The sequence below is a fragment of the Flavobacterium segetis genome (assembly GCF_900129575.1).
GTDB classification, from domain to species: domain Bacteria; phylum Bacteroidota; class Bacteroidia; order Flavobacteriales; family Flavobacteriaceae; genus Flavobacterium; species Flavobacterium segetis.
Genome location: NZ_FQWE01000010.1, coordinates 57,672 through 115,342, shown reverse-complemented (window position 1 = coordinate 115,342; position 57,671 = coordinate 57,672). Strand labels below are relative to the sequence as shown.

The window sequence follows — 57,671 nt, the reverse complement described above, 5'->3', positions numbered from 1 at the left end:
AGTTTCAAAATAGGATCGGCATCATCTAAGATAAACATTTTTAAACGATTTACATTAAATCCAGCTGTTGTAAACATCTCGCTTAACTTATTTGGCGTTCCTATTAGTACGTCAACACCGGTAGAGATATAATTTTTATCGTATTCCATATCACCTTTATCATGCACGCCATACACCTGTAAATCACTGTGTTTTCCATACTTCTCAAAAAGTTCTTCCATTTCTAGAACCTTCGCTTTGTCTTCAACAATTATCAGAGCACGCGGAGACTCCTCTGTTTCTTTGGCTAATTGCTGAATTACATTTAGAACAATTGTAGTCGTTTTTCCGCTTCCTTTTCTAGAAATGATAATACAATCGGCACCACTTTTCAAAGTTGAAAATGTTTCTTGCTGCAACACATTAGCCTCAGTTAAACCATTTTCGATAAGTGCTTCTTGTAACTTTTCGTTTATTTTTTTTAATTTCATCTTTATACAGCTTAAAGCTTAATTCAATATTTATTCTATTGCTACTATTTTAATTAGTAATGCAATTGTTATTTTCATAATCCCATTTCCCTCCTCTATCTAAATAACTATCGATCTCAAAGAATTTAAAAATTTTAAATCCTAAAACTAATAGGAGCAGCATTACTATACAGAGTCCATGTAGTTTAAATTTTTTCATAGATATGGTAAAGGAAATAAAATCTATTTACTAGCAAATAGTTTTACATCGTTTTCAGAGATTTCAATTCCACCAAGGATAATCAATCGTTCTACAACATTTCGCAATTCGCGGATATTTCCGGTCCAATCGTATTCTTTTAAAAGGTTGATGGCTGCTGCCGAAAACTTCTTTACTATGTTTCCTTGTTCAGAGGCAATTTTTTCTGCAAAATGACTAATCAACATTGGAATATCATCTCGTCTTTCATTCAGAGCAGGAACTTTTATCAATATAACGGCCAGTCTATGATACAAATCCTCGCGGAAACGACCTTCAGCAATTTCTACTTTCAAATCTTTGTTAGTGGCCGCCACAACGCGCACATCTACTTTTATATCTTTATCAGCGCCTACTCTCGTGATCATACTTTCTTGTAACGCACGCAATACCTTGGCTTGTGCCGAAAGACTCATGTCGCCTATTTCATCAAGAAAAATAGTTCCTTTATCTGCCGCTTCAAACTTTCCAGCGCGGTCTTTTATTGCAGACGTAAAAGCACCTTTTACATGACCAAACAATTCGCTTTCTATTAGTTCTGACGGTATTGCAGCACAATTTACTTCAATTAACGGAAAATTAGCTCTCGCACTTTTTTCATGTAATTGATGCGCTACTAATTCTTTTCCGGTTCCATTAGGACCTGTGATTAAAACCCTAGCATCGGTTGCTGCCACTTTATCAATCATAATTTTAATATGATTGATTGCCTCGCTTTCTCCGACCATTTCGTAGTTTTTACTAACTTTTTTCTTCAGGATTTTATTTTCAACTACCAGCTGTTTTTTGTCTAAAGCATTACGAACGGTATTCAATAAACGGTTTAAATCAGGTGGTTTTGAGATATAATCAAATGCACCTAATCGCATTGTATTGATAGCTGTTTCCATATCGCCATGTCCAGAAATCATCACCATCGGAATTTCTGGTTTAATTTTTTTGACAGCTTCCAGAACCTCAACGCCATCCATTTTAGGCATTTTTATGTCGCACAAAACAAGATCATAATCGTTATTTTTTATTTTCTCTAAACCTTGCACGCCATCTTCTGCATCTTCTACTTGATAGCTATCGTTTTCTTCAGAAAGTATTTTAGTGAGCACTCTGCGGATTGCAGCTTCATCTTCGATGATTAATATTTTTGGCATTTTTATAATTTTTTTATGAAAACGAAGTCGCAAAGAATCGCCGTTTTTTAAATTTATGCAAACTTATTTTGTCTCGCTAGAACTATGCCCTAGCCCCGATTGAAGTGGAAATCCTTTTTTTTCGCCACAGCGAATAAAAAGATTGCAACGAAAAGCGGGAAATAGCTCCTAATTATATAAAATTGCAGAGCTACTGTGTCTTTGCTGTTTTTAATATTTTAACCATTTGTACAATTCACCCCATGTTGGTTTCTTACCATACATTAATATTCCTATTCGGTATATTTTTGCAGCGAACCAAACTACTGAAAAGAAAGTTCCAAATAAAAGTGTAACTGATATTGCAATTTGCCACAAAGGTACGCCAAACGGAATTCGCATAAGCATTACGATAGGAGATGTTAGCGGTATCATTGAAAAAACAACCGCGACCGTACCATGAGGATCATTGATTACAGTAAAAAATCCAACATACACACTTAAAATTAAAGGCATAATAATGGGCAACAGGAATTGTTGCGAATCGGTTTGATTATCGACAGCTGCACCGATAGCAGCATAAAACGAACTATAGAGAAAATAACCACCAATGAAATAAATCACAAATCCGATTAATATACTTGTTATGGGTAAATTCCATAACTCTTTAATGTACATCTGCACGGTTCCAGCCATTTCTTGCTGAGCGGCTTGCATCAATTCAGGCGAAATTTTAGCAGTTGGTCCTACATTGACACCAAAAAATACGGACGCTGCAAACATTAGCGATAATCCAATTACTGCCCATATAAAAAATTGTAACAATCCTGCTAAAGCTGTTCCAACAATTTTTCCAATCATAAGCTGAAAAGGTTTAACCGAAGAAATAATTATTTCAACTATTCTACTCGTTTTTTCCTCAATCACACTGCGCATTACCATGTTACCATAAATTATAATAAACATCATAATTAAATAGCCAAATGCGCCGCCAATTCCAATCTTGATTTCGTTCAAACCCTTCACAGTTTCCTCACCTGAAGCTTTTGCAAGGCTTATATTAATTTTAGCTTTCGCTTTATTTATAGCAAGAGTATCTAAATTTGCATTAACTAAATTAGTTTTAGTCAATTTATTTGCAATTACAGCTTGGGCTCTTTCTATAAAAGGGAGACTTGGACTGTCATTTGAAATAAATTGAATGCTATTTTCAAAATCTTTGGGATTATCTAGTTTCGGAATAATTAAAAGTCCTTCATAATTTTCATTAGTGATACTATCTTTAAGAATTTTTAAGTCGATTGCTGATAAATCAAGATATTTATACGCTGCTTTTTTATTGTTTTTATTCGTGAACTCCTTTGCAAATAAACCTGATTCATCATGAATTGCAATTCGTTTTGTATCTGCTTTCATTGAGCTCAAATAACCAACGAATGCTGCAAGAGCAACGAATAACAACGGACTCAAAAAAGTCATAACAATGAAAGATTTATTACGAACCTTGGTTATAAACTCTCTCTTTATAATTAATGAAATTATACTCATTTAGATTTTTGATTTCGGATTAACGATTTTTGATATTAAATAAAAAAAACAATGTTTAGATTATCGACTTTTAAATTCGATAGGATTTATGCCTTAGAATTTTACAAATTGAGATTTATTTATCACTTACTGTTCGAATAAAAATATCGTTCACAGTTGGTATTTTTTCTACAAAATGATTTACTTGTCCGCGTTGTGTTAGGAGGTTCAAAAGCTCGTTAGAAGTTGCAGTTCCTAATTGAATTTCTAATTTTAAAGAATCATTTAACGACTTAAAATTAGCTGGGCCTACTGTAAATTTTTGAGTAATATCATACATCAAACCTTCTACGTTGTTTGATAAAATACCCACTTCATACGTATTTGTTTTAAATTGTCTCTTTACATCATTCAGCTTTCCTTCAATCAATTTATTAGATTTATGAATTAGAGCAATGTGATCACATAATTCTTCAACACTTTCCATTCGGTGTGTTGAAAAAATTATTGTGGCTCCATCTTCCCTAAGCTTTAAAATTTCATCTTTAATAATATTCGCGTTTACGGGGTCAAAACCAGAAAAGGGTTCGTCAAAAATTAGTAATTTCGGTTTATGTAAAACGCAAACTACAAATTGAATTTTTTGAGCCATTCCTTTAGATAGTTCTTGAATTTTTTTGTTCCACCAACCCTTGATTTCTAATCTTTCAAACCAGTATTCGAGTTGTTTTTTAGCTTCCGCTTTAGAAAGCCCTTTCATTTGCGCTAAGTATAAACATTGCTCACCCACTTTCATAGTGTTGTATAAACCTCTTTCTTCTGGTAAATATCCTATATATTGTACATGCTTAGGTTGTAATTTTTCACCATCTAAGATAATGTGGCCACTGTCCGGTAAGGTAATTTGGTTTATGATTCTGATAAGAGATGTTTTTCCGGCTCCATTTGGGCCTAAAAGACCGTAAATACTTCCTTTGGGAACTGATAATGTAACTTCGTTTAGCGCCACGTACTCTCCGTATCGTTTTACTACTTTATTGACCTCCAGTATAGTACTCATACTTTATTTTTAATTGTTGTAAAAGTAAATAATTAGTATAGAAATACTACCTATTATTACACAAAAAACCCATCCTAATAAAATTTTGGATGGGTTTTAATTTATATATCTGTTGTAAAAATTACAATGGAATTTATGAAAACATGTCTTTTACCTTTTCGAAAAAAGATTTATCTGATTTCTCTGGATTTGGAATAAAATTATCATCTGTTAATGCATTCTCAAAGAACTGTTTTTGTTCTTTATTTAGTGTTTTTGGAGTCCAAACATTCACATGAACTAATAAATCTCCGTTCCCATAACCATTGATGTTAGGTATTCCTTTACCTTTTAATCGTAATATTTTACCAGACTGAATTCCTTCTTCTAATTTAATTCTAACCTTTCCATTAACCGCTTCAATATCTTTAGAAATTCCAAGAACAGCTTCAGCAAAACTAATGTATAAATCATAGTGTAAATTTTCACCTTCACGTTTCAACGACTCATGCTCCAATTCCTCAATTGCTACAATTAAATCACCTGGAATACTATTTCCTGGTGCATCATTACCTTTGTTAGATACTTTCAATTGCATTCCATCAACAACTCCAGCAGGAATTTTAATAGAAACCGTCTCATCTTCCAGAATCATTCCTTGGGAGTCGGCGTTAGTTGGTTTTTTATCTAAAATTTGACCTGATCCACTACAAGTAGGACATGTCGAAGCAGATTGCATACGTCCTAATATAGTATTAGTTACACGCATTACCTGCCCTTGTCCATTACAGGTGGAACAAGTTTTATAAGTTACTCCAGGCGCTTGCACCTTACGTTTTACTTTCACTTTTTTCTCGACACCATTAGCAATTTCCTCTAATGTCAATTTTACTTTAATACGAAGATTACTTCCTTTAGCGCGACGAACTCCGCCTCCGCCTCCGCCGCCAAACCCTCCAAAACCGCCTCCAAAAATATCACCGAATTGGCTAAAAATGTCATCCATGTTCATTCCGCCTTGACCACCGCCACCAAAACCGCCTGAACCATCAAAAGCTTGATGACCGTATTGATCGTACTTCGCTTTTTTCTGTGGGTCGCTTAAAACCTCATAAGCCTCAGCGGCTAATTTGAATTTATCCTCTGCCGATTTGTCTCCAGGATTTTTGTCAGGATGGTGCTGTAAAGCACTTTTTCTGTATGCTTTTTTAATTTCAGCAGCATCAGCACCTTTTGAAATGCCTAATATTTCGTAAAAATCTTTTTTCATTTTTATATTTTATAGCAATAATAAACAGGACATTAAAACCTGTTTAATAATACGTTTTACTGTCCGATAACCACTTTTGGAAACCGGATGATCTTATCTCCTAATTTATATCCTTTTTCAAGAACATCAACAATTTTACCTTTCAACTTATCCGTTGGTGCAGGAATTTGAGTTATTGCTTCGGCAAAATCAGCATTAAAAGCATCTCCAGCATTCACGTCAACTACTTCTAGTCCTTTTGCAAACAAGGTGCTTTTTAATTTTTCGTTAATCAATTCAACCCCTTTTAATAAAGGCCCGTCATCCGTTTTAGTAATTTCAGTAATGGCTCTATCAAAATCATCAAGTACTGGTAACATCGCTAAAACTACTTCTTGATTTGCTGTTTTAAAAAGTTCAATACGTTCTTTTACAGTCCTTCTTTTATAATTTTCAAACTCAGCAAATAATCGTAAATATTTATCCTTTTCTTTTGCTAAGTCTTGTACCAATTGCTCTTCTACACTTAATTCCTCAACAATAATTTGCTCTTCATTGGCATTATTTTCTAATGTCGTGTCATCTAATTCTTGATCGATTTCTGTATTTTCAGTAGTCATATTACTCGTATTTTTAAATATATTTTTAAACTTCATTTCAATTCTTTTCTCTAGATTGCAAAATTACTGCCAATTAATATAAAATGTCATATTGTCATCTTTTGAAGAACTAATCGAAAGCAATAATTTATCTTAATAAATTTTAAAACTTTAGGATTATTTTAAGATTGACATTGCGTTAAAGTTTTAAATTTGTGAATGAAGGTTAACAACATTTACATTTACTTCCTTCCAAGTGTTTATTTTACACAATTATTAATTCACCATTGTATTATATTAAAAAAGCTTCGTTAAATCAAACGAAGCTTTTTTTGTGCCATTTAATTTCTGTGTTATTATAAAGAACTTTTCAGTTTCTCAAAATCTACAGAAATTTGTTCACCCGTTTTTAAATTTTTTAATGAATATACATTCGATTCCATTTCCTGCTCTCCAATAATCACTGCAAATGGAATTCCTCTTTTATCAGCATGTTGAAATTGCTTTACAACCTTAGCATTCTCTGGATATAATTCTACTTTTATTCCTGCGGCTCGTAATTTTTGAATTGCTTGCAAAGCATAAAAAGCTTCCTTATCGCCATAATTTATAAACAATGCTTTTGTTGTTGCTGTTACCGTTTCTGGAAATAAATTTAGCTCTTCAACCACCAAATAGATTCGGTCTAAACCAAAAGAGATTCCTACACCACTCATATTTTTCAATCCAAAAATACCAGTCAAATCATCATAACGACCACCACCACCAATGGATCCCATTGCTACTGATTTTGGCGGAGCCACTTCAAAAATAGCTCCTGTATAATAATTTAGCCCTCTAGCTAAGGTTACATCAAGATCTAAAACCGCACTCTCTAAACCAAGCTTTAGTACATTGTCACAAATGAAACGCAATTCCTCTACTCCCTTCATACCATCAGCTGAAGTAGATAATAGATCAGAAAGCTTATCGATTTTTTCAGAAATAGTTCCTGTAAAATTGAATAATGGCTGTACTTTGACAATCGCTTCTAAGGAGATTCCTTTTTCAATCATTTCCTTTTTAACTCCGTCTTCACCTATTTTATCAAGCTTATCTAAAGCAACTGTAAAATCAATTAGTTTATCAGAAGCGCCAATTACCTCAGCAATACCGGATAAAATTTTTCTGTTATTGATTTTAATTATCACTCCACTTAAACCCAAATCAGTAAAAACGGTATCATACAATTGAACTAATTCTACTTCTTGCCAAAGAGATTTTGATCCAACAACATCGGCATCACATTGAAAAAACTCTCTAAAACGCCCTTTCTGCGGACGATCTGCTCGCCATACCGGTTGAATTTGATATCTCTTAAAAGGAAACTCAATCTCGTTTTGATGTTGCACCACATATCTTGCAAACGGTACAGTTAAATCATAACGCAATGCTTTCTCTGAAATACTCGAAGTTAATTTAGTACTGTCTTTACTTTCCAAGTGAGTCGCATCGGCTTTCGCCAAATAGTCTCCTGAATTCAATATTTTAAAAATAAGGCGATCCCCTTCTTCTCCGTACTTTCCCATTAAAGTGTCAGAATTTTCAAATGAAGGAGTTTCTATGGGTTGGAAACCAAATTTTTCAAAATTACTTTTAATAATCTGGATTATATATTGACGTTTAGCCACCTCAGAAGGTGAAAAATCTCTAGTTCCTTTAGGAATACTTGGTTTAGATGCCATTTTGTTATGTTTTGAAATAAGCGATAGTCAATCTAGATTGTTGTGATTTATAAAAATCTAAATATTTTGCAAATATCATATTTTAAAATTTATTCTCTTTACAAAGTGCGCAAACTTTATCACAAAACCTAGCCTTGATTGCAGTGAAAATGCAGCAGTAAGAAAATAATATTGTTTTCTTTCTTGAAAGAGCAACCAGCGGAAGCTCCTTTCAAGGAATTGAAAACAAATTATTTTCCTGCTGAATTGAAACGAAAAGCAAGAAAAAGCTCCAAATAAAAGCGATTGCAATTAATTCCTTTTTAGATAAAGAAACTTGTAACAAAAATTGTATTTTCGTGTCAAACTTACATGATGTTAAAACTATTTAAAGAAAATATACGCATTGCATTTGGTTCTATTAGGACTCAATTGCTACGCACGGTTCTTACGGTGATGATTATTGCTATAGGAATTACCGCTCTAGTAAGTATTCTTACTGTTGTATCAGCATTAGAAAACACAATTTCAACTGATTTTGCCTCGATGGGAGCCAATACATTCAATATCAAACAGTACGAGAATACCACTAGAAATCGTGGGGGTTCAGAGCGGGAGATTATAAATCCTATCATATCTTACCCGGAGGCGGTTTCGTTTAAAAACAAATACAGTTATCCTTTCACCGAAACTTCTTTATCCTTTACTGCTACATCTGGCGCAGAAGTTAAATTTGAGGCGACTAAAACTGATCCTGAAAATACAGTTCTTGGCGTTGATGAATTTTTTATGACTAATTCAGGTTTAGAAACGAGTGCTGGTCGGAATTTTACGCAATTTGATATTGATAATAATGCTTATGTATGCGTTGTAGGCTCTGATTTTGAGAAAGGACTCTTAAAAGATGTGAACCCAATTGATAAAATAATTTCTATACGCGGAGCGCGATTTCGAGTGATTGGTGTTTTAAAAGAGAAAGGTTCAACATTTGGTAACAATCAAGATTTAAGAGTTTTAATTCCTATTCAAGTTGCAAGATCATTATTCACAGCACCAAATATAAATTATACTGTGAGTGTAATGGTGGGTAAAAAGGAATTACTTGAGCAAGCACTTGATAATGCTAATAGCACAATGAGAAGAGTGCGTAAATTGAGTCCGATAAAGGACAATAACTTTGGTGTGGTTCGAAGTGACGATTTGATAAATAGAATTTTAGGAATTACGCAATATCTTGGATTAGCGTCATGGCTTATAGGTGTGATTACGGTCCTGGGATCATCTATTGCTTTGATGAACATCATGATTGTTTCCGTAACGGAGCGCACTAGAGAAATTGGAGTGAGAAAAGCTTTAGGAGCTAAAAAAACTACAATTGCAATTCAATTTTTTATAGAAACCCTACTCATTGGTCAACTGGGTGGATTAGTAGGAATTATTTTTGGAATATTAATTGGTTTTGGAATCGCTACTGCATTAGATTTTGCATTTGTAATTCCGTGGGGCGCAATCATGGCCGCATTTATAACTAGTTTTATTGTTGCCATCGCTTCAGGATTATATCCTGCGATAAAAGCGGCAGTTTTAGACCCTATTGAGGCTTTACGATATGAGTAATTAGGAAGATATGAAGTATGAAGTATTGAGCAGTAAATTTGAAATATAAAGTAATAAATTGTTGTTCAAGGTTGGATTTATTAATTTTTGCTGTTTAAATTGAATTAAATCCGATGGCTTAAATTTCATCATTATTTTTTTTAAGCAATTTAATTTCTTGTTTCAGATGTTCAATTATAAAATTATCTGAAAAAAGTTATCCCCTTGTACTTCCTACTTTAGAAATTGTCCGTTTTTAATAAAATCGGTAGACGATTTTACTCTTTGTGAAGCGCAGAAACTTGAGCACCTAATCAACTAATTTAAATACGCATTGTATTTTCGAGAGTTTGATAATTTTAAACAAAAAACAACAACTTGTTATAAATTTTTTGTCCTAGGCATCCTGTCAATCCTAATAAATATTTAAAAAATTAATACTAATTAAATTTTCTAAAAGTGTTTAAAAAAATTTTAAATCTTATACTTAGCACTCTGTAATCTAATTTAACACCTTTTTTAGTTCCTCATAAATCTTACATAGAACCTACAATCATTCTATCATTGCCATAAATATCTTTGCGCAATTCGACATTACGAAAAGCCATTTTTTCAAGTAATTCAATCATTTCTGGACCTAAATACTGATTGATTTCAAAAAATAATTGTCCGCTTTCGGATAAGTTGGTTTTGGCTAATCGCGCTATTTTTTTATAAAAAATCAAAGCATCATTGTCATCTACAAAAAGTGCCAAATGTGGTTCATTATCTAAAACATTTTTCTTGATCTCCTGCTTTTCAAGGTTTCGAACATAAGGAGGATTTGAAACTATAATGTCAAACTTTTGGTTTAAATGTGTTGTTTCGAGGATATTTTCATGTAGGAAAGTAACTTCTACTTTATTAACTTTTGCATTTATTTTGGCTGTAGCCAAAGCTTTATCGGATATATCAATAGCAAATAGTTTTGCATTTTTAATATTTTTTGCCAAAGCAATTGCAATACACCCGCTTCCAGTTCCAATATCTAAAATTTTCAATGTTTTATCTTTTCCTATAGTCCGTGCACTTTGAACAATCCAGTCGACTAATTCCTCCGTCTCTGGTCTAGGAATTAAAACGTTAGAATTAACTTCAAAATCCAACCCATAAAAACTAGTTTTCCCAAGTAGATATTGTACCGGAATTTCTAATTTCAATTGCTCTAAAATTAAATTCCAATTTAAAATATCATTTTCTGCAAAAGTCAAATCAGGCTTTAGGGCCAAATCAATCCGCCTCAATTGGTATTTTTCTTCAAGAATTAAATAGAAAAAACTTTCCGCTTCTCCCGCGTCATATTTTGATGTGAGGGCATTAATAAACTGCACTCGATAGTCTTTAATTTTCATAATTAAAGAGCTAAATCCTTCAGCATCCAAACAGGGCAACTCACGTGTCCTGTGCTTCCCATTGGAGCGCTGATAGGTTCAAATCCAGATCTTGAATATAGTTTTTGCGCATCAATCATAAACGGCATGGTTTCTAAATAACACTTTTCAAATCCGAAATTCTTTGCGCTTTGTAAACAAAGCTCCATCATCTCTGCTCCAATTCCTTTTTTACGAGTTTCAGGAAGAAAATACATTTTTTGCAATTCACAAATCGTTTCCTCTTCATTTTCTAACTGAGCAATTCCCGCACAACCAACTATTTTATCATTATTTTCAACAACAAAATAAACCGATCTAGATTTATTGTATTCCTCAAACATGTAATCTAAATATGGATCTTCATAAGCTGTTCCAACTTTTGGAATCTCCAATTCTTCAAAAACAGCGCGTATCAATTGTGCAACTTGCTGGTTGTCTTCTTTTTTAATTTTTCTAATAGTATAGTTTTCCATGGTCTAAAAATTCTAATTCGAAGGCAAAAATAGAAATTGTTTTTTGTATTTATCAAAAGTTAGTAAAGATTCTCATAAACTCAAAATTTAGTACTTTTACGATGTGAAAATACAAGAGCAATATATAAAAAGATGCATTCAATTAGCTAAAAATGGTCTTGGCACAACTTACCCAAATCCTATGGTTGGTAGTGTGATAGTCTACGATGGAAAAATCATTGGGGAAGGTTGGCATAAAAAAGCAGGCGAACCGCACGCTGAAGTTAACGCTATAAACTCAGTGAAGGACAAATCCCTTTTAGCAAAAGCGACCATTTATGTTAGTTTAGAGCCCTGTAGTCATTTTGGAAAAACACCCCCTTGTTGCAATTTCATCATTGAAAATAAAATTCCAAATGTCATTATTGGAACCGTAGATCCAAATGTAAAAGTAGCAGGAGACGGAATTAAAAGATTAATCAAAGCCGGTATAAACGTCACTGTTGGCGTTTGTGAAAAAGAATGCTTAGAACTAAATAAACGATTTTTTACTTTTCAAACTAAACAACGACCATTCATTATTTTAAAATGGGCCGAAAGTCAAGATGGTTTTGTTGCGCCAAGTGAAAAAATAGAAAGAAAACCAATTTGGATAACTAATCAATATTCTAGACAACTTGTTCATAAATGGCGAAGCGAAGAACAATCAATTCTGGTAGGAACGCAAACTGTTGTTGATGATAACCCAAAACTAGATGTACGAGATTGGACAGGAAATAATCCAATTCGATTAGTTTTAGACCAAAATAATCGAATTCCTGAAAACAGTCATATTCTTGATAATCAATTTAAAACGATTGTCTTTTCAAAAAATAAAGATATTTTCGAAAAAGAAAATACTATCTTTGAAAGTATCGACTTTAAAAAAAATGTTGCCAATCAAATCGTTAGTACTTTGTATAGGCATCAAATTCAGTCTGTAATTATTGAAGGTGGTAAACAAACACTGCAAACTTTTATCGACAATAATCTCTGGGATGAAGCACGGCTTTTTATTGGAAAAGTTCAATTTGATTCTGGTACTAAAGCACCAAACTTCACGAAGAATCAAAATGTGAAGTTAAACATAGAAAACGACGAACTCCTAATTTCAAGAAACCATGATAAATACAATAATATTTGATTTTGGAGATATTTTTATCAATTTAGATAAAAACGCAACCGTTACTGCCTTTAAAAATTTAGGTTTAACAAATTGGAATAAGGACTTAAATGATTTAAATATGGATTTTGAAACTGGTAAAATTACCCCTGAAAATTTTATTTTAGGCATTCAAAAACATATTCCAAATTCTAATTTAGAGGAAATTTCAGCAGCTTGGAAAGCAATACTTTTAGATTTTCCTTTGTATCGACTGGAATTTCTTCAATTACTTTCAAAAAAATACCGCTTATTTTTATTGTCTAATACAGATGCAATTCATATTGAAAGTTTCGAAAAGAAAAGTGGAATCTCGTTTTACAGTGATTTTTATCAATGCTTCGAAAAAGTATATTTCTCCTTTGAAATTGGACTTAGAAAACCAGATTTAGACATATTTAGACATTTGATAAACAACCATGATCTCGATCCAAAACGTACTTTATTTGTAGATGATAAAAAGGAAAATACAGATGCAGCCGCCGAATTAGGATTTCAAATTTGGAATTTGCAAGTTGGCGGGGAAGATGTTATTGAGTTATTAAACAAGAAAATTAATTAGAAAAAAGTTTTTTGGAATTAAAAGACACTTACAATACAATAGCAAATTCATCAGATGTAGTACTGTTTAAAGAAAAAAATAGTAAATTCTTTGGATACGCGTTTCCTATCTTATCAGAAGACGAAGTCAAGCCTATAATAGACGTCTTGCGAAAACAACACCCTCATGCTGGACATTTTTGCTATGCTTACCAAATAGGGGCTGAATCTATATCCTACCGTGTAAATGACGATGGAGAACCAAGTAATAGCGCAGGAATGCCTATTTATGGTCAAATTCAGTCATTCACTTTAACAAATATCCTAATTGTTGTAGTAAGAATTTTTGGCGGAGTTAAACTTGGAGTGGGTGGCCTAATTACCGCTTACAAAAAAACGGCACAATTAGCTCTAGATAATTGTGAGATCATCGAAAAAACTGTTAATATTCATTTTATAATTTCTTTCGACTACCAAAACATGAACAAAGTAATGCGAGTCATTAAAGAAAAAAAACTCGAAATTATAAGTCAAGAGATGGAAATAAATGAAATTTCAGAAATTCCAATGGGCAAAATAGAGATAAAAATACGAAAAAAAAATGCCGAAAATGTGTACGACATTTTTAATTCAATTTTTGGAATAATAGTTCAACGGCTATAATTTTCGTTAAAAAGCATCATGGTGTTGCCCTTTATTCCATTGCCTTAAACAATTCTAAAATATAATCTGGCGGACTTACTGGTTTGCCAGATATTAACGACACAAAAACTAAAATAAATTGGGCAGTTGTTAATAACTCATTAGTTTCATTATAAATTGCACAATCAAATTCTATCTTGACAGACGACTGGCTTTTAAAGATGGTGTGAATCGTTAGTAACTCATCATAACGAGCTGGTTTTTTATAATTGATGCTCATGGAAACGATAGGAAGCGCAATACCACTTTGCTCCATGCTTTTATATGAAATCCCTTTGTTTCTAAGCCATTCGACCCTTCCTATCTCAAAATATGGGATGTAATTTCCATGATAAACTACACCCATTTGGTCCGTTTCTGAATACCGTACTCTCACTTCTACTTGATGATCTTTCATTATTTTTATATAAAATTTTAAAACTTTTTAAGCGTCCTTACAACAATAATTCGGGAAATTATTACCCTATATATTTTTTTTTACAGAAAATTGTTCACATATTTGTTACCCCGATAATTAATAATAAAACCTCTTTTTTTTAGTAAGATAAAAATTACCAATTAAAAACAATTTAATAGAATCTATGAACAAAACTGCTCAATCAGTATGGGAAAACTGTTTGTCTTTTATAAAAGACAACATCCAAGATCAAGCCTACAAAACTTGGTTTGAACCAATCAAGTCAGTTGAACTTACCGATAATGCATTGTACATTCAAGTTCCAAGTAAATTTTTTTATGAATGGTTAGAAGAACATTACGTGAAATTGTTAAAGGTAGCGCTTACTAAAGAACTTGGTAAAAATGCAAAGTTACTTTATAAAATCAGAATGGAAAACACTTACGGCAACAAACAACCTTTTACAGAGCAATTGCCAAGTGCTAATAGAGTTTCTATGAAGCCGCAAGAAGTTGATGCTCCTTTTAAAAACTTAAATCCAGAACTTAAAAATCCATTTGTAATACCTGGTATCCGTAATTTAAAAATAGAATCTCAATTAAATGCGAATTACAGTTTCGACAATTTCTTAGAAGGAGATTCAAATAGATTAGCAAGATCTGCTGGAATGGCTGTTGCCAATAAACCAGGAGGAACTTCTTTTAATCCTTTATTAATTTTTGGTGGAGTTGGTCTTGGAAAAACACATTTAGCTCATGCTATAGGTGTGGAGATAAAGGATAAATATCCTGAAAAAACGGTTTTGTATATTTCTGCTGAAATATTTACTCAACAATATATAGATTCTGTTAAAAAAAATAATAGAAATGATTTCATTCACTTCTATCAATTAATCGATGTTTTAATTATCGATGATGTTCAATTCCTATCTGGCAAATCAGGAACTCAAGATGTGTTCTTTCATATTTTTAATTATTTACATCAAAACGGGAAACAAGTCATTTTGACTTCTGATAAAGCTCCTGTTGACATGCAAGATATTGAACAACGTTTATTATCTCGTTTTAAATGGGGATTATCAGCTGAAATTCATCAGCCTGATTACGAAACACGTATTTCTATCTTGAAGAATATACTTTACAGAGATGGTGTACAAATTCCGGAAGAAATCGTGGAATATGTTGCACGTAATATTAAATCAAATGTCAGAGAACTTGAGGGTGCGATCATCTCTTTAATAGCTCAATCTTCATTTAATAAGAAAGAAGTTACTCTAGAACTTGCAAAAAGCGTTGTTGAAAAATTCGTTAAAAATGTAAAAAGAGAAATTTCTATTGACTACATTCAGAAAATTGTATCTGATTATTTTCAATTAGATCTAGAAACTTTGCAATCAAAAACAAGAAAAAGACACGTTGTACAAGCGAGGCAACTAGCTATGTTTTTTGCAAAGAAATTCACTAAAGCTTCATTAGCAAATATTGGTTCTCAAATAGGAGACCGAGATCATGCCACCGTCTTACATGCTTGTAAAACTGTTGATAATCTAGTTGCAACAGACAAACAATTTAAAAAATTTGTTGAAGACATCCATAAAAAACTAACGTTATAAGCGCATCATGTCCATAAAAATTTTAATGGTTTGTTTAGGAAATATTTGCCGTTCTCCATTGGCAGAGGGAATATTAGCCTCAAAACTTCCAGCAGAAAAATTTAAAGTTGATTCAGCAGGAACGGGAGATTGGCATATTGGCCATTCGCCTGACGACCGCTCGATAGCTGTTGCAAAAAACAATAATATAAATATTTCCAATCAAAAAGGTCGTCAATTCAATACAACTGATTTTGATGCTTACGATTATATTTATGTAATGGATAGCTCTAATTATAATAATGTTTTAGAGCTAGCACAAACACAAGACCACAAAGATAAGGTCAAATTAATTTTGGATGAATTATTTCCAAACGAAAAAGTGGATGTACCTGATCCTTATTTTGGTTTAACTAATGGATTTGAAATTGTTTATAATATGCTAGATGAAGTTTGCGATGTGATATCAACAAAACTTATAAAAAAGTATTCCTAGTCTTCGACTTTATAATTTAGTAAATTTTTTAAGTTAAATTATCTCGATTTATTTACCGTCAGTGAAATCTAACGATCAAAAATAACTACCACCATAAATAATCCATATGAAATCAAATACTGTTTTAGGAAAACTTTATTTAATCCCAACAACAATGGGAGATTGCAATCCTATGGATGTTTTACCACAAACCGTTAAACGTAGTATTGATTTTATTGATTATTATATTGTTGAAAATGATAAAACTGCTAGAAAATCGATAAAAGAAGTTAATCCTGAGAAAAAACAGTCAGAATTAAAACTTTTTGTATTAAACAAACATACTGAAATTAAAGAACATTTAGACTTCATAAAACCGTTGTTAGCGGGGATCAATATGGGTTTAATGAGTGAAGCAGGCTGTCCTGGAGTTGCTGATCCTGGTGCTGTTATTGTTAAACTAGCACACGATCGAGGAATTCAAGTTATTCCGTTAGTGGGACCTTCGTCAATACTTTTGGCAATGATGGCATCTGGAATGAATGGTCAAAGTTTCACTTTTCATGGTTACCTTCCCATAGAAAAAGACGAAAAAAAAGCCAGTTTTAAAACATTAGAAAGAGTATCATTCGAAAAAAATCAATCACAAATTTTTATCGAAACTCCGTATCGAAATAATAAATTATTAGAAGATTTACTTCAAACGCTCCATCCAGAAACTCATCTTTGTATTGCTACTGATATTACCTTACCTACAGAGTACATTAAAACAAAAAAAATTGCTTCTTGGAAAAAAGAAACTATTGATCTACACAAACGTCCCACCATTTTCATCATTCACAAAATGTAACTTTTGCAATGATGAGTTTTTTTATAGGAACTTGACTTTAATAATTAAGTAATTTATTTTTAAGCTATTAGTTTCTTGGTCAAAAGACAACTCACATCAGCTCAATAATCTATTTTTCATTAGAGTAATGGCATAAATAATCTCTAATTAATCTTCGTTCATAAACGAATTTGCAAAAATTATAAAATTTCACCTCATTGAAATTTAATTTTATTATGCGTGCATAGTATTTTTATTCCCTATATTTACGAATAAAAATAAATATTATGAGTTATACAGATAAGATGTTACGAGACGATGCGCTAAAAGGAAAAGTAATTGTAGTAACAGGCGGCGGAAGCGGTTTAGGAAAAGCAATGACTAAATATTTTTTAGAATTAGGTGCGCAAGTTGCCATAACTTCGAGAGATTTAGAAAAACTTAAAAATACTGCAATAGAATTAGAATCAGAAACTGGAGGAACTTGTCTTCCCATTCAATGTGATGTTCGTCATTATACAGAGGTAGAAAATATGCTTCAGGAAGTTTTGAAAACCTTTGGAAAAGTTGATGTTTTACTTAACAATGCCGCCGGAAATTTTATCTCTCCAACTGAGCGGTTATCTGCTAATGCATTTGATACCGTAATTGATATTGTTTTGAAAGGCACAAAAAACTGTACACTTGCTTTTGGAAAACATTGGATTGACACTAAACAAAAATCATCAACAGTTTTGAACATAGTAACTACCTACGCTTGGACTGGTTCAGCATACGTAGTTCCTAGCGCTACTGCAAAAGCTGGAGTTTTAGCCATGACACGAAGCCTTGCTGTAGAGTGGGCTAAATATGGCATTCGTACAAATGCAATTGCACCAGGACCATTTCCAACCAAAGGCGCTTGGGATAGATTATTACCGGGAGATCTAGCCGAGAAATTTGATATGGCTAAAAAAGTACCAGTGAAACGAGTGGGTGATCATCAAGAATTAGCCAACTTAGCAGCCTATTTAGTGTCTGACTTTTCAGCTTACATAAACGGAGAAGTTGTCGTTATCGATGGTGGAGAATGGCTAAAAGGTGCTGGACAATTCAATCTTTTAGAGGCCATTCCTGAAGAACTTTGGGATCAATTAGAAATGATGATTAAAGCAAAAAAGAACAAATAAGATTAATAAGGGAACGTCACATATAAAAACTCCCCAAATAATGAGTTATTATTTGGGGAGTTTTAAATTTTATAAAAAACTCTAATACGACTATTAGGTTATTGTTATGGCTTCAATTTTACTATTTTTGTATGGTTCATTATTGTTTGACAAATTGTAATTCAATTATCAAACGCACTTCTTCTCCAACCAAAACTCCTCCAGTTTCAAGTGCTGAATTCCAGTTTAATCCCCAATCTTTTCTATTAATTTTTCCTTCTAATGAAAAAGCTCACTTAGTATTTCCCCAAGGATCCGTCATTAATCCACTAAATTCTGTAGGCATTTTTATAGATTGAGTTACTCCATGCATGCTTAAATCACCTATTAAATCGTATTTACCATCATTTATTTTTGTAAATGATGTTGCAGTAAATTTAATTTCAGGAAACTGTGCTGAATCAAAAAAGTCAGGACTTATTAAGTGCTTATCTCTATCGGCATTACCAGTAGAAATAGAATCAATTGCTCCTGTAAATTCAATTTTAGCATTTTCAAAATCAATAGTATCTGATTCAATTGACGCATCAAATTTCGTGAACTTACCTGAAATATTAGTGAACATCATGTGTTTCACTTTAAAACCAATTTCTGAATGAGTTGGATCTATTATCCATTTTGTTGTTGACATAATTTTATGGTTTAAATTGATTATAATTATTTAGATTATAATTCCATCGGTACTTCCATTATCAAAATTTCTGCCTCATCTGAATTAGCAATTACTTTTATCGAATCTGTATTCCAAATTCCTAACCCATCACGTTCATTTAACTTAATTTCTCCTATTGTAAAATCACCTTTCAGAACAAAAGCATAAATTCCGTTTCCTGCTTTTTTTAATTGATAACTGCTTGAGAACGCTTTATCAAATCTTCCGATATGAAACCAAGCATCTTGATGAATCCAAACGCCTTGATCATTTGAATTAGGAGATAAAATTTGCTGCAGTTTATTCCGTCGATCTTTTAGATCAAGCGAAATTTGATCGTAACGCGGAGTTACATTTTTTTTATTTGGATAAACCCAAATCTGCAAGAACTTAACAAATTGATTGTGATTCTTATTTTTCTCACTATGGAAAATACCTGTTCCGGCACTCATAATTTGGATATCACCTTCTTTGATAACCGTGGTGTTTCCCATACTATCTTGATGCTCTAAATCCCCTTCGAGAGGAATAGAAATAATTTCCATGTTATCATGTGGATGTTTTCCAAAACCCATTCCTTGATTTACCCTGTCATCATTTAATACTCGCAACACACCAAAGTTCATGCGGTCGTTATTTTGATAATTGGCAAAACTAAAAGTATGATACGATTCTAACCAGCCATGATCAGCATGCCCGCGAGTATTCGCTTTGTGTAAAATATAATGACTTGATTTCTGATCTTGTAAACTGTTGATATTCTCCATTTTCTATTGCTATATTTCTATGGTACAAAATTGAGCCAAAAGAAAAGCAATTGCATTGAACTAGGACAAGAAATAAAATAAATGACAAATATTATTTTGCCATTTTTTTTCTAATTTTACTAAGAAATTCAGGTGAAATACCCAAATAAGAAGCGATATAATGCTGCACAACTCGTTGTGGAAGTGCTGGATATTGTTCAAGAAATTCAACGTATTTTTCTGTTGCAGTTTTAGAAATAGTGTTGAATAAACGATCTTGCGTTGCTGCTAAACTGCGTTGCATTAAAATTCGAAAGGCGCGTTCAAATTTTGGTGCTTTGCTGAACAATTCTTCTTTACTTTCTGGGTTAAATAGGAATAATTGGCAATCCTCTAAGGTTTCTATATAAACTCTACTTGGATTTTTTTCATAAATGCTAAACGAAATATCACTAATCCAAGCATTTTCGATAGCAAACTGAAGAATTACTTCTAACCCATTCGTATCAATATAATATTTCCGCACGCACCCTTTGATTACAAAAGCTTCAAATTTACATATTTCGCCTTCATGAAGTAGAATAGTTTTCTTAGGAACAACACTATATTCTAAAAGAGAATTAAAAATCTTTAATTCATCTAGATTGAAAGATACATAGCGCTCTATATTCTTGTTGATTTGGAAATACACTTTTCTAATTTTTAAAACCTAAAGGTAAATAATGTTTGTCAATAGTGATCAATAAATATATTACACTAGCAAATATTCTACTAAAATAAAATTCACTGCAGATTAAATCCCTACTTTTGTATTTATATTAACACAATAAGAATTTTATGCTCATTATTGGAATTGCAGGTGGTACGGGAAGCGGTAAAACAACCGTTGTACATCAAATTATGAATGAATTGCCTCAAACAGAGGTTGGAATTATTTCTCAAGACTCCTATTATAAAGAAAATCATGGTCTATCATTTGATGAGCGAGCTTTAATTAACTTTGATCATCCTAGAGCTATTGATTTTGAGCTTTTAGTTGGACATTTAAAGGAATTAAAAAAAGGAAATAATATTCATCAACCTGTATATTCCTTTGTTACTCATAATAGAACTGATGATACGGTTTTTACACATCCTAGAAAGGTGATGATAGTTGAGGGAATTTTGATTTTAGCAAATCCTGAATTAAGAGACTTATTTGATGTAAAAATTTACGTTCATGCTGATTCTGACGAAAGATTAATTCGAAGGATGAAGCGCGATATCGCTGAAAGAGGTCGTGACATGCACGAAGTAATAAATCGATATCAAACAACTTTAAAACCGATGCATGAACAATTTATTGAGCCTACAAAAGCGTTTGCTGATATTATAATTCCTAATGACAAGTACAATACGGTTGCCATAGATGTTGTAAGAGCTGTAATAAATCAAAAAATTTTATGATTTTTAATAGTTAATTCAAACCTACGAATCTAAGATTAATAATACTGTATGTCATTTAGTATGGTTGTCGCGTCAAATCTATCTTTAGTTAGATAGTGTAAATAATTATGGTTTCAATGCACCTTACTTAATTAGTGGCGCTATTAAAGAATAGGTATTATTGGCAAAAATGAAAAAAAATGAAAAATCCATATAAAAATAAATCTTGGTTCAAATTAGTTAGTAATAAGTATGTTTGGGTGCTTTTATTTTTTTTTACATGGATACTTTTCCTTGATAACTACTCCTATTTTGATCATCGTATATTAGATCAACAAATTGAAGATTTAGAAGATAATGCGACTTACTACCAGCAGGAAATAAAAAAAGATAAGAAGAATATTAAACAATTAAAAAACTCTGAACAGATAGAAAAATATGCTCGAGAAAAATATTATATGAAAAAGGATAGCGAAGATATTTATATAATAGAATTTGAAAGTGACACAACTAAACAAGGCAATAACTAATATTTATTATTATTTAAAACTGCATAATTACAACTAAAATGGCTACTACTCTATTCGATGATTTCGATCCAATATCCTCTAAACAATGGAAACAAAAAATTCAGTTTGAACTAAAGGGAGCTGATTATAATGAAAACCTAGTTTGGAATTCTCCTGAAGATATTCAAGTAAAACCCATTTACCATAAGGACGAATTCGATAAAAAGTATTCAGTCACCACAAATGCATCTAAATTTAAAATTTGCCAAAATATCTTTGTTTATGATGTAGATAAATCTATTGAACGAGCAAAAGATACCTTAAGCCGTGGAGCAGAAAGCCTGAGGTTTTCTATAGACAATGAATCAATAGATGTCATTAATCTTTTAGAAAATTTACCGTTAGATGATATTACAATCTATTTCAATCTTAATTTTATTTCAATCGATTTCGTTAAAAAAATTGAAACTTTTGCTAAGAAGAACAAAACTATTATTTTTTGTAATTTGGATCCAATTGGCCAACTAGCGAAAGACGGAAATTGGTTTTCAACTAAAGAAAAAAATAATTTTGAAACGCTGAATATACTTTCAAAACAAACAAAGTCAATCTCTCTAATAAGTATAAGTGCAACCTTGTATCAAAATGCTGGAGCAAATATGGTACAGCAACTTGCTTATAGCATAGGCCAAGCTAATGAATACTTTAATAGGATAAAATCAATTAATAAACCTATCGTTTTTGAAGTTGCAGTGGGTACAAATTACTTTTTTGAAATTGCAAAATTACGAGCATTGCGGATTTTATTTAACTTAGTTGCTAAAGAATACAATCATAATTTAGAATGTAATATCATTGTTTCGCCTACAAAAAGAAACAAAACACTTTACGACTACAACATTAATATGCTGCGCACTACAACAGAGTGTATGAGCGCAATTCTTGGCGGTGCTGATGCAATTGCAAACTCACCGTACGATGCTCTATACCATAAAGACAACGAATTTGGTGATCGAATTGCTCGTAATCAATTGCTTATATTAAAAAATGAAAGCTATTTTGACAAAGTCAATAATCCTGCTGACGGAAGTTACTATATTGAAAGCCTGACTAATCAGCTGGCGGAAAAAGCACTAGTTTTATTTAAAGAAATTGAGTCTAATGGTAGTTTCTTAAAACAACTTAATGACGGAATTATTAAAAGAAAAATCCAAGAAAGCGCCGAAGCAGAGCAAAATTTATTCGATTCAGGAAAAGAAATTTTACTAGGTACAAATAAGCATCCTAATAAACAAGATCGAATGAAGCATGATCTTGAATTGTTTCCGTTTGTAAAGAAAAATCCGAGAAAGACATTAATTACTCCTATTATTGAAAAGCGTTTAGCTGAAAAAATAGAGCAAGAACGATTAAACTTAGAATAAAATAAAATTCTTTTTATAAAAAATTTATCAATAAAAGGATAATTTGTAAATAAAATAATGAGAAAAGACATACAGCACTTAACGTTAAAGCAGGAGGACAATAGCAAATCAATTTCTGAAGAGAAAAGCTATCTAACCGCAGAAGGCATTGAACTTAAACCAACCTATTCTGAGCAAGATATTGAACAACTAACTCATCTTGATTTTGGAGCTGGCTTTGCGCCAAATTTACGTGGGCCTTATACAACAATGTACGTTCGCCGCCCTTGGACAGTGCGACAATACGCAGGTTTTTCTACAGCTGAAGAAAGCAACGCTTTTTATAGAAGAAACTTAGCTGCAGGGCAAAAAGGACTTTCAATCGCGTTTGATTTACCAACTCACCGCGGTTACGATTCTGATCACGAACGCGTTGTTGGTGATGTTGGGAAAGCTGGAGTTGCAATTGATTCAGTCGAAGATATGAAAGTATTATTTGACCAAATTCCGCTAGATGAAATGTCTGTTTCTATGACTATGAACGGTGCTGTTTTACCAATCATGGCTTTCTATATCGTTGCTGCCGAGGAACAAGGTGTGAAACCTGAATTACTTTCTGGAACAATACAAAATGATATATTGAAAGAGTTCATGGTGCGAAATACATACATTTATCCGCCAACGCCCTCGATGAAGATTATAGCTGATATTTTTGAGTATACCAGTAAAAATATGCCAAAATTTAATTCTATTTCAATTTCTGGCTATCACATGCAGGAAGCAGGAGCCACCGCCGATATTGAATTAGCATACACCTTAGCTGATGGTTTAGAATACATAAGAACAGGACTTGCGACAGGAATGAAAATTGACGAATTCGCACCGCGATTATCTTTTTTCTGGGCTATTGGAATGAACCACTTTATGGAAATTGCTAAAATGCGTGCTGGAAGAATGATATGGGCAAAATTAGTAAAACAGTTTGCGCCTAATGACGATAAATCCTTAGCACTGCGCACTCACTGCCAAACATCGGGTTGGAGTTTAACAGAACAAGATCCTTTTAACAATGTAGCTCGAACATGCATCGAGGCAACTGCTGCGGCTTTTGGAGGAACTCAATCGCTACATACCAATGCGCTAGATGAGGCAATAGCCTTACCAACAGATTTTTCTGCTAGAATTGCAAGAAATACGCAACTATATTTGCAAGAAGAAACTAAAATTACTAAAACTGTCGATCCTTGGGCTGGAAGTTATTATGTAGAAAGTTTAACTAATGAAATTGCTGAGAGCGCTTGGAAATTGATCGAAGAAGTAGAAGAGTTGGGTGGAATGACAAAAGCTATTGAATCGGGAATTCCAAAACTTAGAATCGAGGAAGCTGCAGCTAGAAAACAAGCTAGGATAGATAGTGGTCAAGATATTATTGTAGGTGTAAACAAATATCGTTTAGAAAAAGAAGATCCTTTACAAATATTGGATGTTGACAACCAGATGGTTCGGAAACAACAATTAGAGCAATTAGACCGAATAAAAGCAACCAGAGATTCTGAAAAAGTGAAAAATTCATTAGCGCAATTAATTCATTGTGCTAAAACTGGAGAGGGGAATTTGCTAGCCATAGCAGTTGAAGCTGCAAGAAATAGAACTACTCTAGGAGAAATTAGTGACGCACTAGAAACAGTATTTGGAAGATATAAAGCACAAATTAAATCCTTTAGCGGTGTGTACAGCAAAGAGATAAAAGACGATAAAAGTTTTGAGAAAGCAAAACTAATGGCTGATGAATTTGCAAAACAAGAAGGCCGTAGACCACGAATCATGATTGCAAAAATGGGCCAAGACGGGCACGACCGTGGTGCTAAAGTTGTTGCTACTGGTTATGCTGATGTTGGTTTTGATGTTGACATAGGTCCTCTTTTTCAAACACCTGCCGAAGCAGCCAAGCAAGCTGTTGAAAATGACGTTCACATTCTTGGAGTATCGTCACTCGCAGCAGGACACAAAACATTAGTTCCGCAAGTTATAGAAGAACTCAAAAAATACGGTAGAGAAGATATTATGGTAGTTGTAGGAGGTGTTATCCCTGCTCAAGATTATCAATTTTTATTTGATGCTGGAGCCGTAGCGGTTTTTGGACCGGGAACAAAAATAAGTGAAGCAGCGATAAAAATTATTGAAATATTAATGGGAAGTTTTGAAGAAATTTAAAGACTATTATCTTTATTTAACCTTCAATTGAAGTAACAGTAGAATATCTATTTATAAAAAACAAGGCTGTTACTTCTAACAGCCTTGTTTTTTATATTTATGTCTTGATGCGATTATATGTTTTTAGCTTTTGCATTAGCATTAGCTACAATAAAGGAAGTATCGTAACCTCCAAAAACTTTCATATATCCGCGTATCGAAGATCCATACGCATCAGTAAAATTACGTTTTCCGTTGTATCTGAAAAATTTCTTCACGGAGCCGGCACCTCCGAGATGTGCCGCTGCCAATATGCCCGATTCTGTGATATGAAGACCGTTTAAAACAGTATCGCTATACTTTTTAATTTCATCTTTTAGTTCCCATTTATTTTTTGCTAATAAAGCTAAAAAAGCTTTTTCTTGAAGTTCTGGACTATTAAGAAAAGCAGTTTTATCATGTATACCAACAGATTTTAGTGTTTCAATACCAAACTGGTATTTACCCATATAACCTAAGGAATTAATTTTCTTGTATTTACTTTGAGATTCTTTAAAGCCAACAGCCTCTCTAAAACCTACAAAGAAATTTCCAGTAAAAGGGATGTTTAAATTATTGTATTCTTCTTGTTCTTGAGATGGAAATAAGTAGTGGGAACCATCTTCTTCATTAATAAGAAACCAAGGGTTAGTTTCTAAATTTAAAGGTTTAAAGCCGGAGCTTAAAAAAACTGTAATTACAGTCAAACTTGTATAAAAATACCATTTCTTTATCATAAATTGTTTTTCTTCAAAACGCTGTCCCGTTAAGAAATTTCTAAGTGCAAAGATACAATAAAAATATTTAAGCTGATTATCAAGTAGTTAAATTTTTCTAAAAATAGATAAAGTGGTGTTTTATATCATTAAATCGCCTGAATTCCAATGTGGGAGCTGGTACTTTGACGGTATTCAAAACAGAAAAAACAGTCTTTAAAAATCGAGAATCAGTGTTAATTTTTGTTAAATCGATATCTACACTAAGATAAAACTGCCTAAATCGGGCTGGATTAGAACCTGAAAAATTTGTGTTTTGAGCGTTTCCGGTTATCATTCCATTAGCACTATAACCTAAAGCAATGTTCAACCATTTTGGGATTTTAGAACCTTTTGCAAATGAATGTAAATTAACAGATAGCCAATACGTTTGACCATTATAATCTTTCAAAATTTGTTCAGAAAAAGACTTTCCTAAAACTTCCGGTCGGAGTTCAGCAAATTTTGTAGTGTGAAAAGAAAATTTAGGTATAATTCGTTGCTCTTTCCAAAGTAATTCTTGTGAAACATACAGCGCAGTTCCAGTAGCATTTGCCATTATATCTCCAGATGAAGCGCCCCATTGACTAGAATATCCATCTAACACCTCTACTGCTGTCAAGAATGCAAATCCTAAACCTGCACCATAAATCAACTGATCTTTTCTGGAGGAGCCACTCCATTTAAGCATTTCTGATCCCAATCGCCCTAGATGATAAGATGAAAAAATATGTCCCACTTTGTCCATCTGAAGCCATTCAAAATTGTCATTTATAAAATGAAATTTAGATCGAGGATAATCAGCATACCAAAGTTGGTTTAAAGCCGCAAGCGTTCCTGCTGCAAGTATTGATTCAGAAATAATTATTGTATTTTGCCTTTTTAAATTTAAAGAATCAGCCGGTTTAAAAAAATTATTGAATTGGCTATTTTGGGAATAGCCTATTTGAAAACCAAATGTTAAAATAAATAAAGCTCTTACAAATTTCAAAACTATCTCTTTACACCTTTACTGTTGATCCAATCTGAATATTTCTTTGCGTTTTTATTGTGTTCCTCTAAAGTTACCGCAAATTCATGGTATCCAAATCGATCTACACTAGCACAGAAATAGATGAAATTATTTTTTTCAGGATTTAACACTGCCTCTAGCGCCGTTATATCTGGCATGGCTATAGGGCCAGGAGGAAGTCCTAAATTCATATACGTATTATAAGGATGACTCATTAATAAATCATTGTAAAAAACGCGCTTGATCACTTGTTCGAAATCATTTGACTTCTTTTTGATTGCAAAAATGACTGTTGGATCTGCTTGAAGTGGCATGCCGGCTCTTAAACGGTTTAGATACACTCCAGCAATTCTAGGTCTTTCGTCTTTTTTTACCGACTCTTTATGAACAATAGAAGCTAAAATAGTAGCTTCTATTGGCGTAAATCCTTGCTTTTCAGCTTTAGCAATTCTCTCTTTATTCCAAAAATTACGGTATTCCTTAATCATTTTATCCCGGAATTTTATAGCCGTAGTATTCCAATAAACCTCATAAGTATTTGGGATAAACATAGCCAAAATATTATCCTCGTTAAAACCATTTTCTTTCATAAAGATGGAATCCTTGAAAGAATTAAGCAACATTATACTGTCTGGTTCAATTTGCGAACCTACACGTCCGGCTAAATCTTCTATTCGTTCTTGATTATTAAAGGCTAATTTCACTGCAGAATTAAATCGCATGGCTTTTACTAATTCGTAACTATTCATTCCTTTCGTTATCAAAAATCTTCCTGGAATAACATTACCAGCGTAACCCCTTTTATCAGCAACCATATCAAAATGATTCATGTTTTGAATATATGGCGCTACTAATTCTTGCACATCCTTATATCTCGAATTCGTAGGAACATAAATGAACACTTCGCTATTGCTAAATTTTGTATTAGGAGAAAAAATTTGTCGTAGAACTACTGCTCCATATATCATTAAAATTGTGATTAAAACGACAGAAACTATTGTGATGATTTTTTTTGTACTCATTTTATGGTATCAATTATGGAAAATAGAAACGCTTTTTTTAAATTATTATTTGAGAGTTATAGAATTTGAATGCACAAGATTAAAAGTTATTATTTAATAATTGAAAAACAGCTTCGTCTTTATACTTTCCATTTATTAAAGTCCATTCTTTTTTTACACCTATCAATTCAAATCCAAATTTAGTAAAAAGTGCATTACTCGCTACATTTTCGGTACCTATATTTGCAAATAATTGATGTAAATTCAAATTGGTAAAAGCATATTCAATAAGCAACTCCAAGGCTTCTGATCCAATGTTTTGATTTCTATTTTCATTGCCTTGGATAACAATGCCAACTCCTGCCCTATTATTCTTTGGATCAAAATCAAATAAATCTACTAATCCCACGGCTGGAAAATCTTGATCTTGACAAATTGCTAAACGCAATTGCTTAGCCTCGTAAATATCCTGATGCGCATTTTCTAAATACTGTTTCACTAAAAACCTGCTATATGGCGTATTCGTATTACTAACTTCCCAAATACTTTGATCATTTTCAATGGCATAAATGAATTCAAGATCATTCGGTTCTAGTGCACGTATATAAATATTCTTTCCCTTTAGTGTTTTCATTTTTAGATGTAGCGTTTGTTAAATAGCAATTATTCCTTTAAAAACAAATTCAGCTGGTCCTTTTAATTTTACATTTGTAAAAAGAGATTTGTTTTTATCGAAGGATACTAGGAGTTTTCCGCCTTGCACATTTAAATTTACGGTCGAGGATTGAGTCTTATCTAGAATACTCATTGCAATTGCAACTGCCGTTGCACCAGTTCCGCAGGAAAGCGTTTCATCCTCTACTCCTCTTTCATAGGTGCGTAATGAAAATGTATTTTCATCTACCTGCTTCACAAAGTTGACATTGCTACCGACCTCTCCATATAAATCACCATATCGGATTCTAGCGCCATTTTCTTTTACGCCGTAATTTTCAAGATCTTCTACGAGCTGAACGTGATGTGGCGATCCCGTATTTAAAAAGACATAGTCTTGATTCACATTTACAGCATTAACATTGATCATTTGCAAAGAAACTAAACCATCATCACTAATGGTGGCATGATGTAAACCATCCATTGCAATAAATGTGGTAGTATTAATAATTACATTTAACTCTTTGGCGAAAGCAACTAAACACCTGCCGCCGTTGCCACACATGGAGCTTTGATTTCCATCAGAATTATAATAAACCATTCTAAAATCCGTCTCAACGTCATTTTCTAATAAAATTAAGCCATCGCCGCCAATGCCAAATTTTCTATCGCATAAATGTGCAATTAACTCAATGTTGTTTTTTGGAAAAAAATCAGTTCGATTATCTACCATTACAAAATCGTTTCCTGTTCCCTGATATTTATAGAATTCTAGTTGCATTGCAAGTATTGTTTAAAAATACAAAAGTACAAACTATTAACGTAATGTTAATCACTGTTAAAGAGCGTTAAACTATATTTCATAAAATGATTTAAGTGTTAATTTTGCAAATAAATAACTTTAATTATACAAAATTAATATGAAAAAATTTTCAACACTTTTCTTGGTTGCGCTGTTGAGTGGAGTTGTTACACTTGGAGCATATAAAGTATTATTTGACAGCAATGGATATTTTTCTAATAGTAATAATTCAGGTATTACAACCGCAGCAAATTCTTATGGTAAAAAAGTAGGTTTGTCCTCTGACATATTAGACTTTACGGAAGCTGCCGAAAAAACGGTTCATACAGTAGTTCACGTAAAAAATGTTTCTCGTCGCACGGTCAGTAACCCAATTTTAGAATACTTTTATGGATATAAGGGCGGTCAAACGCAAGAGCAAGTAGGAACTGGTTCGGGTGTAATCATATCCGAAGACGGTTATATTGTAACTAATAATCACGTGATAAAAGGAGCCTCAGAGATTGAAATTACTTTGAATAATAAAAAAACTTATCAAGCAAAACTCATTGGAACTGATTCCAAAATGGATATTGCTTTATTGAAAATTGATGCTGCTGAGAAATTACCCTATACTGCTTTCGCCAATTCTGATTCGGTTAGGGTTGGAGAATGGGTATTAGCGGTTGGAAATCCTTATAATTTAACATCAACAGTAACTGCGGGAATTGTTTCGGCAAAAGCCAGAGATTTAGATACAAGCGGTATTCAATCCTTTATTCAAACTGACGCTGCTGTGAATCCAGGAAATAGTGGTGGCGCCTTAGTTAACACAAGAGGAGAACTAATAGGAATTAATACCATGATTTCTTCTATGACTGGTTCTTACGTAGGCTATTCATTTGCTGTTCCCTCCAATATTGCTAGAAAAATCATTGAAGATTTAATGGAATTTGGAAATGTACAACGTGGAATTCTTGGAGTTGAAGGTGGTGAATTAAACGGAGTTGCTTCAAAAGAATTAGGAATTACACAAACACAAGGTTTTTATGTCAATAAAGTAGCTAAAAATTCTGGTGCAGAAAAATCAGGATTAATGAAAGGTGACATTATTGTAAAGCTAGACGAATTAAATATTGCCACATTTGCAGATCTTTCAGGCTATATCAATACAAAAAGACCAAATGACAAAATTCAAGTCACTTTTGTGCGCGATGGAAAAACTAAAGTTCTTCCCGTTACTTTAAGCAAAAATGAATTTTTTAGCACTGAATTTAAAGGTATTGAATTAGAAAACATTGAAGCAATAGATAAGAAAAAATTCAAAATTGATTACGGAGTGCGAATTAAAGCAATTAGTAGTCAAAGTTTAAAACAATATGAGAATGAGCTTGTAGGAAATATTATCTTAAGTATTGATAACGTTAAGGCTACAGATGTGGAAACGGTTGCCAAACTCTTAAATAAAAAAGAGGAAAGTCAAACAGTGCGTATTGAAATGATTAACAAAAATGGAGAAATTATGCGTGTGATTTTATAAAATCATTTTATTATTAAAATAAATACCATCTTGAAAATTTCAAGGTGGTATTTTTTTTCCAAACATTTTAAAAAATAGCTTACGAAATCGATTGAAATGGGTACTTTTGCACCAAATTTTAAAAAATACGCTAAATTATTTTCATTAAATTTTCATTATGGCAACTACAACTCAATACGAAAAAGAAGTTTCTTTTCAAGCTGACAGGCGACGTGCAGGCGTAAAACTGATCAAAATTATAAGCGATTTATGGTATGACAAATCAATTGAAATGGTTTTGTTTCGCAATCAGTTGATTGACAGAAACGTTAGTGACATCATCAATCTTCACGGTTACGCTGCTGAATTTGTAGGGAAACCTATTTCTATTTTTGATTCTGTCAATATTGCAACAGCCATATTAGAGCTAGACCTTCCGCCGGCTAAATTGGATATTGGTAAATTAGCGTATGAATATGCTTTGGAAGAAGACAAATACCAAGATGTCAAATATTTTGTAATTGATAAATTAAAAAACGCAAAAAATTGCCACGAAATTCATCCAAAAGATGTTGTTCTTTACGGTTTTGGAAGAATAGGAAGATTATTGGCCAGAGAGTTAATGTCTAAAACTGGAAAAGGAAGTCAGTTGCGCTTGCGAGCAATAATAACTCGTGATAAAAACGATGCAACCACTTTAGAAAAAAGAGCTTCATTGTTGCGATACGATTCCATTCATGGTGATTTTGAAGGATCAGTTACTGCTGATGTAAAAAATAATGCATTAATTATAAATGGAACAACGGTTCATATCATTACAGCTAGTGCTCCTGAGGACATTGATTATACACTTTACGGAATTGACAAGGCTCTAGTGATTGACAATACGGGCGCATTTACAACTCATGAAGCATTAAGTCGCCATTTAGCTTCAAAAGGAACGGATAAAGTACTGCTTACTGCGCCAGGAAAAGGGGTTCCTAACATTGTTCACGGCGTAAATCAAAACGAATACAATCCTGATGAGATAGATATTTTTTCGGCTGCATCGTGCACCACGAATGCTATTACTCCCGTTTTGAAGGCAGTTGAAGATACGTTAGGAGTTGTAAGAGGACATCTTGAAACCATTCATGCGTATACAAACGACCAGAATTTAGTTGATAATATGCACAAAAAATACCGTCGCGGGAGAGCGGCAGCACTAAATATGGTTATTACTGAAACCGGTGCAGGTAGTGCTGTGGCAAAGGCGTTGCCGTCGCTTGAAGGAAAATTAACTTCTAACGCAATTCGGGTGCCAGTTCCAAATGGATCGCTTGTGGTTTTAAATTTAGAAGTGTCAAAAACAACTTCAGTGGAAGAGATTAATGCAATAATGAAAAAATATGCCTTAGAAGGCGAACTGGTAGAGCAAATAAAATATTCTTTAAATAACGAATTAGTTTCGTCGGATATTGTAGGAACCCCACAACCTGCCATTTATGACAGTAATGCTACAATTGTTTCCAAAGACGGGAAAAATATTGTCCTTTATATTTGGTATGACAATGAGTACGGCTATAGCCATCAAGTAATACGATTAGCAAAATATATTGCTAAAGTAAGACGTTTTACGTATTACTAGCAACTAATTTATAGGTTGCGCATTGCTGATTGTACTTTTTAATTTTTAGTTTTTAGTGGTTACTTTTTAAATTCAAGCAACAGCAACGCAACCTAAATTCAATAATAAAAATCCGTTCATTTTACAATGAAACGGATTTTTTTGTACTTAACTTTTGTCAGCTCCATTATGAAATGAAACTTAGATTAAACGATGTTTTAATTTTATTTTACATGTGTGACTAATTAATCATTAAAGCCAATAAAACACGGATTAAAGCGATCAAATTGATTTTTATGGATGTTTTTATCAAAAATAATTAAGTAAAATTAGTCCTCCACTAAACTAAATACTGCTCACTAAAAACCAAAAAACCCAAAACAGATAACAGATAACAGATAACAGTTAACAGATAACAGATAACCCATAACAGAAAACCGATAACTACTCCTTCGCCTTTGTCAAATAATAAACTGGAATTCCCACCAACATAATAACAACACCCCAACCGCTTGTACTTGTTTTAGTATAGAGTAACGCAACGCATATTGCAGTGGCAATAATCACATATAATCCGGGTAAAAACGGATATCCAAAAGCTTTATATGGTCTTTCTACATTTGGTAATTTCCTGCGAAGGATAAAGATTCCTAAAATCGTCAATATGTAAAAAATTAAAACGACTATCACCACAAAATCGAGCAAATCTCCATATTTACCAGTCAAACATAAAGCCGAAGCCCAAAAACATTGTACCCATATTGACCACTCTGGAACACTCGCTTTATTCAACTGAGCAGCCTTTTTAAAGAAAACGCCGTCCTGTGCCATGGTATAATAGACTCTAGCGCCAGCCATAATAAGACCGTTATTACAAGCAAAAGTTGAAATCATAATCATAACTGCGATTATCAAAGTCCCAATTCCTCCAAAAATAGTTTGCGAAGCCACAACCGCAACTCGATCAGACTCCGCCGTTGCAATACCTTGTAATGGAACAACTGCTAAATACATAATATTTGCAATAATGTAAATAAAACATACTGTCAAAGTTCCTAAAAACAAACTCAAACCTACATTTCGTTTTGGATTTTTAATTTCGCCGGCAATAAAAGTTACACCTTCCCACGCCACACTAGAAAATAACGAACCAACTAAAGCAGCTGAAATTGCTGATATCAAAGCAATGCCACTAATAGGCATCCAGTTTCCAGAGTTGACATCCAGTGATCTGGAAACCCAAGCATTAGTCCAGTTAGCATCCCAAACCTCAGCATTAGCAGCCATAAAGCCAAAAATAATCAAACCAGCTAGCGATACAATTTTTATAACCGTGAGAACAGTTTGTAATATTTTAGAGTTTTTAACTCCGCGACTATTAATATAACTCAATAGAATAATTGTTACAATCGAAAGAATTTGCGCAGCATTCAATTTGAAACTTCCTAGTTCAAATAAAATATTTTGATCACTTAAAGGAGGATATAAATAGGCTGAAAATTTGGCAAAAGCCACACCTACCGCCGCGATAGTTCCTGTTTGTATAACTGCAAAAAAGCTCCAACCGTAGAGAAAACCAACTAACTTTCCGTAAGCTTCCTTAATATAAACATATTGTCCACCAGCTTTAGGAAACATAGCACTTAATTCGCCGTAACTTACAGCAGCAATGACAGTAATAACACCCGTAAGCACCCACATAGCAATAAGCCAACCAGCCGATCCCAATTGCCTTACCATATCTGAGCTCACAATAAATATTCCAGAACCTATCATCGATCCCACCACAAGCATAGTTCCGTCAAGCAATCCTAGTTCTCTTTTAAAATCGTCTGGTTTATTCTCTTCCATAAAATAAATTTACATTTTGGTTTGGCTAAAGATATACTTTTTTTAGAAATCAAAAATCGAATAATTATTTCTTGGGCATGTCCTCGCTTTCACTATCGTTACAGCAAGGTCGGGCAGTACGCTATATCTTTATTTTCTTTAGGAAAGAAAATAAAGGATGCCGCTTCCGTCCCTCATGCAAAACCGCATAGTATATCAAAAATCAATTATTCATGAATAGAAACAAAAACTAAGACCTATTTGAATTCACTTTTTCTCTTTTATCACGTGGAAGATCTACTCAAAGTCTCTCAGTTTGTCACCCTGAGTTTGTCCAACAGCTACCTTAAATAATTCAACTTAACACAATAATTATCGTAAAATAAGTTTAACAATTAAAAAAAACTATTTTAGTACTACTTTAGAAGAAAAAAAATAAAACCGATTCCAGTGTATATAGTCAACATAGAATCACATCTAAAACTATCAATAATGAATCAATTAAAATTAGGATGGGTCGGCCTTGGAAACATGGGAAATCCAATGGTATTAAACTTACTAAATGCTGGTTATGAGATAACCGTTTTCAATCGAACTAGAGAAAAAGAAAAATCCTTACTATCAGCTGGAACAAAATCAGCTAGTAACTTAGCTGAACTTATAAAAAATTGTGATGTTGTTTTTACGATGCTTTCTAATGACGCAGCAGTAAAAGAAGTTTTTGAAAGTTCAGTTGGCTTATTGAATGCAAATAATCAAGGCAAAACGATCATCAATATGAGCACTGTTTCTCCCGAAACTTCGAGGTACTTGCACACTATCTGCAAACAACATCAAGTAAACTTTATAGATGCTCCTGTTTCAGGAAGTGTAAAACCTGCTCAAGATGGAACTTTAGTTATTTTAGTAGGAGCTTCAAACGAAAATTTTGAACTAGCAAAACCTTTATTTGACGTCTTAGGTAAAATTGCGATTCATGTTGGTGAACCCGGAATAGCAAGTTCAGCTAAACTAGCAATTAATTATTTATTAGGTCTGAATTTACAAGGATTAGCTGAAACCGTTTTATTCGCTGAAAAAAATGGCGTTAGTAAAGAAGACATGCTCAACATTATCAATCAAGGCGCTTGCGGTAACGGAATAACCAACATTAAAACCCCCTCAATAATAAACAACTCGTTTCCTGCAGCTTTTGCGCTGAAACACTTGGTTAAAGATTTACGATTAGCTAAAGAGGCCGGACTTGATTCTCCTTTGATTCATCCATTATATGACAGTTATGTAAGAGCAGAAAAAGAGGGATTAGGCGATCAGGATGTAATGGCAATAATCAGCAGTTTGCATAATAAGGCCGATTAAAAGTAGTTTACTATTTTATAAAATTTATATTAAATATCAGTAAGACTAGGGGCTTTCATTTCTAATTAGAAGAAAAAAACTAAGATGTACATCTGTAATTAAAATGACTTCAAACTTGCGATTTTTATAAAATATTGGAGTGAAAGTTGACAGCCATATGCGTCTACATGAAGATTGTTGCCAATTTCAAAAAATTTATTATGGGAGATAAATTTTAAAACAGAATTTTTATTTTGTTTGCCTAAATCTACTGAAACAGTACTTAAAAGTATTGCTCCCATACTACATGTAACAGTGGCTCTTTTTGGATTGTTTAGTAGACTTCATAAATTTTGAATTACTGCTGCAATCAACTTTTAGACTTCTTTTTTCGTGGACCGTAAATAAATTATATTTACAAAATAGACTTGGCGTCATCATAATTTTAACGATTTTAAACTGAATAACTTTGTAGTTAATTTTCACGCTAAAAGATAAAAAATGAGTAGAATACACAAATAAAATTCTTTGAAACCCAGAAAAAAAATGAAATACTAAAAATATAAATAAATGTTTTGATCGGTCTAGTAATATTTTTTTTAGTCGTTAAGGCAGTTCATTAATTTCACGATTATTAATTTTTAATTTTTTTAATTGTCCTGCCAAGTGTTCTAATATCAAGTAATAATTTATATTTTTATAATAACAAAAACGTAAGGAATTTAAATTTGTACGAATTGCTCAAAGTGAGAACTTTTCTATATGGTACAATTTTATGCGCGAGCTTTTTTTTTGACAAATGATAATTTCAAAAATAATAAAGATTTTTTTAAATTCAACAAAGATCAAAAGACATAATGTCTACAGAAGTTCCGCAAAAAATATAATTGCAGTAATTGATGTGGTAAAACGAGATATTAATATTCACAATTATTCTTTTGACGAATTAAAATACTTTAAAAAGATTCAAATCAAAATCAAAGATGGTTTTTGGAGCTTTCAGATTATAAAAGATTAAAACTAAACATAGAATAAATAACAGCAAGAGCTTCATACATACAATGCTTAATTGGACTTAAAAAGTCAAAATCTGAGCGACGGTGAATGAACGAAGTAATGAACCAACTAAAACGAACGTGATTTCGAAACTTTGGCAACTTTTATCGAAATTGTGTTGGGTCAGTTCAGACAAAATTACCGTTAAACATTAAAATAATATTTATGGAACTAGCAGTATTAAAAAAAATTCAAAACATCTCTAGCGATGTTAAATTGATTAGAATTTATTCACAATTCGAACTGCTTTTAAATGAATTAAGGAAAAAGAAATTGTCTCAAAGTTTAATTATTTTAATTAACGAAAGTGTTGAAGAGATAAATAATTCAACATTTACAGCTGCGCGGATGACAAAACTTATAAAGCAAAAACAAACCTTAATAATTAAACAAGCTGAAAAAGTAAACAAGATTGTTCCACAAAGTTATTACAGGACAATTTGGATGCTTTTTGGAATGAGCGGAATAGGTATTCCAATTGGAGTAACTTACGGTTTAATCATAGGCAATCTAGCATTTTTAGGCTTAGGATTACCTATTGGGATGGGTATAGGAATTGCTATTGGTTCATTATTAGACAAAAAAGCATTCAATGAGGGACGCCAATTGGACTTAGAAATAAAATATTAAAACCATAGTCAAAAAAATATTTATTAAAATCATACTTAAGCTAATTTCAAAATTATTTACAAAAAAAAGTAATACACTGACTACATCAGAATTGATAAAAATAATAAAAAGCTAATAAGAGAAATGCTATCAAATCTTTCATCTTTTAAAGCATTACGCTCTAAAAGAAAATTCATAGTATTTAGTTTTCTTAAATTATCTTCGTCACAATTGTTTGAAATCAAAAGTCAATTACGCTTCTTACAATTGAGACATGCGGCAAAAAGAATCTTTACATTCATGTAAGAATTATTAAATTACAAATCAACAATATTTACTACATGATGACACGTATTAAAAATTAAAAGATTTAAAAATAAAATGATCGAGGTCCAAACTATATAATATTAGAACATTATGAAACACTTTTTAAAATTACTCTTTTTACTTTATTTTAGTATTTGTAGTAAAACCTATGCACAACAATATTCTTGGAAAAAACTAAATACTGAACCTTATAAAGGGAAACAAGACGACATTTTTTTTATCGATGAGAATACAGGCTGGTATGTAAATGGTTTTGGAAAGATTTATAACACAGAGAATGGCGGATCAACATGGAATATACAACTTGAAAAGAAAGGGACATTTTTTAGGTGTATCTCTTTTATGGATAATTTAACAGGTTTTGCTGGAACGGTGGGAACTGATTATTTTCCAAACGTGACCGATAGTATACCTTTATATAAAACTATTGATGGTGGGAAAAATTGGGCTCCAGTATATTATAAGGGAAAGTACGTGAAAGGATTATGTGCCATTGATATTGTGAAAGAAGAGTTTATAAACCATGGAGAAATAGGATACAAACATCACATTTATGCTGTAGGTAGAGTAGGAAGTCCAGCTAATTTTATGGTAAGTCATGATGATGGAAATTCTTTTAAAAGTATTGACATGAGTAAATACTGCAGTGCCTTGTATGACATAAAAATGTTCAATAAAAGGGAAGGTTTTGCATCTGCTTCAACGGGCGAAGATATTGATCAAAGTTATGCCTGCATTCTGCATACAACTGACGGAGGAGAAACTTGGGAAAAAGTATATGAATCTAAAAGACCTTTTGAAATATCGTGGAAATTATTTTTTCCCACCCGAAAGACAGGATATGCTACCATCCAGAGTTATAATCCAGATACTACAGTTGTTGAACAACACTATATAAAAACAGAAAATGGAGGTAAGAAATGGAAAGAATATGTATTGTGTAATGATTACAATGCTAGGTCGTTTGGAGTTGGATTTATAGACGAAAAAATTGGATTTATTGGAACTATGAATAGCGGTTATCAAACCACTAATGGCGGTAAATCATGGACAAAAACAGATTTAGGTAAAGCTTGCAATAAGATAAGAATTAGCAAGAAATCTAATGGGGAGGTTTTTGGATACGCTATCGGAGTGAACATTTTCAAACTCACTCAAAAATCTTAAAACAAATTTTAAATTTTAAAGTAGTAAATGATTCTAGTTCCTATATTTTGGACGATGAAGTGTATTTAAATATAATTGAGGTTATCTAAATTATTCTCACAAGTTTATGATCAAATTTTCAACTTTTTTATAAAAAAAATTTACGCTGGAATTTATATTTTTTTCTTTCAATCCAGCAGTATTTGTAAACATTCGTGACATTGCAGTTTTACCAAGTCAATAATATTTGTGTTGCAACTCTTGTTTATAATTGATAATTCCGTACACGCTATAACAACTATAGCGTTTCTTGAATAATTCTCAAGCAACTTATTGTACAAAATTATATCTTGACTTGTTTCGGCGTATATATAAATCTTTTTTCGCATTTCATCCAAGAATAATACATCTTCAATGTTTATTTTTTCTATTAAATTTTCAGTAATGAAAGAGCCTAAATAGGAACTGTTAATGGTGTATTTCGTTCCAAAAAAAACTACCTTTTTACCTTTTTTATTCGCTAATTCACTAATTAATAATTTATACGGATGAACAATTTGTAATTGAAAATCAAGAGTATCAATTATTTGATGAATCGTGATATTTGGCACTAATAAATGCACTTCTGGAGCATCAAATTCCTCTAATTCACGTTTTAAAATTGGAGAAATAACGGCGGCATTATCTGGTAAATATGGATTTATTAAATTAAAATCCAATTGTTTTACAATAAAAGGAAAGGTTGCATACTTCCCTTTTGTTTCAAAGTACAATTGATGTAATGCCTCTTGGTAAAATAATGTACTTCGAGCTCCTAATCCTAAAATGACTATTTTTTTCATAGCACAAGACGTTTTGAAATAGTATTGGTAAAATGTAACTTTCATTTTTATCTTAAATCTCCTTAATAAAATCCAATAGATTTTTAATATCTTAAAACCAGTCTAAAAAAAAGCCAAATCAATCAAGATTTAGCTTTTAAAATTTTTACAAAAATGAGATTTACTTCGTTTTCATAGGTGGTAAGCTGAAAGCAACTGGATCGTGCTCAAAACCATTGCGATGTGAACCATCGCAAAAAGGTTTGTTTACTGATAATCCACAACGGCAAATCCCTAGAGTTGTTCTCCCTTCTAACCCGTAAGTGTTGCCTTCGCAATCTATTATTTCAATATCGCCTTCAATTTTTATAGATCCGTTGCGATTGATTGTTAGTTTTGTTGTGCTCATAATACTATTTATTTTAAGTGTCAAAGATTGTGAATTAAATTATCTCCTTTTCAAAATTGAAACATTATTTTGATCTACAAGTTGTAATTTACATTAATTCTATTTTATAATCTATTTTGATTAACCAAAAATTAGCGAGATAAGTATATCAAGATTGGTCTTGAACTAATACTTAAAAAGATACAACTAGCCCCTTCTATCATCTTTCGACAATCTACTACCTTTACTATATTTAATCAGGCATTTTAGGTGTAATTATACGACTGTTTGGCGTGCTCAAGCTTTCTATAAAAGCAACTAATGCGTTTATTTCCGTTCTATTTAAATCTAATTTTTTTAATAATGGCGAAGTTTTGGGAATTAAGGAATCTCGACCAACGCCTAAATATTTTGTTTGAATTGGTGCAGGATTACCTAAATTATAGAATTCTACTACATCTACTAAACTTGGAAAATGACCATTGTGCATCCATGGTCTTGTATTTGCAACTTCACGTAACGTAGGTGTTCTAAATTTTCCAATATCTTTTATATCCATAGTGACATTGTAACGACCAAAATCTTCGTCCTTAGTGCCAAACAATGTTTGCCCATCATTATGAAATTGATTATCACTAAAGTAAGGTGTACTGTGACAATTAATACATTGAGCTTTAGTTCTAAATAAATGTAAACCCGCCACTTGTTGATCCGTCAAAGCATCTGCCTTTCCACTTATAAATTGATCAAATTTACTTTTCGGACTTTTTAATGTTCTTTCAAAAGTTGCTATAGCATATTGAATCCTTTCAAGCGTAACTTTTTGATCTCCAAAAGCCTCTGTAAACAATTTTCCATACCCTTTGACCTCAATTATTTTATCTACAGCAATGGTCAATTTCTCGTTCATTTCTATAGGATCTGAAATTGGAAATTGTGCTTGATCTTCTAAACTTGTTGCACGCCCGTCCCAAAATAGGCTTGTAGCATAACCAGTATTCATAATAGTCATTGCATTTCGTTTACCGCTTTGTCTATTGTGCCCAAAAGAACGCGTTAAGTTATCCGTCCAACCTAATTCTGGATTATGACAAGATGCACATGCTATTTGTCCACTAACTGATAGTCTTGGATCAAAAAATAAAGTTTTACCCAAGAATGCTTTCTCCTTAGAATATTTGTTATGCTCGGGATAATCCATATCAGGGAGTACTCCTATATCTTTAAAAGTTGCTTTATCAATTGTGCCGTCTAAATTCGGTTTTGGCCATAATGCCTGATTTCCGCTGGAATATAATTGTCTTAGTTCCTGAATGTCTATATACTCATCTTGATTCCACGTCTTATAAGCAGATAAGCAAATCAAAAGAGTAACGGGTAAAATGATGTGTTTAATTTTCATGTTTGCTATTATTACTAATTTATAAACTAATTTCTTTGGTACAACTTGCTACTATTGGATCGGGTTTTGGATAAATTCTACTATTATACAACCTGTATTGGGCTGTGACTGTTCCTCCAAAAAGAGCTGTATTTGTGGCATTTAATGCGTATGAAATTTCAAAAAGACCCGCACTAATCTCTGAATAGGTTCCTGATCCTGAAATACTAATACTATAACTTTTTCCATTTGTTCCTGCAATAGTTATGTTTTGAGGAATCACTAAAACTGTCCCTCTCTTTTTACTGTTTCCATTTTCAGGAAAAAATTCGAGTGCTGATATAATATTAAAACCTGGCGAATTAATCGCTGAAGCACTCTCATTACTAAACCACCGTTTAAGATTAAAGGAATTTGTCGTTAATGAGCCTGAACTAACATTAAACCCTATTTTGAAAGCATGATGATAAATATCATCTGCTGTATTAGGAGTTCCCTTATCACTGTACAAAATTGCATTTTCTGAATTTGCTGATACCACAACTGGAAACGTGAAAGCCGTGTAGGATTGCCAAGCACAAGCGCCGCTCCTTTCAAACCAATGCTCGCCATAAGTTAAATAAAAATTGTTTGATAAATCATAAAAATTAGCCGCTGTATTAGCCGCTGTATCTCGAATTGATTTGATTGGTTTTATAATTTGTAGAACACTATTGCCTGTATTAGTATAAGTTGCAGTATTAGCCAGCGTAATTGTAGACTGGTAAAAGACATCGTTATTTGTTATGTTTTCTAATAAAGTTAAACGGTACGTAATGTCATTTCTATTGGTACCATAATCCTCATGAGTTAATCGATAATTAAACCCATTTAGGAATTCAAACATTGTATTTTCATTTATCTCTGACGGAATAAATCCATTCGGAAAGTTGACTTTAAACATTATTTCTTCACCCTTTTCTCCTTTTATTTCAATTCTATTAATTGGAAACGTGTACGTCGTTTTTACATCATCAAGATTAACTTCAAAAATATTATTTATTGCTTGAGAATTCAAGTTTCCAATATTAATTAATGGATTTGAACTTTCTTCTAACTTGATTGTAATTTTTTGCTTACTAGTCCATCTTTTATCGAAAGATAAAACAATCGTGTCCGAAAGCTGATTCCCAACAAATGAAACTTGATTTAATGGTTTGACGCTATACGTATCGCTTTCTCCGGTAGTAGAAATACTATAACTGATAGCAACAGGCTTTTGTAAGGTTGAAGATGTCAAAGTAACCGGAATTTTTAATGACTTCACAGAATTGTTTTTAAAACTACTTACTGGAACCAGAGCCGCATTGACAGCAGGATAAATCAAAGGAGTATTATTGCTGCTCACTAACATATTAAATCGCACAAATGGAGAAACCGCCTCTGATCCTAAATTATAATCATCTTTAGAGCAAGAGGTAAAAAGAGTGAAAATTAAAACTGCTGTTGATATAATTTTAATAGGATTCATTTTGCTGTAAGTTTGAATTAATATTAATATTTTTTAACGGAATTGGCAATACAAATTTTGGAGATGGATAGGTCAAATTACAATTTTGTGATAAGCAACCATCTGTTCGTGATACGCTTTGATTTCTTCGGGCCAAATCAAAAAACAAATGTCCCTCAAAGCAAAGTTCTTTTCTTCTTTCTAACAATAGAGCTTGTTCTAAACCAATAATTGAAGTTAGCAAAGTAGCTTTGGCTCTTGATCTTATGGTATTAATATCAGTTTTTGTAGTCTCTAAATCTCCAAGTCCAAATGCTGCTTCCGCACGGATTAAGTAAATTTCACTTAATCTAAATGCAGAGTATCCAGGATTATCCTGTAGTTTTTTTGTAAATGAATAATTTACGTTTACAATTACACCATTTATCAAGGTGGGAAGCGGTTTTTGTAAAAACAATTGTTTTCTAATGTCTGTAGGTTCATACAAACTGAGTAAATCTTGAGAAGCTACGTATTTACTATAATTAGTAGCTGAAAAATAGCCGAAATAGCTAGACAAAGAACCACCTACGTCTCCACCACTGTCTCTAGGAATAGAGAACTCTAATAAATTTTCGGAAATTGGTAAGTTAGTTTGTTCCCACTGCGTAATGTAATTTTCACTCGCCACCAGTGAAATCCCCGATGTTGTAATAATATTATTAGCAGTAATAAACGCATTTTGCCAATCGTTCATCGATAAATAAACACGTGCAAGTAATGCCTTTGTATTTGTAGGATTAAAAAATGTGTAAGATGGACCAGCTAAAATTGGAGCACCCGAAAAATTATCTAATGCCGCTTTTACATCTTCAACAATTAAAGAATAGGTTTTACGCAATGTTTCCCTCTTTGGGTAAGTAAGACCATCTTTTAGACTTTTTTTGTTGTAAATTATCCCTAACTGTGTATCCTGATTTGTATTTCCCGCTAAAGCTTGCGTATAAATCAACGTCAAAAAATAATGTGTATATGCTCTAATAGCTAATGCCTCGGCTCTTATTTGTTTTTTTTCTACATCTGTAGCATCTGGTAAGATATCAATGTTCTCTAAAATTAAGTTTGTTTGATTAATAATATCATAACTGCTGTCATAAAAAATATTAAAGTCGCTGCTTATCGCTAAATCTTGAAATGCGTAAATATTTTCTATATTAACAGGAACTGTAATTTGACCTTTAGTGCTTCCTGCAATTGTAGGTGTAAATTTCAAATTACCTCCCATTAAATCAGCATAAACTGCAAACCGTTCTCCGCGAACATTGGCCTCAAGTGATCCATAAGTGCCATTTAATGCCTTTAACATTCCATTTTTAGTACTCAATTGCTCTGAAATCGAAGTTTGCGAGCCAGGTTCCTGCTCTAAAAAATTACTACAACTTTGTAATAAAAAGAATAAAACTATTATGAATGTATATTTAAAATAACTTACATTTTTTCTGTTTTTCATTGTATTAAAATTTAGTGTTAAAACCAAGTGAAATAGTTCTAGCTTGCGGATAAGTGAAATTAAATTCTCTGATTCCATTTCTACCAGCTGGGCTTTTTTCCTTATACCAATACACAACATTTGAAACATCTACAAAAACGGATAAAGCATCAAGAAAAGTTTCGCTGATAGGAACGTTGTAACTTAAATTGACATTACTGATTCTCAAGTTAGTTGAGTCGTATAAAAATTTAGTCAAATTAGGTACAATAGTTGAATTGTTAATTACTAGCGGCTGTGTAGCAATATCTCCCTGATTTCTCCAATAATCGTAAGCATTTACTGAAAGATTTCTATTCGAAGTAATATTATATTTTGAAATGAGACTATTGTCTATTTTTGTGTTCCCACCTATTTCAAAAGCACCTCTGATGGACAATATGATGTTATTATAAATAATGAAATTATTATTAAATCCACCAAAAGCTTTTGGTTGGTTATCACCAATAGGAACCCAATCAGCAGGACCAAATAAACCAGTATAGGTGGCTGCATCATATATTTGTCCATCTTTTTCTAAAAGATCTCGTCCTGTAGCAGGATCTACGCCTCGCCATTTTACCCCCCATATTGTTGATGTACTATAACCTACTTTTTGAGCTAATGCAACTTGAGAGGTCGAAAATTCACTTCCTAAACCTATTAAATCCGTTACTTTATTTTCAACTGTTGATATGTTAAATGATGTTGTCCATTTAAAACTATCATTTTTTACCCACTTAATTCTTGTTGAAAATTCAACACCTTTATTGTACATACTAGCGGCATTGAGTTGAATAGAACTGTATCCCGTTTCTGTTGGGATATCTCTACCCGTGATTAAATCTCTTTTATCATCATAATAATATTCAAGTGACAATTCTACCCGGTCTAAGAAATTAAAATCAATACCAGCATTAAATTTCGTGTTTTTCTCCCAGCTTAAACTTCCATTTGGCGCCTCAGTAGGTGTTGATCCTTGCGCTCCATTATATCCATTTTGATCTAATCTATATAATCCTTTTGATCTGTAGGAACCTATTCTAGAATTACCTGTTGTACCATAACTAATTTTAAATTTTAGTAAATCAAAAAACTTACTGGATTTCATAAAATCCTCATTGCTTACGAGCCAGCTTAGTCCCGCCCCACCATTTAAAGCTACATTAGTATCATCACCAAAAACAGAACTTTCATCACGTCTAAAATTTCCTAAAAAATAATATCTCTTTTTAAAATTATAATTCAATTGTGAGAAGAAAGAAACCCTAGAGTTGTAATTAATATCAGCACTAAACGTTTGATTCCCTTTAGATTCATCAATGGTAGTTAAAGGATTATCGTCTTGTACCGCTGCACTAACGGAATTTACAATTTTAGGGTTTACGTAACCTCTACCAGATGCGTAATTAAAATTAGCTTTATCGTCAGACAATTCAAATCCAAGGATTCCATCAATATGATGCTCATATTGAAGCGTTTTATTAAACAATGCTTGTCCTTGCCAATTCCATTTTGTTGAATTCCTCTCATTAAAAAGTCGGCGACCCCAGTTAGGATATTGAACACCCTGTAACGTGAAGGTTCCGTTGTATTGTCCGCTTTCATTAGCAGCAGAAAAATACCTATCCTCAGTTTTATCTTTAAAATCTAATCCAAAAAGTGTAGAAAAACTCAATGACTTGCTAAACTCATAACCAGCATTTATACTACCTACAATTCCATAACTATCTGTAGCATTTGCGTTTTGCTCCAATGCTGCCAATGGATTACCAAGTCCCAAAACGCCTACATTAGCAAAAGTTCCGTCAGCATTGTATGGTGAAATGTTTGGTACAAAAGCATAACTATAATAAACATTAGGGGCATTTTTTTGATTGTAACTGGGATTTAATGCTATACCAAAATCAAACTTATCTAGTCGATAGCCTAAATTGATATTAGCATTCAACTGCTTTGTTTTATTTGCCTTTTGTGGTTCATCAATTTTAAGATAACTTATACTACTACGATAGGACAATTTAGAACTACCTCCTGAAACATTAAAGTTATATTTATTATAAATTCCAGCCACATTAAGTAAATCAAACCAATCTGTATTTACTCCATTATATGCTGCAGGCGTAAAATTAGTTTGACTGTTTTTTAAATATTCATTTCGTAAATTATTGTATTGCTCTCCATTTAAATATTGTATTCTATTTATGGCTGATGATATTCCAAGTTGATTAGAAAATCCAAATTTAGCTTTTCCTTTTTTTCCTTTTTTTGTGGTAATAAGAATAACACCATTAGCACCGTCTGCTCCATAAATACTAACTGCTGCAGCATCTTTTAAAACCGTAAAACTTTCTATATTTTCTGGCGAAATTTGGGCTAAAGGATTAGATAAATTTTCAGAAAAAGAACCATTTGCATCAAAAAACTGATTATCAATTCCCTTCTCTTCACTTATAATTACTCCATCTACAATAATAAGAGGTTGTGTTGAAGTTCCTAAATTTGAGCCTGACAATGAACTCAGACTTCCCTGACCTCGAATATTTATCTTTACTGGTCCTCCTATTCCTGATGTGTTTTCTATTTGAACGCCAGCAATCTGTCCGCTTATGATTTTATCTATACTCTCTGAAGCCTGATCAACAGCAATATCCTTGGCATTTAATGTTGAGATACTACCTACAATCTCCTCTTTTAACTTTTTAGTTCCATAAGACGAAGTAATAATAACCTGTTCTAATTCATCTGTTACTTGCTCCATTTTAAATATAAAATCAGTAGAGTTTCCAACTCTAACGGATAGCGATTTCATACCTAAATACGAAACTATTAAAACTGCATTTTCAATATCGCTGTTTTTAAGTAAGTATATAAATCTACCATTGCTATCACTAATTACTCCTGTAGAGGTTCCTTTTATAATTATTGTTGCTCCTGGAATAGGTAATCTATCTTTGCTATCAATAACTAATCCTTTTAGATATCGTTCTTTTTCTTGTTCATCTCCTTTATTAGAAACTTCAACTAATAAGATTTGACCTTTTTGTATAAAAAAGGAGATTTTTTTGTCTTTAAAAAGTCTTGTTAATGCATCTTGCAGAGAGGTTTTTTTTACAGATATAGTTATTTTTTGATTCGCATTAATTTTACTTGCGTTGTAAATAACGCGGTAGTCTGTTTCTTGTTCAATATATTTTATTACCTGACTTAAAGACTCCTCTTTAAAATTTAATGTGATTTTTTTTTCTTTTACTTGCCCAAAAGAAAGAGTGCTTAAAATAAGTAAGCCAAAAATTAGTAAGAGTTTATGCAAATATAAGTTTGTTATGAAATTCATTTAATATATGGTTTTGGTTTGTAAATTAGTATTTTTATCTAGTTGCTTATTTTAATAATTCGACCTTGCTTAGAATATTGAAAGGGTGTATCTAAATTTATTAAGTCTAGAATATCTTCTGGATTGGATCCTTTTATATTGATTGTTCCAGTAAATTTTTGCGCAGTCAAAGTGCTATTTGAATTTAAAATTATAACGTCAAATGCACGCTCTAATTTTTTACAGATAAATCCAAAAGAAGCATCTTTAAAAACAAGTTCATTATTAACCCAGGCTACATAAACACCACTATCCACAGTTTCCAGATTAAATTTCTTGGAACTAGCATCCCATTTTACCCTTTCGTTTGGAACTAAAATTACTGTGTTATTTTCATTTTCTATTTCAGATAACTTGACACTCCCTTCGACTAATATCGTTTCTGTATTACTCTCATCTGGATAAGCAGAAATATTAAATTTAGTACCAAGTACCTCAATTCTCACTTGATTACATTCCACTACAAAGGGATGCAGTTTATCTTTAGCAACTTCAAAGAATGCTTCTCCGGTTAAAAATACTTTTCTTTCTTTATTATTGCCAAATTGTTGTGGATACTTCAAACTTGTACCTGCATTTAAGTGAATTACTGTACCATCAGCAAGAGTAACTTTGAACGTCTGACCAAATGGAACTTTTAAAGTATTGTAAATAAGCGCTTCGCTAGCATTTTGAATTTTGTAGATCAATTCACTTTTAATTTGCTGCGCTATCGGTGAACCTTTATCACTGACAAAATTCTTAATTTGATTGTTCGAAATATACTCTTTAGACCCATCACCCAATTCTAACACAACCACTTTAGAAAAACTTACTTCCAGATTATTTAGTGAGCCAGTACTTTTTCCTAAAGTAATAAATAAGAGTACAATTGCTGCGTATTTTAAAAACCGGTATCTTCTTTTGTGTACTATGCTGTTTTTTAGATTTTTAAAGTTTGCGATAGGCATCGTAGATTTTTCATTTGAAAGTGCTGAAAAAATCCAAGCTTTTTTTAATGCTATAAATTCTTCTTTGTTTTCTTGGGAAATTTGAATCCATTCAAAAACAATAAGAACTTCAGCCTCTGAAGCTTCATTATCTAAATATTTATAAATTAAATCAATAATCATATAATTCGGCAAGGTTTAGTTAATCATTATCAACATTATTAATGATCTCTACATTAATAATAAGCGTTTATGAAAACTCACATAAATGAAGTTAGAATAAAGTGGATATAGTTAGTACAACTGAACGTTTAAATACCCTACGTGAAAAGTAAAAAAAATTAAAATTTAAAAAACACGTATAGTAATAGTGCGGGTAAATAATTACGCAACCGTCCTTTAAAGATCTTTAACGCCTTTGTCATATGCGCTTCTACCGCTTTTAAAGTTACACCCAATTCGACTGCAATCTCTTGGTTTTTTTTATTTTCAAAACGCTTTTTTAGGTAAACTATTTTGGTTTTTGCAGGAAGATCCGCAATTATATCATCGATCATTTCTGTCAATTCTAATAATTCTAAAGTATTAAAATCTAAAGATTGTAAAATTTCTATATCTAATTGCCTTTCTTTCTTATTTAATTGTTCGTTTACATATCTATTTTTTACCTTGTTATGTCTTATTAAATTTATACAAATCGACTTTGCATAGGTGTACAAAAAGGCCTGGATTCCATTTTCCGTCTTTATTTTATTCTTTTCTAACCATAGTTTGAGAAAAATTTCTTGAGTAGCGTTCTTTGCTTCCTCTTTATCATGCAGAAATTGGATACAAAAAGATAAAACACGATTGTAAAATTTGTCAAAATATAAATTAAACGCACTTTCGTCGCCACTTAAAAAGGCAATAAACTGAGTTAATTCACGATCATCAAATTCTTTCATTAGGAAATAAAGTATATTAATCCGGTAGAAAGCTAAATTAAAAAAATTTATCGATTAAACCCTGATTGTAAAAAATGGTTCCTCTTTGAAAGAGTTTATTTTATTTGACAATAATAATTTTATAGTCATAGAATATCTAAATTATAAAAAACATACACCGATAGAATCAATATCATTTTTTTAGCAGGCGAGAAATATATTGTTTGTGCACTACCAATAAAGAGGGTACGAAATAAACTCTAATAATATTATAAAATTTTTGCACACTAGCTTTAATCACAGTAGGAACGTGGACAATACAGATAGTCTTTTTTTTTAAGTTTCAAATTTTAATAAGAAATTTGATAGAAACAAATCGATTTCGCAAAATACGTCGATGGTTCAACTAAAACTACTAGGAATGCCTGCAGAATAAAATCAAAAAAACTGGTTAACAATCGAAAAACTGATTAAATTGTTATTGAACATTCTAGCACCTAGTATTAAATTTCATATAATCAAGAAAACAAAAGTTCAATTATTCCTTTTTTAGAGCTGTATATTATAAATTTGCCATTTATAGTCTTAAAACGTTGAGATACATTTTGTGTTTCAAATAAAACAATTAATATTCTAATACTAAAATATCATCAATGAGTGTTCTAGAAAAAGTAAATAAATTTAGAAGGATCGTAACAAAAATTTTAACAAAAAATATCGGACGTTCTCACAGCATTAAAAAAATAGATTTATCAAAAAAAATTGAAATTAATCGAATTTTAATTTCAAGGCCAAACCATAGATTAGGAAATCTCTTGTTGATCACACCCTTAGTTCAAGAGGTTATTACTACTTTTCCCAACTCTAAAATTGATTTATTTGTAAAGGGTGGGTTGGCTCCAATTGTATTTAAAAATTATAAAAATATCAATCATATCATCGAGCTTCCTAAAAAACCTTTTACAAATTTAGTCGCTTATTTTAAAGTTTGGCAAAAGATTAAAAGCCAAAAATATGATATTGTTATCAACGTCGATAAAAACTCTTCATCTGGACGATTGTCTGCTCAATTCGCGGATGCCAAATATAAATTTTTTGGAGAGCTAGATCTAATTTTACAACAGCAGCATTCGGATTACGAACATATTGCGAAATACCCTGTGTATGAATTTCGTAATTTTTTAACCCAATTAGGTTTTGACAAAAATGACAACAAAATCCCATCATTAGATATAAAACTTGATCACTCAGAACTGAGTCATGGACAGAAAATTGTACAAGAAATTGTAAAAAATGACAAAAAAACGATTTGTATATTCACTTTCGCAACATCTGATAAATGCTATTCAGAAGCGTGGTGGGAAATTTTTTATAGTCGCCTATTAAGCGAATATGAAAATTATAATATTATTGAAATTCTACCTGTTGAGAATGTTTCTCAAATTAACTTTAAGGCACCTACATTTTACAGCAAAGATATTCGGGAAATTGCTGCCGTGATAGCTGCTACTAAAATGTTTATAGGTGCTGACAGCGGAATAATGCATTTAGCCAGTGCAGCATTAACACCAACAGTGGGTCTTTTCTCGCGTGCCAACATAAATACTTATAAACCATTTAACAATGACAGCATTGCCATTAATACTAACGATGGTAACGTTAACGAATGGATTAAACTAACCAATAAAGTTTTGAATCATATTTAAGGCAATGCACAATTCTACAGACCAAACATATAATTAACTATTTTAAAAAATTCTAGTAATAATTACAAAACCACCAAGAAATAAATCGAAGTGGTTTTATTTTTTTTTAGTAATACCATTTAAATTGCACTTTTTTATGTTTTATTTTAAGAGCTTATCAAATTCTGCTTCAATTTTTGGACTAGATGGTCGAGGAGCATCGGCTTTGACAATTTTACCATTTGGATCAATTAATATAAATCTAGGAATTCCAGTAATATTATAATCTTTAATAAATTGAGAATTCCAATCATTGTCTGCAAAAACTTGAACGCCTCCTAGCTCCTTATCTTTAATTAACTTTTTCCATTTTTCAACATCTTTGGCTTGGTCTATAGAAAGACTTAAGAACACAATATCTTTTTGATGGTATTTCTCCTCTAATTTTTTTAGAAAAGGAATTTCGGCACGACAGGGAGCACACCACGTTGCCCAAACATCAATATAAACGTACTTCCCCCTAAAATCTTCTAATTTAGTTTTACCTCCACTATAATTGTCATAGTCAAAAGTGGGAGAAATGGAACCATTCATTTTACTAGTTTTCATTGCCTCTTGATGGAAAGTAGTCAGTCCAACTATAGATTGATCAACATTCTTTTTCTGTAATAAAACAAAGTTAGGATCTAATTGTTTGTTATTTAAAATACCTAAATCAGCGTCTTTTTTAAGAGCTATTTTTGCTAGAAACTCTGCTTCAGGAAGAGTGAGGAGTGTATCATAATCATACTTTGAATCTATGATAGTATTCTGAGCTAATACATTATTTTCTAATGCTCCTTTCCCAGTATAAACTATAGATTCATCAAACTTTTGAGCATCCATGTTCATTTTTAAATCATAACCGTTTTTGAGAAACATTTGTGTGTATTCTTTACCATCAAATAACATATAAAATCCCTCCTCAACTGAAAATGAATCTTTAAAAAGTCCGTTTTTATCAACGGTGATTTTTTTAATTTCTTTTCCGTTGTTTCGATCTAAAAAGCTAATCGCATCCGAGTTTCTATTAGAAATATTTGCTTCAAAAAACAAACTTGTTTTGGTCTGAGCAATTGCAATAGCCATTGTTAAGAATGATAATATGGTAAAAAGTAATTTTCTCATGAAGTATAATTTAATTATTAGATTCAAAACTAGAATAATATTCGATAGTGCTGTAACAATTTAACAAAAAATTAATTTTGCGAAATTAAAGTAAAAACTAGAAGTATAAAATATTCAGTTTAAGATAGTGAGGTAAAACTATGGCGTTGAAATTTGATATACCTCATAGTTAACAACTCACATTAAACAATAAATTTTTTTTCTACGGAATTGTGACCTTTAAATGTTCAAAAACTAGCAATATGTAAAAAATGAAACATTCAATCTTAATTGTGTAACGCAATTTACATTTGAATTTAAGTACTTTGTTATTAATCAATTTAATAGTAATAAAACTTATAATTATGAGCGACACGAAAAATAAATACTTAATTGAAGGAATAGATAAATTGAAGGAGTTAGTCGATGCTATAAATATTTGTCTTTTTTGTACTAGTCTTAAAACTCATGATGGAGCTACAACCAGACCTATGAGCGCCATAAAAGTTTGTGATCAGGGAAATGTTTGGTTTTTTAATCAGAAAGATAGTGACAAAAATAAAGAGATACAAAACGATCCTAAGGTTCAATTATTTTTTGCACATCCAGGAAAAGGAAGTTACGTGGTTGTAAATGGCGATGCAAGTATTATTACTGATCGTACAAAAATAGAAGAATTATGGACACCTGCTGCAGAAATATGGTTTGATAAAGGTGTTGATGATCCTAATATTTCACTAATAAAAGTAACTCCATCTAGTGCATACTTTTGGGACACAGACGGAAACCGAATGATTAATTTAATTAAAATGGCAGCATCATATGTGACTGGAACAAATTTAGTAAGTGGAACTGAAGGTGAAATAATAGTATAAGTTTAAAAGAGAAACGCTCCCATTTAGGAGCGTTTCTCTTTTAAATTCTAAATAAAGCTATTGAACAACTCTATTTATTTGACTAAAATTTTTTCCGTAATATCTTTCCTTTGTAGAAGAAATGATAACACCATTACTTGTTGAAGAATGAATAAATTTAATTTCATCAGCATTAACCTCAACTACCATGCCTACGTGATTTATTTGTCTACGACCATTCGTTTTAAAGAATATTAAATCACCTTTTTGAGCTTCCTCTGTACTAACTATTGTTCCTACAGCTGACTGTTCCCTTGATGTTCTTGGTAATTTTATGTCAAATGCTCCAAAAGTTGTAAGCATCAAACCAGAGCAATCAAAGCCAGATTTAGAAGTTCCACCAGTGCGGTAGCGCGTTCCAATATTATCAGAAGCTAAATCAATTAATTGATCTACGAATTCACTGCTGAATTTTGAACTTGTCCCATTATTAAAATCAATTTTGCTTGTTTTTATTTCATCATTGCTATCACTTTCTACGTTTGCGATTTCGTTCGTGTTTTTTTCAATATGTTTAGAAGTAATGCTAATTTGCTGTCCTACGATAAGCTTGTTTTTTATCTTAGGATTTTGTTTCTCTAATTCTGTTACTGTTAAACCATATTTTTTTGCAATTCCATATTTAGTTTCTTTTGGTAATATTTCGATAATAACTGTCTGATAAGCTTCTTTTTCATATAAAGATTGTTCAACAGTCTTAGGTTCGCTTATTGCTATTTGATTGGGAGTGTTTTCAGTTTCGACTTTAACTTTGAATTCATCTACACTAGAGTTTGTGGAAAAATTTACTAAACGCGCTGGTATATTAACTTTCTGACCTATTTGAAGAGGTTTCATACCTAAGTTAGAATTAGCTTTATCAAATTCTTTTATAGAAATACCATATTTTCTAGTAATGGAATATTTACTTTCTTTAGGTTGAACTTCCCAAACTATAAAATCACCGTTCACATCATCACTCTCTTTTAAGTCATTTTGCTTATTTTTAACTGCTGTGTCTAAAACGTTGACAACTTCTTGAAAATTACTATTACTTGAAATTATTATTTTTTGACCGATTTTTAAATCTGAGGAGGCAAGTTCTGGATTCAAACCTTTTAATTCATTAACGGTAATTTTGTATTGTTTTGCAATTCCGTAGAGTGTTTCCTTAGCTTTTACTTGATGGCTATTGATTGACATAATCTCTCTACTGCTTATTTTATTTTTAGATTTTTTTTGCTGTGAATATACGCTCGAGCTACTTAATATTAGTATTACAATTAAAAATTTCAGTACTTGATTCATATAATTTTAAATTTTTATCCCAGCTAAAAGTGTCAGCTTTAAATGGATCTTGTTTTTGTTATTCTACAATTTAGTGTTTCATATTAATGATAGCAGTAGATAAAATTACAAATTCAAGCAAAATTTACTTATAACTAATGAATCAAAATATCTACATAATGCTAAAATACAGATAATTAATAAAAAAAAAGCAAATTAGTTTCATAATTTTTTAAAAAAATTATATAATTGTTTGATTCTCTACTATTTATAGAATTCTTAAATTTTAGAAAATTTTAAGAATAACATAGGGATTTGGATTGAAAATGTAACTGTTTCAAAACATAGCTAATTAAAGATTTAAAATTTCTAACTTATAATTATGATCTAAATCGCGAGCACAACTCTGAGTACATTTTTCTATTTTCTTACTGAAATTTTTTTATTGATACCCCAATTAGAATATAGAGGTAGAATAAGATCAAGAAATTTTTAAATGCTACTTTAAAAAAAGTGTTTAATAATTAGATCAATAAAATATTGAAATAATCATTAAACACTTAAGATCTATTATTAATAATTCTCTAAACTACAATACTAGGATTTACGCCTCAGCTGCAATTAAATTTAAAGCCGAACCGGCCACGAACCAGCCTATTTGTCCTTTATTATAGGTATGATTAGCCATAATTACATCAGAAGTTCCATCAGCGTGAACAAATTCCAATGTTAGTGGCTTCGCTGGTGCAAACTCTACTAAATCTAGGAAATTAATAGTATCATCTTCTTGTATTTTATCATAATCCATCTCGTTTGCAAAGGTTAAACCTAGCATTCCTTGTTTTTTAAGATTGGTTTCGTGGATACGAGCAAATGATTTCACAATAACGGCTATTACACCCAGAAAACGGGGTTCCATCGCTGCATGCTCACGCGAAGAACCTTCACCGTAATTATGATCTCCCACAACGATAGAAGGAACTCCAGCTGCTTTGTAAGCTCTTGCCACAGCAGGAACGGCATCGTATTCACCAGTTAACTGATTTTTAACCTTATTGGGTTTTTGATTAAAGGCATTAATTGCACCAATTAACATATTATTTGAAATGTTATCTAAGTGTCCCCGGAAACGCAGCCACGGTCCAGCCATAGAGATGTGATCCGTTGTACATTTTCCGAACGCTTTGATCAGCAATTTTGCACCCTTAATATTTTTGCCATCCCAAGGTAAGAATGGTTCTAATAATTGTAATCGTTCTGAAGATGGACTCACAGAAACCACTATACCAGAACCGTCGACCGCTGGAGCTTGAAAACCTGGATCTTCTACATCAAAACCTCGCGGGGGTAATTCATTTCCTGTTGGTGCTTCCAATCTAACCTCTTCCCCATCCTCATTAATTAAGGTATCTGTCATAGGATTAAATCCTAAATCACCAGCAATTGCTAAGGCCGTAATCAACTCAGGTGAGCCTACAAAAGCCAAAGTATTTGGATTTCCGTCGGCACGTTTTGAAAAGTTACGGTTGAAAGAGTGAACAATTGTATTACGCTCTTCTTTCTCGGCACCTTCTCTATCCCACATTCCGATGCAAGGACCACAAGCATTTGCAAACACGGTAGCACCCATTTTGTCAAAAATATCAATAAACCCATCGCGTTCAATTGTATAGCGAACTAATTCAGAACCTGGGGTTATCGTAAATTCTGATTTTATTTTTAACTTTTTATCTATGACTTGTTTCGCAATTGATGATGCACGAGCAATATCCTCGTAGGAAGAGTTTGTACATGAACCTATTAACGCAACTTGGATATTAAGTGGCCAATTATTTTTGATTGCTTCCTCTTTCATTTTAGAAATTGGTGTAGCTAAGTCTGGTGTAAAAGGTCCATTTAAATGTGGTTCTAATTCATCTAAATTAATTTCTATCACTTGATCAAAATAGATTTCTGGATTTGCATAAACTTCTGGATCTCCAGTTAAGTAAGACGCAATTTTATCAGCTTCATCCGCAACATCTGCCCTATCCGTCGAGCGTAAATAACGCCCCATTGAAGCATCATAACCAAATGTAGAGGTTGTAGCGCCAATTTCGGCACCCATATTACAAATAGTTCCTTTTCCCGTACATGACATAGCCGTCGCTCCTTCTCCAAAGTATTCGACAATTGCACCTGTTCCTCCTTTTACAGTAAGAATTCCAGCGACTTTTAAAATCACATCTTTTGGAGCAGTCCAACCTGATAATTTTCCCGTTAATTTTACTCCTATTAGTTTTGGAAATTTTAATTCCCATGCCATTCCGGACATTACATCAACCGCATCAGCACCACCTACACCAATTGCTACCATTCCTAAACCTCCTGCGTTTACAGTGTGAGAATCAGTACCAATCATCATTCCGCCGGGAAACGCATAATTTTCTAATACTACTTGGTGTATAATTCCGGCTCCTGGTCTCCAGAAACCAATACCATACTTATTAGAAACAGACGATAGAAATTCAAATACTTCATTACTTTGTGTTTTGGCTCGAGCCAAATCAGTAACAGCATCTACTTTTGCTTGAATCAAGTGATCACAATGAACGGTCGTTGGAACAGCCACTTTTGCTTTTCCCGCATGCATAAATTGCAACAATGCCATTTGAGCCGTAGCATCTTGACAAGCGACTCTGTCTGGAGCAAAATCTACGTAATCAACTCCTCTTTTAAAAGCATGAGTTGGCATTCCATCCCATAAATGGTTGTATAAAATTTTCTCCGTTAGAGTAAGCGGTCTACCAACTATATCACGCGCTGCATCAACACGACTTGTCATGTTGGCATACACTTTTTTAATCATTTCTATATCAAAAGCCATAGTGTTAAATAAATTATTTGTTTA

Annotated in this window: 48 protein-coding genes and 1 pseudogene (1 of these 49 only partly in view); 19 read left to right on the top strand and 30 right to left on the bottom strand. The window is 32.3% G+C overall.

Features of this window, described 5'->3' with window-relative positions:
• The 7 genes from BUA99_RS13315 to hisS form a co-directional block, all read right to left on the bottom strand.
• Window positions 1-470, bottom strand: the 5' portion of a protein-coding gene (locus BUA99_RS13315) for a DEAD/DEAH box helicase (protein ID WP_072993307.1). 187 nt of this gene lie to the left of the window's left edge; 470 of the gene's 657 nt are visible here — the first part of the coding sequence; its start codon is at window positions 468-470; the stop codon falls past the left edge of the window.
• Between the two features lie 222 nt (window positions 471-692).
• The gene (locus BUA99_RS13310; RefSeq protein WP_072993304.1) at window positions 693-1,856 is read right to left on the bottom strand and encodes a sigma-54-dependent transcriptional regulator; all 1,164 of its coding nucleotides are present in this window, start codon (window positions 1,854-1,856) and stop codon (window positions 693-695) included.
• Window positions 1,857-2,066: 210 nt separating this feature from the next.
• Window positions 2,067-3,383, bottom strand: coding sequence for an ABC transporter permease (locus BUA99_RS13305; RefSeq protein ID WP_072993302.1), 1,317 nt, complete (start codon window positions 3,381-3,383; stop codon window positions 2,067-2,069).
• 115 nt (window positions 3,384-3,498) lie between these two features.
• Window positions 3,499-4,422, bottom strand: a complete 924-nt coding sequence (locus tag BUA99_RS13300; protein WP_072993300.1) for an ABC transporter ATP-binding protein — start codon at window positions 4,420-4,422, stop codon at window positions 3,499-3,501.
• A gap of 133 nt (window positions 4,423-4,555) precedes the next feature.
• Window positions 4,556-5,671 carry a molecular chaperone DnaJ gene (gene dnaJ / locus BUA99_RS13295; protein ID WP_072993297.1) on the bottom strand — a complete coding sequence of 372 codons (1,116 nt, stop codon included), beginning with the start codon at window positions 5,669-5,671 and terminating at the stop codon, window positions 4,556-4,558.
• Between the two features lie 56 nt (window positions 5,672-5,727).
• Window positions 5,728-6,306 (bottom strand): nucleotide exchange factor GrpE, encoded by a 579-nt coding sequence (locus BUA99_RS13290; protein ID WP_072993294.1) that lies wholly within the window; start codon window positions 6,304-6,306, stop codon window positions 5,728-5,730.
• Window positions 6,307-6,605: 299 nt separating this feature from the next.
• A complete protein-coding gene (gene hisS, locus BUA99_RS13285; protein WP_072993291.1) occupies window positions 6,606-7,973 on the bottom strand; it encodes a histidine--tRNA ligase in 1,368 nt (455 codons plus the stop codon).
• A gap of 351 nt (window positions 7,974-8,324) precedes the next feature.
• On the opposite strand from hisS, the gene BUA99_RS13280 reads away from it, so the two are divergent.
• The gene (locus tag BUA99_RS13280; RefSeq protein ID WP_072993288.1) at window positions 8,325-9,569 is read left to right on the top strand and encodes an ABC transporter permease; all 1,245 of its coding nucleotides are present in this window, start codon (window positions 8,325-8,327) and stop codon (window positions 9,567-9,569) included.
• Between the two features lie 515 nt (window positions 9,570-10,084).
• Here BUA99_RS13280 and prmC read toward each other — a convergent pair.
• Both prmC and BUA99_RS13270 read right to left on the bottom strand, forming a co-directional pair.
• Window positions 10,085-10,939, bottom strand: coding sequence for a peptide chain release factor N(5)-glutamine methyltransferase (gene prmC, locus BUA99_RS13275; protein WP_072993285.1), 855 nt, complete (start codon window positions 10,937-10,939; stop codon window positions 10,085-10,087).
• Window positions 10,940-10,941: 2 nt separating this feature from the next.
• Entirely contained in the window at window positions 10,942-11,433 is a 492-nt protein-coding gene (locus BUA99_RS13270) for a GNAT family N-acetyltransferase (RefSeq protein ID WP_072993282.1), read from the bottom strand.
• 103 nt (window positions 11,434-11,536) lie between these two features.
• Here BUA99_RS13270 and ribD point away from each other — a divergent pair, with 103 nt between their 5' ends.
• From ribD to BUA99_RS13255, 3 genes are read left to right on the top strand one after another with little or no spacing between them, the layout of a single operon-like run.
• Window positions 11,537-12,595: a bifunctional diaminohydroxyphosphoribosylaminopyrimidine deaminase/5-amino-6-(5-phosphoribosylamino)uracil reductase RibD gene (gene ribD / locus BUA99_RS13265; protein WP_072993279.1), complete on the top strand. Its 1,059-nt coding sequence runs from the start codon at window positions 11,537-11,539 to the stop codon at window positions 12,593-12,595.
• The gene (locus BUA99_RS13260) at window positions 12,573-13,175 is read left to right on the top strand and encodes an HAD family hydrolase (protein ID WP_072993276.1); all 603 of its coding nucleotides are present in this window, start codon (window positions 12,573-12,575) and stop codon (window positions 13,173-13,175) included. Before ribD ends, BUA99_RS13260 begins: the two co-directional genes overlap by 23 nt.
• Before the next feature lie 11 nt (window positions 13,176-13,186).
• Window positions 13,187-13,816, top strand: a complete 630-nt coding sequence (locus tag BUA99_RS13255) for an IMPACT family protein (protein ID WP_072993274.1) — start codon at window positions 13,187-13,189, stop codon at window positions 13,814-13,816.
• A gap of 31 nt (window positions 13,817-13,847) precedes the next feature.
• Here the strand turns inward: BUA99_RS13255 and BUA99_RS13250 are convergent, their stop codons facing one another.
• Window positions 13,848-14,252: an acyl-CoA thioesterase gene (locus tag BUA99_RS13250; protein ID WP_072993271.1), complete on the bottom strand. Its 405-nt coding sequence runs from the start codon at window positions 14,250-14,252 to the stop codon at window positions 13,848-13,850.
• 184 nt (window positions 14,253-14,436) lie between these two features.
• Between BUA99_RS13250 and dnaA the strand changes: the two genes are divergently transcribed.
• The 4 genes from dnaA (at window position 14,437) to BUA99_RS13230 (ending at window position 18,316) form a co-directional block, all read left to right on the top strand.
• Window positions 14,437-15,864, top strand: a complete 1,428-nt coding sequence (gene dnaA, locus BUA99_RS13245) for a chromosomal replication initiator protein DnaA (protein ID WP_072993268.1) — start codon at window positions 14,437-14,439, stop codon at window positions 15,862-15,864.
• Between the two features lie 7 nt (window positions 15,865-15,871).
• Window positions 15,872-16,339, top strand: a complete 468-nt coding sequence (locus tag BUA99_RS13240) for a low molecular weight protein-tyrosine-phosphatase (protein WP_072993264.1) — start codon at window positions 15,872-15,874, stop codon at window positions 16,337-16,339.
• 106 nt (window positions 16,340-16,445) lie between these two features.
• Complete coding sequence (locus BUA99_RS13235) at window positions 16,446-17,168, top strand: SAM-dependent methyltransferase (RefSeq protein WP_072993261.1); 723 nt, start codon at window positions 16,446-16,448, stop codon at window positions 17,166-17,168.
• Between the two features lie 266 nt (window positions 17,169-17,434).
• Window positions 17,435-18,316 carry an SDR family oxidoreductase gene (locus BUA99_RS13230; RefSeq protein WP_072993258.1) on the top strand — a complete coding sequence of 294 codons (882 nt, stop codon included), beginning with the start codon at window positions 17,435-17,437 and terminating at the stop codon, window positions 18,314-18,316.
• Between the two features lie 139 nt (window positions 18,317-18,455).
• Here BUA99_RS13230 and BUA99_RS13225 read toward each other — a convergent pair.
• The 3 genes and pseudogenes from BUA99_RS13225 to BUA99_RS13215 form a co-directional block, all read right to left on the bottom strand.
• Window positions 18,456-18,986, bottom strand: a pseudogene (locus tag BUA99_RS13225) (YceI family protein).
• 35 nt (window positions 18,987-19,021) lie between these two features.
• A complete protein-coding gene (locus BUA99_RS13220; RefSeq protein ID WP_072993255.1) occupies window positions 19,022-19,774 on the bottom strand; it encodes a pirin family protein in 753 nt (250 codons plus the stop codon).
• Window positions 19,775-19,865: 91 nt separating this feature from the next.
• On the bottom strand, window positions 19,866-20,444 hold the full coding sequence (locus BUA99_RS13215) for a Crp/Fnr family transcriptional regulator (RefSeq protein ID WP_072993252.1): 579 nt from the start codon (window positions 20,442-20,444) through the stop codon (window positions 19,866-19,868).
• Window positions 20,445-20,590: 146 nt separating this feature from the next.
• On the opposite strand from BUA99_RS13215, the gene udk reads away from it, so the two are divergent.
• The 4 genes from udk (at window position 20,591) to scpA (ending at window position 25,304) form a co-directional block, all read left to right on the top strand.
• The gene (gene udk, locus BUA99_RS13210; protein WP_072993249.1) at window positions 20,591-21,199 is read left to right on the top strand and encodes a uridine kinase; all 609 of its coding nucleotides are present in this window, start codon (window positions 20,591-20,593) and stop codon (window positions 21,197-21,199) included.
• Between the two features lie 179 nt (window positions 21,200-21,378).
• Window positions 21,379-21,708 (top strand): FtsB family cell division protein, encoded by a 330-nt coding sequence (locus tag BUA99_RS13205; RefSeq protein ID WP_072993246.1) that lies wholly within the window; start codon window positions 21,379-21,381, stop codon window positions 21,706-21,708.
• A gap of 38 nt (window positions 21,709-21,746) precedes the next feature.
• Window positions 21,747-23,111, top strand: coding sequence for a methylmalonyl-CoA mutase subunit beta (locus tag BUA99_RS13200; RefSeq protein WP_072993243.1), 1,365 nt, complete (start codon window positions 21,747-21,749; stop codon window positions 23,109-23,111).
• A 57-nt stretch (window positions 23,112-23,168) separates the two neighbouring features.
• Window positions 23,169-25,304, top strand: a complete 2,136-nt coding sequence (gene scpA, locus BUA99_RS13195; RefSeq protein ID WP_143151774.1) for a methylmalonyl-CoA mutase — start codon at window positions 23,169-23,171, stop codon at window positions 25,302-25,304.
• 113 nt (window positions 25,305-25,417) lie between these two features.
• Here scpA and BUA99_RS13190 read toward each other — a convergent pair whose 3' ends face one another.
• From BUA99_RS13190 to dapF, 5 genes are all read right to left on the bottom strand, one after another.
• On the bottom strand, window positions 25,418-26,059 hold the full coding sequence (locus BUA99_RS13190; RefSeq protein WP_072993236.1) for a peptidoglycan-binding protein LysM: 642 nt from the start codon (window positions 26,057-26,059) through the stop codon (window positions 25,418-25,420).
• Window positions 26,060-26,156: 97 nt separating this feature from the next.
• Window positions 26,157-27,068: a DUF2279 domain-containing protein gene (locus tag BUA99_RS13185; RefSeq protein ID WP_143151773.1), complete on the bottom strand. Its 912-nt coding sequence runs from the start codon at window positions 27,066-27,068 to the stop codon at window positions 26,157-26,159.
• Between the two features lie 2 nt (window positions 27,069-27,070).
• Entirely contained in the window at window positions 27,071-28,111 is a 1,041-nt protein-coding gene (gene mltG / locus BUA99_RS13180) for an endolytic transglycosylase MltG (RefSeq protein ID WP_072993230.1), read from the bottom strand.
• Window positions 28,112-28,190: 79 nt separating this feature from the next.
• Complete coding sequence (locus BUA99_RS13175) at window positions 28,191-28,724, bottom strand: GNAT family N-acetyltransferase (RefSeq protein ID WP_072993226.1); 534 nt, start codon at window positions 28,722-28,724, stop codon at window positions 28,191-28,193.
• Between the two features lie 18 nt (window positions 28,725-28,742).
• Window positions 28,743-29,525, bottom strand: a complete 783-nt coding sequence (gene dapF, locus BUA99_RS13170; protein WP_072993223.1) for a diaminopimelate epimerase — start codon at window positions 29,523-29,525, stop codon at window positions 28,743-28,745.
• Window positions 29,526-29,664: 139 nt separating this feature from the next.
• On the opposite strand from dapF, the gene BUA99_RS13165 reads away from it, so the two are divergent.
• Window positions 29,665-31,065: a trypsin-like peptidase domain-containing protein gene (locus BUA99_RS13165; RefSeq protein WP_072993220.1), complete on the top strand. Its 1,401-nt coding sequence runs from the start codon at window positions 29,665-29,667 to the stop codon at window positions 31,063-31,065.
• 157 nt (window positions 31,066-31,222) lie between these two features.
• The gene (locus BUA99_RS13160) at window positions 31,223-32,671 is read left to right on the top strand and encodes a glyceraldehyde-3-phosphate dehydrogenase (protein ID WP_072993217.1); all 1,449 of its coding nucleotides are present in this window, start codon (window positions 31,223-31,225) and stop codon (window positions 32,669-32,671) included.
• Between the two features lie 423 nt (window positions 32,672-33,094).
• Here BUA99_RS13160 and BUA99_RS13155 read toward each other — a convergent pair whose 3' ends face one another.
• A complete protein-coding gene (locus BUA99_RS13155) occupies window positions 33,095-34,501 on the bottom strand; it encodes an APC family permease (RefSeq protein WP_072993215.1) in 1,407 nt (468 codons plus the stop codon).
• A gap of 471 nt (window positions 34,502-34,972) precedes the next feature.
• Here BUA99_RS13155 and BUA99_RS13150 point away from each other — a divergent pair, with 471 nt between their 5' ends.
• From BUA99_RS13150 to BUA99_RS13130, 3 genes are all read left to right on the top strand, one after another.
• Window positions 34,973-35,839, top strand: coding sequence for an NAD(P)-dependent oxidoreductase (locus BUA99_RS13150; protein WP_072993212.1), 867 nt, complete (start codon window positions 34,973-34,975; stop codon window positions 35,837-35,839).
• A 1,200-nt stretch (window positions 35,840-37,039) separates the two neighbouring features.
• The gene (locus BUA99_RS14885; RefSeq protein WP_072993203.1) at window positions 37,040-37,504 is read left to right on the top strand and encodes a hypothetical protein; all 465 of its coding nucleotides are present in this window, start codon (window positions 37,040-37,042) and stop codon (window positions 37,502-37,504) included.
• A 396-nt stretch (window positions 37,505-37,900) separates the two neighbouring features.
• On the top strand, window positions 37,901-38,977 hold the full coding sequence (locus tag BUA99_RS13130) for a WD40/YVTN/BNR-like repeat-containing protein (RefSeq protein ID WP_072993200.1): 1,077 nt from the start codon (window positions 37,901-37,903) through the stop codon (window positions 38,975-38,977).
• A gap of 167 nt (window positions 38,978-39,144) precedes the next feature.
• On the opposite strand, the gene BUA99_RS13125 is transcribed toward BUA99_RS13130, so the two are convergent.
• The 8 genes from BUA99_RS13125 to BUA99_RS13090 form a co-directional block, all read right to left on the bottom strand.
• Window positions 39,145-39,798 carry an aspartate/glutamate racemase family protein gene (locus tag BUA99_RS13125; protein ID WP_072993197.1) on the bottom strand — a complete coding sequence of 218 codons (654 nt, stop codon included), beginning with the start codon at window positions 39,796-39,798 and terminating at the stop codon, window positions 39,145-39,147.
• Between the two features lie 160 nt (window positions 39,799-39,958).
• Entirely contained in the window at window positions 39,959-40,186 is a 228-nt protein-coding gene (locus BUA99_RS13120; protein WP_072993194.1) for a CDGSH iron-sulfur domain-containing protein, read from the bottom strand.
• A 232-nt stretch (window positions 40,187-40,418) separates the two neighbouring features.
• Window positions 40,419-41,567, bottom strand: coding sequence for a cytochrome-c peroxidase (locus BUA99_RS13115; RefSeq protein ID WP_084673559.1), 1,149 nt, complete (start codon window positions 41,565-41,567; stop codon window positions 40,419-40,421).
• Window positions 41,568-41,586: 19 nt separating this feature from the next.
• A complete protein-coding gene (locus BUA99_RS13110; protein WP_072993191.1) occupies window positions 41,587-43,056 on the bottom strand; it encodes a hypothetical protein in 1,470 nt (489 codons plus the stop codon).
• Window positions 43,043-44,524, bottom strand: a complete 1,482-nt coding sequence (locus BUA99_RS13105) for a RagB/SusD family nutrient uptake outer membrane protein (RefSeq protein WP_072993377.1) — start codon at window positions 44,522-44,524, stop codon at window positions 43,043-43,045. The genes BUA99_RS13110 and BUA99_RS13105 overlap by 14 nt, the downstream gene beginning before the upstream one ends.
• Before the next feature lie 4 nt (window positions 44,525-44,528).
• A complete protein-coding gene (locus BUA99_RS13100) occupies window positions 44,529-47,879 on the bottom strand; it encodes a SusC/RagA family TonB-linked outer membrane protein (RefSeq protein WP_072993187.1) in 3,351 nt (1,116 codons plus the stop codon).
• A 38-nt stretch (window positions 47,880-47,917) separates the two neighbouring features.
• A complete protein-coding gene (locus BUA99_RS13095; RefSeq protein WP_072993185.1) occupies window positions 47,918-49,030 on the bottom strand; it encodes a FecR family protein in 1,113 nt (370 codons plus the stop codon).
• 158 nt (window positions 49,031-49,188) lie between these two features.
• On the bottom strand, window positions 49,189-49,791 hold the full coding sequence (locus tag BUA99_RS13090; RefSeq protein ID WP_072993182.1) for an RNA polymerase sigma-70 factor: 603 nt from the start codon (window positions 49,789-49,791) through the stop codon (window positions 49,189-49,191).
• A 632-nt stretch (window positions 49,792-50,423) separates the two neighbouring features.
• On the opposite strand from BUA99_RS13090, the gene BUA99_RS13085 reads away from it, so the two are divergent.
• Window positions 50,424-51,476 carry a glycosyltransferase family 9 protein gene (locus BUA99_RS13085; protein ID WP_072993179.1) on the top strand — a complete coding sequence of 351 codons (1,053 nt, stop codon included), beginning with the start codon at window positions 50,424-50,426 and terminating at the stop codon, window positions 51,474-51,476.
• 141 nt (window positions 51,477-51,617) lie between these two features.
• On the opposite strand, the gene BUA99_RS13080 is transcribed toward BUA99_RS13085, so the two are convergent.
• On the bottom strand, window positions 51,618-52,622 hold the full coding sequence (locus tag BUA99_RS13080) for a TlpA family protein disulfide reductase (RefSeq protein ID WP_072993177.1): 1,005 nt from the start codon (window positions 52,620-52,622) through the stop codon (window positions 51,618-51,620).
• A 344-nt stretch (window positions 52,623-52,966) separates the two neighbouring features.
• Between BUA99_RS13080 and BUA99_RS13075 the strand changes: the two genes are divergently transcribed.
• Window positions 52,967-53,476, top strand: a complete 510-nt coding sequence (locus BUA99_RS13075) for a pyridoxamine 5'-phosphate oxidase family protein (protein ID WP_072993174.1) — start codon at window positions 52,967-52,969, stop codon at window positions 53,474-53,476.
• A gap of 57 nt (window positions 53,477-53,533) precedes the next feature.
• Here the strand turns inward: BUA99_RS13075 and BUA99_RS13070 are convergent, their stop codons facing one another.
• Window positions 53,534-54,697, bottom strand: coding sequence for a peptidoglycan endopeptidase (locus BUA99_RS13070; RefSeq protein WP_159430953.1), 1,164 nt, complete (start codon window positions 54,695-54,697; stop codon window positions 53,534-53,536).
• Between the two features lie 688 nt (window positions 54,698-55,385).
• Window positions 55,386-57,647 carry an aconitate hydratase gene (locus tag BUA99_RS13065; protein ID WP_072993169.1) on the bottom strand — a complete coding sequence of 754 codons (2,262 nt, stop codon included), beginning with the start codon at window positions 57,645-57,647 and terminating at the stop codon, window positions 55,386-55,388.
• Window positions 57,648-57,671 lie beyond the last annotated feature (24 nt).

Coding starts and splice junctions, on each gene's coding strand:
- BUA99_RS13220 (WP_072993255.1), bottom strand. CDS start 19,774: ATGGAGAATATCAACAGTTTACAAGATCAGAAATCAAGTCATTATATT.
- BUA99_RS13125 (WP_072993197.1), bottom strand. CDS start 39,798: ATGAAAAAAATAGTCATTTTAGGATTAGGAGCTCGAAGTACATTATTT.
- BUA99_RS13130 (WP_072993200.1), top strand. CDS start 37,901: ATGAAACACTTTTTAAAATTACTCTTTTTACTTTATTTTAGTATTTGT.
- BUA99_RS13110 (WP_072993191.1), bottom strand. CDS start 43,056: ATGAATCCTATTAAAATTATATCAACAGCAGTTTTAATTTTCACTCTT.
- scpA (WP_143151774.1), top strand. CDS start 23,169: ATGAGAAAAGACATACAGCACTTAACGTTAAAGCAGGAGGACAATAGC.
- BUA99_RS13105 (WP_072993377.1), bottom strand. CDS start 44,524: ATGAAAAACAGAAAAAATGTAAGTTATTTTAAATATACATTCATAATA.
- BUA99_RS13100 (WP_072993187.1), bottom strand. CDS start 47,879: ATGAATTTCATAACAAACTTATATTTGCATAAACTCTTACTAATTTTT.
- BUA99_RS13120 (WP_072993194.1), bottom strand. CDS start 40,186: ATGAGCACAACAAAACTAACAATCAATCGCAACGGATCTATAAAAATT.
- BUA99_RS13165 (WP_072993220.1), top strand. CDS start 29,665: ATGAAAAAATTTTCAACACTTTTCTTGGTTGCGCTGTTGAGTGGAGTT.
- BUA99_RS13300 (WP_072993300.1), bottom strand. CDS start 4,422: ATGAGTACTATACTGGAGGTCAATAAAGTAGTAAAACGATACGGAGAG.
- hisS (WP_072993291.1), bottom strand. CDS start 7,973: ATGGCATCTAAACCAAGTATTCCTAAAGGAACTAGAGATTTTTCACCT.
- BUA99_RS13155 (WP_072993215.1), bottom strand. CDS start 34,501: ATGGAAGAGAATAAACCAGACGATTTTAAAAGAGAACTAGGATTGCTT.
- BUA99_RS13090 (WP_072993182.1), bottom strand. CDS start 49,791: ATGAAAGAATTTGATGATCGTGAATTAACTCAGTTTATTGCCTTTTTA.
- BUA99_RS13150 (WP_072993212.1), top strand. CDS start 34,973: ATGAATCAATTAAAATTAGGATGGGTCGGCCTTGGAAACATGGGAAAT.
- BUA99_RS13250 (WP_072993271.1), bottom strand. CDS start 14,252: ATGAAAGATCATCAAGTAGAAGTGAGAGTACGGTATTCAGAAACGGAC.
- BUA99_RS13115 (WP_084673559.1), bottom strand. CDS start 41,567: ATGAAAATTAAACACATCATTTTACCCGTTACTCTTTTGATTTGCTTA.
- dnaA (WP_072993268.1), top strand. CDS start 14,437: ATGAACAAAACTGCTCAATCAGTATGGGAAAACTGTTTGTCTTTTATA.
- BUA99_RS13160 (WP_072993217.1), top strand. CDS start 31,223: ATGGCAACTACAACTCAATACGAAAAAGAAGTTTCTTTTCAAGCTGAC.
- BUA99_RS14885 (WP_072993203.1), top strand. CDS start 37,040: ATGGAACTAGCAGTATTAAAAAAAATTCAAAACATCTCTAGCGATGTT.
- dnaJ (WP_072993297.1), bottom strand. CDS start 5,671: ATGAAAAAAGATTTTTACGAAATATTAGGCATTTCAAAAGGTGCTGAT.
- BUA99_RS13190 (WP_072993236.1), bottom strand. CDS start 26,059: ATGATAAAGAAATGGTATTTTTATACAAGTTTGACTGTAATTACAGTT.
- BUA99_RS13205 (WP_072993246.1), top strand. CDS start 21,379: ATGAAAAATCCATATAAAAATAAATCTTGGTTCAAATTAGTTAGTAAT.
- BUA99_RS13235 (WP_072993261.1), top strand. CDS start 16,446: ATGAAATCAAATACTGTTTTAGGAAAACTTTATTTAATCCCAACAACA.
- mltG (WP_072993230.1), bottom strand. CDS start 28,111: ATGAGTACAAAAAAAATCATCACAATAGTTTCTGTCGTTTTAATCACA.
- BUA99_RS13075 (WP_072993174.1), top strand. CDS start 52,967: ATGAGCGACACGAAAAATAAATACTTAATTGAAGGAATAGATAAATTG.
- BUA99_RS13280 (WP_072993288.1), top strand. CDS start 8,325: ATGATGTTAAAACTATTTAAAGAAAATATACGCATTGCATTTGGTTCT.
- BUA99_RS13290 (WP_072993294.1), bottom strand. CDS start 6,306: ATGAAGTTTAAAAATATATTTAAAAATACGAGTAATATGACTACTGAA.
- BUA99_RS13175 (WP_072993226.1), bottom strand. CDS start 28,724: ATGAAAACACTAAAGGGAAAGAATATTTATATACGTGCACTAGAACCG.
- dapF (WP_072993223.1), bottom strand. CDS start 29,525: ATGCAACTAGAATTCTATAAATATCAGGGAACAGGAAACGATTTTGTA.
- prmC (WP_072993285.1), bottom strand. CDS start 10,939: ATGAAAATTAAAGACTATCGAGTGCAGTTTATTAATGCCCTCACATCA.
- BUA99_RS13080 (WP_072993177.1), bottom strand. CDS start 52,622: ATGAGAAAATTACTTTTTACCATATTATCATTCTTAACAATGGCTATT.
- BUA99_RS13260 (WP_072993276.1), top strand. CDS start 12,573: ATGATAAATACAATAATATTTGATTTTGGAGATATTTTTATCAATTTA.
- BUA99_RS13070 (WP_159430953.1), bottom strand. CDS start 54,697: ATGTCAATCAATAGCCATCAAGTAAAAGCTAAGGAAACACTCTACGGA.
- BUA99_RS13065 (WP_072993169.1), bottom strand. CDS start 57,647: ATGGCTTTTGATATAGAAATGATTAAAAAAGTGTATGCCAACATGACA.
- BUA99_RS13240 (WP_072993264.1), top strand. CDS start 15,872: ATGTCCATAAAAATTTTAATGGTTTGTTTAGGAAATATTTGCCGTTCT.
- BUA99_RS13270 (WP_072993282.1), bottom strand. CDS start 11,433: ATGGAAAACTATACTATTAGAAAAATTAAAAAAGAAGACAACCAGCAA.
- BUA99_RS13200 (WP_072993243.1), top strand. CDS start 21,747: ATGGCTACTACTCTATTCGATGATTTCGATCCAATATCCTCTAAACAA.
- BUA99_RS13305 (WP_072993302.1), bottom strand. CDS start 3,383: ATGAGTATAATTTCATTAATTATAAAGAGAGAGTTTATAACCAAGGTT.
- udk (WP_072993249.1), top strand. CDS start 20,591: ATGCTCATTATTGGAATTGCAGGTGGTACGGGAAGCGGTAAAACAACC.
- BUA99_RS13095 (WP_072993185.1), bottom strand. CDS start 49,030: ATGATTATTGATTTAATTTATAAATATTTAGATAATGAAGCTTCAGAG.
- BUA99_RS13085 (WP_072993179.1), top strand. CDS start 50,424: ATGAGTGTTCTAGAAAAAGTAAATAAATTTAGAAGGATCGTAACAAAA.
- BUA99_RS13230 (WP_072993258.1), top strand. CDS start 17,435: ATGAGTTATACAGATAAGATGTTACGAGACGATGCGCTAAAAGGAAAA.
- BUA99_RS13310 (WP_072993304.1), bottom strand. CDS start 1,856: ATGCCAAAAATATTAATCATCGAAGATGAAGCTGCAATCCGCAGAGTG.